Origin of the sequence: Bartonella sp. AA83SXKL, from assembly GCF_042196965.1 — a bacterium.
In the GTDB taxonomy this organism is placed as follows: domain Bacteria; phylum Pseudomonadota; class Alphaproteobacteria; order Rhizobiales; family Rhizobiaceae; genus Bartonella.
The window spans coordinates 57,672-115,342 of sequence record NZ_JBHIRG010000004.1; the positions used below are offsets into that span (position 1 = coordinate 57,672).

General features: G+C 39.5%; 41 protein-coding genes and 2 pseudogenes. 13 read left to right on the forward strand and 30 right to left on the reverse strand.

The window, feature by feature from the left end; translation table 11 throughout:
* Positions 1-22 precede the first annotated feature (22 nt).
* The 3 genes and pseudogenes from ACFINO_RS03260 to rpmE all read right to left on the reverse strand — a co-directional run.
* Positions 23-269 (reverse strand): annotated as a pseudogene (locus tag ACFINO_RS03260) (ABC transporter); the annotation flags it as partial.
* A gap of 120 nt (positions 270-389) precedes the next feature.
* Positions 390-626: a hypothetical protein gene (locus ACFINO_RS03265; protein WP_375655045.1), complete on the reverse strand. Its 237-nt coding sequence runs from the start codon at positions 624-626 to the stop codon at positions 390-392.
* Positions 627-971: 345 nt separating this feature from the next.
* Positions 972-1,193, reverse strand: coding sequence for a 50S ribosomal protein L31 (rpmE, locus tag ACFINO_RS03270; protein WP_005774581.1), 222 nt, complete (start codon positions 1,191-1,193; stop codon positions 972-974).
* A 186-nt stretch (positions 1,194-1,379) separates the two neighbouring features.
* On the opposite strand from rpmE, the gene ACFINO_RS03275 reads away from it, so the two are divergent.
* Positions 1,380-3,170, forward strand: coding sequence for an ABC transporter transmembrane domain-containing protein (locus ACFINO_RS03275; RefSeq protein ID WP_375655046.1), 1,791 nt, complete (start codon positions 1,380-1,382; stop codon positions 3,168-3,170).
* Between the two features lie 1,937 nt (positions 3,171-5,107).
* Here the strand turns inward: ACFINO_RS03275 and ACFINO_RS03280 are convergent.
* The 5 genes from ACFINO_RS03280 to tkt all read right to left on the reverse strand — a co-directional run bounded on the left by ACFINO_RS03280 (position 5,108) and on the right by tkt (position 12,238).
* Positions 5,108-5,446: a hypothetical protein gene (locus ACFINO_RS03280; protein ID WP_375636490.1), complete on the reverse strand. Its 339-nt coding sequence runs from the start codon at positions 5,444-5,446 to the stop codon at positions 5,108-5,110.
* 755 nt (positions 5,447-6,201) lie between these two features.
* The gene (locus ACFINO_RS03285; RefSeq protein WP_375634413.1) at positions 6,202-7,233 is read right to left on the reverse strand and encodes a class I fructose-bisphosphate aldolase; all 1,032 of its coding nucleotides are present in this window, start codon (positions 7,231-7,233) and stop codon (positions 6,202-6,204) included.
* A gap of 108 nt (positions 7,234-7,341) precedes the next feature.
* Complete coding sequence (locus tag ACFINO_RS03290; protein ID WP_375655071.1) at positions 7,342-8,535, reverse strand: phosphoglycerate kinase; 1,194 nt, start codon at positions 8,533-8,535, stop codon at positions 7,342-7,344.
* A 512-nt stretch (positions 8,536-9,047) separates the two neighbouring features.
* Complete coding sequence (gap, locus tag ACFINO_RS03295) at positions 9,048-10,055, reverse strand: type I glyceraldehyde-3-phosphate dehydrogenase (protein ID WP_375633443.1); 1,008 nt, start codon at positions 10,053-10,055, stop codon at positions 9,048-9,050.
* 176 nt (positions 10,056-10,231) lie between these two features.
* Entirely contained in the window at positions 10,232-12,238 is a 2,007-nt protein-coding gene (gene tkt, locus ACFINO_RS03300; RefSeq protein ID WP_375642902.1) for a transketolase, read from the reverse strand.
* 334 nt (positions 12,239-12,572) lie between these two features.
* On the opposite strand from tkt, the gene ACFINO_RS03305 reads away from it, so the two are divergent.
* Complete coding sequence (locus ACFINO_RS03305) at positions 12,573-12,848, forward strand: DUF4164 domain-containing protein (protein ID WP_375617852.1); 276 nt, start codon at positions 12,573-12,575, stop codon at positions 12,846-12,848.
* Between the two features lie 12 nt (positions 12,849-12,860).
* On the forward strand, positions 12,861-13,244 hold the full coding sequence (locus ACFINO_RS03310; protein WP_375636496.1) for a cell division protein ZapA: 384 nt from the start codon (positions 12,861-12,863) through the stop codon (positions 13,242-13,244).
* Between the two features lie 1,483 nt (positions 13,245-14,727).
* On the opposite strand, the gene pyk is transcribed toward ACFINO_RS03310, so the two are convergent.
* Both pyk and ACFINO_RS03320 read right to left on the reverse strand, forming a co-directional pair.
* On the reverse strand, positions 14,728-16,164 hold the full coding sequence (pyk, locus tag ACFINO_RS03315) for a pyruvate kinase (protein ID WP_375642903.1): 1,437 nt from the start codon (positions 16,162-16,164) through the stop codon (positions 14,728-14,730).
* The gene (locus ACFINO_RS03320) at positions 16,161-16,649 is read right to left on the reverse strand and encodes a DUF1036 domain-containing protein (protein ID WP_375642904.1); all 489 of its coding nucleotides are present in this window, start codon (positions 16,647-16,649) and stop codon (positions 16,161-16,163) included. The genes pyk and ACFINO_RS03320 overlap by 4 nt, the downstream gene beginning before the upstream one ends.
* Positions 16,650-16,910: 261 nt before the next feature.
* On the opposite strand from ACFINO_RS03320, the gene ACFINO_RS03325 reads away from it, so the two are divergent.
* A complete protein-coding gene (locus ACFINO_RS03325) occupies positions 16,911-17,171 on the forward strand; it encodes a DUF2312 domain-containing protein (protein ID WP_005774567.1) in 261 nt (86 codons plus the stop codon).
* Positions 17,172-17,731: 560 nt separating this feature from the next.
* Here the strand turns inward: ACFINO_RS03325 and rimJ are convergent.
* From rimJ to ACFINO_RS03345, 4 genes are all read right to left on the reverse strand, one after another.
* On the reverse strand, positions 17,732-18,298 hold the full coding sequence (gene rimJ / locus ACFINO_RS03330; RefSeq protein ID WP_375642905.1) for a ribosomal protein S5-alanine N-acetyltransferase: 567 nt from the start codon (positions 18,296-18,298) through the stop codon (positions 17,732-17,734).
* Between the two features lie 558 nt (positions 18,299-18,856).
* Complete coding sequence (locus ACFINO_RS03335) at positions 18,857-20,719, reverse strand: ABC-F family ATP-binding cassette domain-containing protein (protein WP_375642922.1); 1,863 nt, start codon at positions 20,717-20,719, stop codon at positions 18,857-18,859.
* Positions 20,719-21,105 (reverse strand): hypothetical protein, encoded by a 387-nt coding sequence (locus ACFINO_RS03340; protein ID WP_375613186.1) that lies wholly within the window; start codon positions 21,103-21,105, stop codon positions 20,719-20,721. The genes ACFINO_RS03335 and ACFINO_RS03340 overlap by 1 nt, the downstream gene beginning before the upstream one ends.
* 105 nt (positions 21,106-21,210) lie before the next feature.
* On the reverse strand, positions 21,211-21,846 hold the full coding sequence (locus ACFINO_RS03345) for a thiamine diphosphokinase (RefSeq protein ID WP_375642906.1): 636 nt from the start codon (positions 21,844-21,846) through the stop codon (positions 21,211-21,213).
* Between the two features lie 147 nt (positions 21,847-21,993).
* On the opposite strand from ACFINO_RS03345, the gene ACFINO_RS03350 reads away from it, so the two are divergent.
* The gene (locus ACFINO_RS03350; RefSeq protein WP_375634408.1) at positions 21,994-23,571 is read left to right on the forward strand and encodes a M48 family metalloprotease; all 1,578 of its coding nucleotides are present in this window, start codon (positions 21,994-21,996) and stop codon (positions 23,569-23,571) included.
* A 301-nt stretch (positions 23,572-23,872) separates the two neighbouring features.
* On the opposite strand, the gene ACFINO_RS03355 is transcribed toward ACFINO_RS03350, so the two are convergent.
* Positions 23,873-24,784 (reverse strand): RNA polymerase factor sigma-32, encoded by a 912-nt coding sequence (locus tag ACFINO_RS03355; protein ID WP_375613183.1) that lies wholly within the window; start codon positions 24,782-24,784, stop codon positions 23,873-23,875.
* 577 nt (positions 24,785-25,361) lie between these two features.
* Here ACFINO_RS03355 and ACFINO_RS03360 point away from each other — a divergent pair.
* From ACFINO_RS03360 to ACFINO_RS03370, 3 genes are all read left to right on the forward strand, one after another.
* Entirely contained in the window at positions 25,362-26,942 is a 1,581-nt protein-coding gene (locus tag ACFINO_RS03360; RefSeq protein WP_375633450.1) for a hypothetical protein, read from the forward strand.
* Between the two features lie 21 nt (positions 26,943-26,963).
* Positions 26,964-27,305, forward strand: a complete 342-nt coding sequence (gene fdxA / locus ACFINO_RS03365) for a ferredoxin FdxA (protein ID WP_375617846.1) — start codon at positions 26,964-26,966, stop codon at positions 27,303-27,305.
* 303 nt (positions 27,306-27,608) lie between these two features.
* The gene (locus tag ACFINO_RS03370; protein ID WP_273790499.1) at positions 27,609-28,193 is read left to right on the forward strand and encodes a CarD family transcriptional regulator; all 585 of its coding nucleotides are present in this window, start codon (positions 27,609-27,611) and stop codon (positions 28,191-28,193) included.
* 898 nt (positions 28,194-29,091) lie between these two features.
* Here the strand turns inward: ACFINO_RS03370 and ACFINO_RS03375 are convergent.
* Positions 29,092-29,840, reverse strand: a pseudogene (locus ACFINO_RS03375) (tyrosine-type recombinase/integrase); the annotation flags it as partial.
* A gap of 1,617 nt (positions 29,841-31,457) precedes the next feature.
* On the reverse strand, positions 31,458-31,637 hold the full coding sequence (rpmF, locus tag ACFINO_RS03380) for a 50S ribosomal protein L32 (RefSeq protein WP_005774555.1): 180 nt from the start codon (positions 31,635-31,637) through the stop codon (positions 31,458-31,460).
* Between the two features lie 424 nt (positions 31,638-32,061).
* Between rpmF and ACFINO_RS03385 the strand changes: the two genes are divergently transcribed.
* The gene (locus ACFINO_RS03385; protein ID WP_375633452.1) at positions 32,062-32,964 is read left to right on the forward strand and encodes a polyprenyl synthetase family protein; all 903 of its coding nucleotides are present in this window, start codon (positions 32,062-32,064) and stop codon (positions 32,962-32,964) included.
* Positions 32,965-34,202: 1,238 nt separating this feature from the next.
* Here the strand turns inward: ACFINO_RS03385 and ACFINO_RS03390 are convergent.
* From ACFINO_RS03390 to ispG, 3 genes are all read right to left on the reverse strand, one after another.
* Positions 34,203-34,802, reverse strand: a complete 600-nt coding sequence (locus ACFINO_RS03390; RefSeq protein WP_375655047.1) for a hypothetical protein — start codon at positions 34,800-34,802, stop codon at positions 34,203-34,205.
* 801 nt (positions 34,803-35,603) lie between these two features.
* Entirely contained in the window at positions 35,604-36,755 is a 1,152-nt protein-coding gene (locus ACFINO_RS03395; protein ID WP_375655048.1) for an MFS transporter, read from the reverse strand.
* 502 nt (positions 36,756-37,257) lie between these two features.
* Positions 37,258-38,499 (reverse strand): flavodoxin-dependent (E)-4-hydroxy-3-methylbut-2-enyl-diphosphate synthase, encoded by a 1,242-nt coding sequence (gene ispG / locus ACFINO_RS03400; protein WP_375633454.1) that lies wholly within the window; start codon positions 38,497-38,499, stop codon positions 37,258-37,260.
* Between the two features lie 851 nt (positions 38,500-39,350).
* On the opposite strand from ispG, the gene ACFINO_RS03405 reads away from it, so the two are divergent.
* The gene (locus tag ACFINO_RS03405; protein ID WP_375611728.1) at positions 39,351-39,635 is read left to right on the forward strand and encodes a hypothetical protein; all 285 of its coding nucleotides are present in this window, start codon (positions 39,351-39,353) and stop codon (positions 39,633-39,635) included.
* 472 nt (positions 39,636-40,107) lie between these two features.
* Here the strand turns inward: ACFINO_RS03405 and ACFINO_RS03410 are convergent, their stop codons facing one another.
* The 8 genes from ACFINO_RS03410 to ACFINO_RS03445 form a co-directional block, all read right to left on the reverse strand.
* The gene (locus ACFINO_RS03410) at positions 40,108-41,115 is read right to left on the reverse strand and encodes an HlyD family secretion protein (protein ID WP_375617840.1); all 1,008 of its coding nucleotides are present in this window, start codon (positions 41,113-41,115) and stop codon (positions 40,108-40,110) included.
* Positions 41,116-41,144: 29 nt separating this feature from the next.
* Positions 41,145-42,773: an MFS transporter gene (locus ACFINO_RS03415; RefSeq protein ID WP_375633455.1), complete on the reverse strand. Its 1,629-nt coding sequence runs from the start codon at positions 42,771-42,773 to the stop codon at positions 41,145-41,147.
* A 23-nt stretch (positions 42,774-42,796) separates the two neighbouring features.
* Positions 42,797-43,213 (reverse strand): ATP synthase F1 subunit epsilon, encoded by a 417-nt coding sequence (gene atpC, locus ACFINO_RS03420; RefSeq protein WP_375655049.1) that lies wholly within the window; start codon positions 43,211-43,213, stop codon positions 42,797-42,799.
* A 108-nt stretch (positions 43,214-43,321) separates the two neighbouring features.
* Positions 43,322-44,947, reverse strand: a complete 1,626-nt coding sequence (gene atpD / locus ACFINO_RS03425; protein ID WP_375633457.1) for a F0F1 ATP synthase subunit beta — start codon at positions 44,945-44,947, stop codon at positions 43,322-43,324.
* 19 nt (positions 44,948-44,966) lie between these two features.
* Positions 44,967-45,878: a F0F1 ATP synthase subunit gamma gene (locus tag ACFINO_RS03430; protein ID WP_375655050.1), complete on the reverse strand. Its 912-nt coding sequence runs from the start codon at positions 45,876-45,878 to the stop codon at positions 44,967-44,969.
* A 20-nt stretch (positions 45,879-45,898) separates the two neighbouring features.
* Complete coding sequence (gene atpA, locus ACFINO_RS03435; protein WP_026500438.1) at positions 45,899-47,434, reverse strand: F0F1 ATP synthase subunit alpha; 1,536 nt, start codon at positions 47,432-47,434, stop codon at positions 45,899-45,901.
* The gene (gene atpH / locus ACFINO_RS03440) at positions 47,434-48,015 is read right to left on the reverse strand and encodes an ATP synthase F1 subunit delta (protein WP_375655051.1); all 582 of its coding nucleotides are present in this window, start codon (positions 48,013-48,015) and stop codon (positions 47,434-47,436) included. Before atpH ends, atpA begins: the two co-directional genes overlap by 1 nt.
* A 1,030-nt stretch (positions 48,016-49,045) precedes the next feature.
* Positions 49,046-51,253 (reverse strand): primosomal protein N', encoded by a 2,208-nt coding sequence (locus ACFINO_RS03445; protein WP_375655052.1) that lies wholly within the window; start codon positions 51,251-51,253, stop codon positions 49,046-49,048.
* A 491-nt stretch (positions 51,254-51,744) separates the two neighbouring features.
* Between ACFINO_RS03445 and ACFINO_RS03450 the strand changes: the two genes are divergently transcribed.
* Both ACFINO_RS03450 and fsa read left to right on the forward strand, forming a co-directional pair.
* Entirely contained in the window at positions 51,745-51,930 is a 186-nt protein-coding gene (locus ACFINO_RS03450; protein WP_375633460.1) for a hypothetical protein, read from the forward strand.
* Positions 51,931-52,392: 462 nt separating this feature from the next.
* Positions 52,393-53,046 carry a fructose-6-phosphate aldolase gene (fsa, locus tag ACFINO_RS03455; RefSeq protein ID WP_375655053.1) on the forward strand — a complete coding sequence of 218 codons (654 nt, stop codon included), beginning with the start codon at positions 52,393-52,395 and terminating at the stop codon, positions 53,044-53,046.
* On the opposite strand, the gene lptE is transcribed toward fsa, so the two are convergent.
* Together lptE and leuS are read right to left on the reverse strand one after the other, a co-directional pair.
* The gene (gene lptE / locus ACFINO_RS03460) at positions 53,043-53,633 is read right to left on the reverse strand and encodes an LPS assembly lipoprotein LptE (protein WP_375633462.1); all 591 of its coding nucleotides are present in this window, start codon (positions 53,631-53,633) and stop codon (positions 53,043-53,045) included. The genes fsa and lptE overlap by 4 nt on opposite strands.
* Positions 53,620-56,262 (reverse strand): leucine--tRNA ligase, encoded by a 2,643-nt coding sequence (gene leuS, locus ACFINO_RS03465; protein ID WP_375655054.1) that lies wholly within the window; start codon positions 56,260-56,262, stop codon positions 53,620-53,622. Before leuS ends, lptE begins: the two co-directional genes overlap by 14 nt.
* A gap of 165 nt (positions 56,263-56,427) precedes the next feature.
* On the opposite strand from leuS, the gene ACFINO_RS03470 reads away from it, so the two are divergent.
* A complete protein-coding gene (locus ACFINO_RS03470; protein WP_375633464.1) occupies positions 56,428-57,117 on the forward strand; it encodes a YggS family pyridoxal phosphate-dependent enzyme in 690 nt (229 codons plus the stop codon).
* Positions 57,118-57,671 lie beyond the last annotated feature (554 nt).

Consider the following 57,671-nt stretch of genomic DNA (forward strand, 5'->3'; position numbering starts at 1 on the left):
ACTGCTCTTGTATCAAGATCACTTACTCAGATGAGAATTGCAGTTTAGCCAAATGCGCATAAACATTATTTTTTATAATGAGTTGTGTGTTCCTTCTTCCACAAAAGCGCCTTTATCTATCACGAGAATACGATTAGCTTTTAAAATTGTTGCCAAACGATGTGCAATGACCAGGATTTAGGATTTTGCATCAATCCTTCTAAGGTATCTTGCACCAACTTTTCACTGTTTGAATCTAAAGCAAATGTTACTTCATCAAGTAGCAACATTTTGATTTATAATAATAATTCATTGTTTTATATGTTGAATGAGTATCCCGAATACCGTAGGATTCTCTCATTTCAAACCATGTTCCATGGTGAACCAATCAAAACCATGCCTTTTGCACTTTACAAGTGGGGAGAGCTCGCGTGAATAAAAAAACTATTAAGAAAGGACTTAAAATGCCTATAATAAATTATCTCAAGTGCCAAGGGCTGTAGCAACATCCACGAGTTGGCAAATATAATGACGGTGCCGGCTTGCAACAAGAGGGCTGCATTTCTTAAAATCGCCAGTGCAATACCAATGCGTTGTTTTTGCCCCCCAGAAAGCATGGTACCACGTTCCCCTACTTGCGTATCCAAGCCATCTGGTAAAGCTTGAATAAATTCAAATGCATTGGCAGCTTTAAAAGCGGAAAATACTTCCTCTCCATGGATATGTTCAGTTCCAAAAAAAGAAGAAAAGTTTGCAATTATTTTATTTCAAGTCTTTATACTCTAGGAAAGAAAGGATTTATGCGTATATTTCAAAATGATTTTTGAATTTAAAAAACGCAACCACAATGATTTATAAGTGTTTAAGACCCATCTGTTTATGTCGGATGCGTTTTTGAATTAATATTTAAAGTGCACTCTTTGATAGGATAAAAAATCCATCCATTTGCAATCGATTTGTTTAAAACCCTTGTTCCCCATAAAAGGAGGCTTTTACATGCCAATATTACCAAAACGATTTTTGAATTTAGAAAGACGACCACCGCGATCTACGAGTGTTTGGGAGCCACCTGTCCATGCCGGATGCGTTCTTGGATCAATATCTAGATTAAGAGTATCGCCTTCTTTTCCCCAAGTAGAGCGCGTCGTATATTGGGTTCCATCCGTCATAACAACGGTAATTTTATGATAATTGGGGTGAATATTCGCTTTCATGCGTCAAACCTTTTGCGTTTATAGAATGAAATAGCACTTGCTTGTTTTTTTAAGTGCACTTCCTTTGTCTTTTTGATACATTGATTAAAGTATTTATTCCTATAACTGAGCACGCATCAAAAAACAAGTGTTCAAGATACATCATTGTATCAAGTGTTACAAATCCAATACAGTGAGCAAAATTTTATGACATTACGTTCTCGTTCAGAAAAATCGACAAAGTCTTCCCCTAAGAAATCTTCATTCTCTTCGCTTGCAATTTTTTTTCCTTATCTTTTGCGCTATCGTTGGTTGTTTATCTTTGCTTTTCTAGCGTTATCTGTTGCTGCTCTAGTCACATTAGCTTTGCCTGTGGCTATCCGCCAAATGTTTGATCATGGGTTTTCTACTTCAAGCCATGGACATATCAATTTTTACTTTGGAATTTTGTTTATCTTAGCCTTGTTTCTCGCATTTGCTTCAGCAGCCCGTTATTACTGTGTTATCACCTTAGGAGAACGGATTGTTGCCGATTTACGGCGTGATGTGTTTGTCCATATTATGAAACTTTCTCCTGCTTTTTTTGATCGATCACATTCAGGAGAGATTGTTTCAAGGCTTCTAACAGATACCACACAAATAAAATTAGCTGTGGGCTCTACCGCCTCTACCGCCTTGCGTCAGCTGATTATCGTGATCGGAGCCGTCGTAATGATGGTGATCACCAATGCTAAATTGTCTTTGTTGGTTTTAGCTGCTATTCCTGTTGTGGCCATTCCCTTGGTAGTCTTTGGACGTAAAGTTCGCTCTCGCACCCGCGCGGCGCAAGATCGTCTCGCAGATGCCAATGCTGTTGCTACAGAGCAGGTAAGTGCTATTCGCACTGTGCAAGCTTTTACCGCTGAAAAACTCGTTACAATACGTTTTTCACAATTGATAGAACGTGCTTTTCAAACAGCACGTGCTTCTGTAATCTTGCGCTCCTTTTTTACGGGGTTTGCAATTTTTTTGGTTTTTAGCAGTGTGGTTGCTGTTTTATGGATTGGATCGCGTGATGTTTTGAATGGAACGATGACAGGGGGAACCTTAGGGCAATTTGTCCTTTATGCGGTTTTTGGAGCTTCTACTTTTGCGCAATTATCGGAACTGGGAGCAGAATTAATCCAAGCAGCAGGCGCTGCTGAACGGCTTGCCGAATTGTTACAAGAACAACCTACTATTGTAGCTCCTAAAAATGCTTTATCATTGGCGCAACCTGTTCGAGGTGAACTTGTTTTTGATCAGGTTGATTTTACCTATCCTTCTAGACCACAAGAGAAAGTTTTACGCTCGCTTTCATTTTCTGTAAAAGCAGGCGAAACGGTTGCTTTTGTTGGGGCTTCCGGAGCAGGAAAAAGCAGTATTTTTTCTTTGATCCTTCGTTTTTATGATCCAATAAGTGGAACAATTCGGTTGGATGGCATGGAAATTAATCGCCTTTCTTTACAAGATTTACGCAGTGCAATTTCCTATGTTCCACAAGATGTCGCCATTTTTGATGGAACATTGCGTGATAATATTATTTTTGGAACTGAAAATACCCATGAAGAGGAAATCCTTGTTGCCGCTAAAGCGGCTAATGCACTTGAATTTATTCAAGCTTTACCAGATGGCTTGAATACGCAAGTAGGAGAACGCGGTACCATGCTTTCTGGGGGACAAAAACAACGCATTGGTATTGCGCGGGCAATTTTAAGAAATGCACCCCTCTTGCTGCTTGATGAAGCAACATCTGCTTTAGATGCAAACAGTGAAAAGTTGGTGCAAGACGCTTTAGAAGGATTGATGCAAAATCGTACAACCTTGGTCATTGCACATCGTTTAGCAACAATTTTAAAAGCAGATCGTATTCTTGTGATGGATAAAGGCGCCCTTGTTGAAGAAGGAACGCATGCTGAACTTGTGGCAAAAAATGGCGTTTATGCTTACCTCGCAAAACTCCAATTTTCACCTGAGTAAGTGATCATGATACAAGAGCCGTATCTTTAAAGGCATAAACAGCACTTTTTTCAGACAGGCTTATCAATTTAAATCTCTCATGGAAAAAAGAAAGGCAAGCATTGAGATGTTTTTCTTTTTTCTGCGCAAGATAGAGCATTTTTATAAAGACACTTCTGTGTACAGAATGTAAAATGATACCAAGTTAATCTCTATGGACTATTAAGATGAGCAAGGAGTTCTCTTCATAACAGCGCCATAACGGTGATTTATAAGGATAATTCATTGTTTTTCATGAAAGATCATAAATACCATAGGATTTTCTCATGTCAAACCCTCATAGTAAGTCAAACAAAATCTCTTGCTTGCTCATCACAAGCAGAGTTGGCGTGTGAAGTGAAACGGTACAAGAAAGGAATAAAATACCTCTCTTGCCCCTTACGTTCTAAGGGCTGTCAAAACATTGGGGCGCTGACAAAAGAGTATACGCTGGCAAAAAGTATAATAGGTGCTCGCTTGCTTGAGACCCTTATGCGGCTCACACTTGATAGGGTTCTAGGGACACAAGCTCTATCCTAAAGACTGACCACACTCTTTAAAAAAACTGAATATTAAAAATTTGCCCTCTCTCACCGCTCTAAACAATAGTGTTTACCGAAAATCATGACAAATTGTAATTCACAAATACACTTCTCTATTGCAAGAGTATCCTTTTATTCTCTTTCAAAAACACGAACACTTTTTGAATATTGTTTACAGATCCGTCTTATTGAAAAAGAGCAAAGATTTTTTTAGCACTTTTGGGCTTCTTATAACTTTTGTGTGAGAGCACATGAGAAACAGCGTTTATAATAAACTGGCTTTTGGCAAAATCGTAAAATTTTATCAAATTTATTGTTTGTAAATATCACCACGACCACTGTTCTGCTCTTGCAGACACGCAACCTCAAAACGACGTTCTCTTTACTCACAAATCGTCTCTCCAGCTCTCTCTTTCAGTCATAGCCCATAAAAATAAGGATAGAGTACTTCGATTAAACACCATCTTCTCACCCCCTCCAAGCCCCATATATTTTACAGCTCTCAATTTTATAGCACCCCCTGTCGTGCTTTAAGAAGGCATTTTAACGATGATAAGAACATGTACAAAGAGGATATATCTTTAGGGTCTTTATGTTTTAAAGCTTGCACTAAATCATAATTTTTTTGTATAGCGAGCTAAGCGTATGCAGAACTGACACCCTAACCATTTCAAACCATTCAGCTGTTTCAGGAACAGATAAGCCAAGTTTTACGATTATATCTTCAACCACGAATTCACCGAAGTACGGAGGATTTTCATCATTTTTTAGCGCTCCCTCTTCAGTGATCCTCTAGATAATTAACTCATTCAGCATCTATACCAGAAAAGCGAAATATTACATGCTAATTTTCCTTTACATTCATTAGCCAAGCCCCCTCAAAATAACCTTTTAGTGAATAGAGCTAAAAGGATAAGTCTTCAAAACCATTTGGTGATATAGCTATATCAAGAGCACCTAAAATACGACTTAGTTGCTCAATATAGGCGATTTTCCCCTTTTTATCGTATCAGTCTTGTAGAAGACTTTAAGTCTTTTATGCTTAAATCAAAAAATTATAATTGGATTATATTGCATAAAGATGCTTTTTCTCATTTTTCCATTTAACACACGATAAGTTACCATTTAGGCATGATGAGAAGCTTTCCCCTTATATCATACATGTTAAAAACAAAATAAGCCGTTTGGGTATCTTAAGGTCAAGGATGCAGTTAGGCGCAACTTGTAAAGGGTTGCCTTGAGGCTTAAGGACCCAAGGCTTGTTAGTCCCTTCATTAAAAGCGGGTCTGATGTCATTATTTTGGAGAGCGATTATTAAGAATTTGAGAGGCAGACAGCCTCTCATTTTGATTTGTATGCAAACAAAATGCACTCTATTTATTCAGGAAGAATAAGAATATACCCAGGAGGTGCTAAACGGAATAAGAGAGCGTCGTAACCCCACGCAGCAGACAGGAAGCAAATAGAAGAAACGCCTTCAAGAATTGTTAAGAATAATGCGTACGATATAGCGGCTTCATCTGCTGCTTCGCGGCGTTCTATAAGATATCCGAAAAAAAATAAAAAGCACCCTATTCCACTCACCGACCCAAAGACTTTTAATGCGGTATGAACCGGCCCACGTATGTTGAGCAAGATAATAAAAATTATGAAAGTAAATACTGTAAAGATCCCTTCGAATACCCCACGCACCATATTGCACAATTTTCGCATCATAATTGCAGAAAAGCTCTGTTCTGCGTATCGATTTTTTCTTTTGATGCTTGTATTCTTAGAAGATATACTGTTATTCTTAGAAGATATACCGTCCACAACTCCCCCCGTTTTAAGCCAAGATGCTATGAAGTTAGTTACTTTCAATTATATCATCAAAAAATACAAGAAAAATTTATCCATTTTAACGAAAAAATAGGTGTTTTATTGAGGTGCAAATCTATTTTCTTTCGCAAGAGTTATTCAATTCGTTCGCCAATAGAAAACTACCCCCATTGAAGAGGAAGCTATCCTGACGCAGAAAAGCTTCATAATCTGTATTCCAATCCGCTCAGAAATCGCAACTTTCTAATCTACCCGCTTAATCCACCTTTGAAACTGCAATAAAATAAATTCTGCTGATGACAAGTAATGATAACATGAAAAAGAGAAAATATCACAATATCAAACTCTTCAATACAGTATGAGCTTTATGATTTTCACTCAAGAAGTAAGTGCCCACCCATGAACGACACCATACTAAAGTGCTGTGCATTCACAAATTTCCTAGCATTATCTCCCCTTCTCGAAATTGCACCTCTCCCGCAATCTTATCTCTCGATAGCACCCATTAAAGACTTTTAAAAGGTCCAAGGAAAAAACTCTCTGAGAAAGCTTTCAAGCCTAAAATGTCCCCGCCATTCTTATCATGATGAGGGCGCAAAAAATCACGCAGAAACATGAAAAATCTCTCCGCATTTAAAAACAGAGCTTGTCCTTCAAGCGCACGCTTTTTCTTGTTCTTTTGTCCATTGTCCCAAAGCCGCAAGATGGTTCATCCGAGCGCGATGACGAAATGCCTTCTGTGCAACAGCAATATTTTCATCTTTTCCTGCCCATGCTTTTAAGGCAGCTGCTTGCAGTGCTCGCCCATAGGAAAAGGTCAATTTCCAAGGCAATACGCCCAAAGAATTCATGGCAGATAAATGCGCCGTTGCTTCCTGATCAGACTGCCCTCCAGAAAGAAAAGCAATTCCGGGAACAGCGGCAGGAACAGTCTGTTTAAGCACTTGGATGGTCTTTTCAGCAACTTCTTCAACAGAAGCCTTGCGAGCATCCTTTCCATCAATCACCATATTGGGCTTTAAAATCATCCCCTCCAAAAGAACACGAGCTTCAAACAATTCTTTAAAGACAGCCTGCAAAACAGTGCGTGTCACCTCAAAGCAGCGTGTAATTGAATGCCCACACGATGGTCCATCCATCAACACTTCCGGCTCAACAATGGGCACAATATTGAACTCCTGACATAAGGCAGCATAGCGTGCAAGAGCTTGTGCATTTTGTCTTATGGCGCCTCTTGTTGGCAAAGTGTGTTCATCAATAGCAATTACCGCACGCCATTTAGCAAAACGTGCTCCCAAAGCATAATAGTCTTTTAGCCGCTCACGAAGACCATCCAACCCTTCGGTAATTGTCTCTTGGGGAAAAGCAGCCAAGGGTTTTGCACCGGTATCAACTTTAATCCCTGGCAAAGCGCCTGAATCCCGAATAAGATCCGTCAACATTTTCCCAGTAGATGCTTTTTGCCGAATGGTTTCATCAAATAAAATAACCCCAGAGATGGCGTTTTCCATCGCTTCTTTTGTACTAAAAAGCATTTCACGATAAGCACGGCGCTTATCTTCATTGGATTCAACACCAATGCTTTCAAAACGCTTTCCAATGGTCGCCGTACTTTCATCTGCCGCCAAAATACCTTTACCCGCATGCACCAAAGCAAGTGCAATATCTTCAAGCCGTTCATTCATAAAAAATTCCTCTTTATTTTGTCTTAATTTCTAAAAATGCGCAACACTATCAAAACACTCTACACGACCGTATAGTTTTTCTTTAACCTTCCCCTTCAAAGAAGCCCTTTAAGCCTGCATAAGGGCAAGAATACCAGGAAGGGTCTTTCCTTCCATCCATTCCAAAAAAGCTCCTCCAGCAGTCGAAAGATAAGTAAAATCATTGGCAACACCGGCATGATTAAGGGCAAAAACCGTATCGCCCCCTCCCGCAATTGAAACCAACTTTCCCGTCAAACTACGTTCTGCTGCATGGCGTGCAACGGCAATGGTTCCCTTATCAAAGGGAGACATCTCAAAAACACCAAGGGGTCCATTCCACACAAGAGTAGCAGCTTCATCTATCGCAGCATTGATATGCGCAATAGAGCGCGTCCCAATATCCAATATCATGCCATCTTGTGGAATATCTTCAATGTCATAAAGACGATGCGGTGCATCTTTTTCAAAGCGAAATCCAACGACAGCATCCTGAGGAAGCAGAAGGGTACAGTGACACTCTTGCGCTTTTTTAATGATTTTTTTTATCGTTTCCATCAATGCATGTTCACACAGTGACTTACCAACAGACACACCTTGCGCTGCTAAAAAACTGTTAGCCATGCCCCCACCAATCACGAGATGATCAACCTTTTCCACCAAATGATTGAGCACAAAAAGCTTGCTGGAAACTTTCGCTCCTCCTACAAGGGCAACCACAGGACGTGCTGGATTGCCAAGTCCTTTTTCTAACGCCTGCATCTCACCTTGCAAAGAGCGCCCTGCATAAGAAGGCAACAAATGCGTTATTCCCTCCACCGAAGCATGGGCACGATGAGAAACTGAAAAAGCATCATTAACATAGAGATCTCCATTATGAGCCAAAGCTTCTGCAAAAGAACAATCATTCTTTTCTTCACCAGCATAAAAACGAACATTTTCAAGCAGTAAAACACCACCATTTTGTAATGACTCAACTGCAACCTGCACCGCCGAACCGATACAGTCAGGAGCAAAAGCAACCGGCTGATTAATGATCTTTTCCAGCACTTGCACAACAGGACGGAGTGAAAACTCTTGCTCTACCTTTCCTTTGGGGCGACCACAATGAGAAAGCAGAATAAGTTTAGCACCACACTTTTGCAGCTCAACGAGTGTCTCTTTATGCCGCTCTAAGCGTGTCGTATCACAGACCTTACCCTGCGCCATTGGCACATTAAAATCCACCCGCACAAGAACACGTTTTCCAGTGACATCAACATCATCAAGTGTACGAAACCCCATCACTGCTTCCTCTTCACTTTCCATTGTTTCAAATAAAAACGCATCCAACAACCCTGCCCACTTTTCTTTCCACTTATCCCCTCTTTGCTTTTACAAGAGACCCACGACAGCCCATCTCTCACCCTCTGTTTGAAAAGCCAAAGCTTTCATCATCAAATGTACAAAAGCCCACCATTGCTCTTAATCTTCATATTCCATTGTGGCAAACAAATGCATTGGCTCAATTTGATCTCTATTAAAGCTTCCTTTTACTTCTAGGCAAAAGAGTTTACATCTCCTGTTTCCTAACATTTTCTCAAAGGGTATCTCGTTCAGATCTTACTTTTTCAAAGTTTACTCTTTCATTCATCTTTTAAAACCACGTATTGACCCAGTATTAAAACAAAACACATCATCAATATTTCAATAGCCTCTTCTCTCTAGCGCATGAGAACAACAGCCTCTATCTGTTTTTCTCAAAATTGCACAAAAATGAGACTTTTCCCTATAAAAAGGAGGACCCTGAGGTCCTCTTATATTGTCTTAGCAAAAGCCACTGCCGTATCACTCATACGGTTGGAAAAGCCCCATTCATTATCATACCAAACCAAAACGCGACAGAGCTTACCATCAATCACTTTTGTTTGATCATTGTGGAAAATAGCTGAATGAGGATTATGATTAAAATCACAACTCACGAGTTTCTCTTCTGTATAATCCAAAATGCCCTTCAAAGGACCTTGTGCAGCAATAGCAATGGCTGTATTAATTTCTTCGATTGTTGTGGAACGCTTAGCAATAAATGTCAAATCAACCACAGAAACATTAGGGGTTGGAACACGAATCGATACACCATCAAGCAATCCCTTTAATTCTGGCAAGACCAATCCCACAGCTTTTGCCGCTCCTGTTGAGGTAGGAATCATAGAAAGAGCTGCCGCACGTGCACGATAAAGGTCCCGATGCATTGTATCCAACACAGGTTGATCACCCGTATAAGAATGGATTGTTGTCATAAAGCCCTTTTCAATGCCCACTGTGTTGTGTAAAACTTGTGCAACAGGCGCCAAACAATTGGTTGTACAAGAAGCATTTGAAACAACGCGATGCTCGCTGCTTAAAGATTGATGATTAACCCCATAGACGACCGTAAGATCTGCTCCTTCAGAAGGCGCAGAAATAAGAACACGCTTTGCCCCCGCATCTAAATGAGCACTTGCTTTATCACGCGCAGTAAAAATACCCGTACATTCCAAAGCAATATCGATATCCAAATCTTTCCAAGGCAATTGAGCAGGATCACGCTCTGCGCATACCTTTATTAAACCACCTCCCACATCAATAGCATCCCCTATCACCTTAACGATATCAGGAAAACGCCCATGAACTGAATCATAGCGTAATAAATGGGCATTTGTTTCCACCGATCCCAAATCATTAATTGCAACCACTTCAATATCTTGTCGTCCACTTTCCACAAGTGCACGTAAAATATTGCGACCAATACGACCAAACCCATTAATTGCAACACGAACTGTCATTTCACATGTTTCCTCATAAATTTTTTAAGCACAACATTTAAAACACAATAAATGGGTATTTTACCAATCCCAAATCATTAATTCCCACATTGTCAATATCTTGATCACTCACTTATCCACAATAATGCACAAAATATGATGCCCTAAAACCACCCCATTCATGACAACACAAGCTGTCACTTTGTCTTTTCTTCTTTGATCTTTTCCAGCTCTTTTTCAACGGTGGCAACGACATTTTCCCAAGTAATACCAAAATGCGCATAAAGGGCATCAATTGTTCCACTTGCCCCAAAGCCCTTCATACCAATAAACACACCATCACAGCCAATAAAACGGTCCCATCCTTGGGCGACGGCAGCTTCAATGGCAACTTTAATCGGTGCATCTCCAATGAGAGCACGCTGATAGGAGAGAGATTGTTGAGAAAAAAGTTCAAAACAAGGCACAGAAACCACACGCGTTGGGATGCCTTTTTCTTCTAACACCGCATGTGCCTCCACTGCAATTTGCAATTCTGAACCAGAAGAAAACAGCGTCACTTGTGCATCATCGCTAGCTGTTAGGAATTCATAAGCACCAAGCATACAGAGATTTTCTTCTTCATACTCCTGACGCAAAAGCGGTAGATTTTGTCGACTCAAAGCCAAGGTAGAAGGTGTCCCGCGTGCTTTCAAAGCCAATTGCCAACACTCGACTGTCTCCATAGCATCGGCAGGACGGAACACAAAATGATTAGGCATTGCACGCAGGCAAGCCAAATGCTCCACGGGTTGATGGGTCGGACCATCCTCACCAAGACCAATAGAATCATGAGTCATGACATAAATCACCCGCAACCCCATGAGAGAAGACAAACGCATAGCAGGACGCATATAGTCAGAAAAGCATAAAAAGGTTCCCCCATAAGGAATAAAGCCGCCATAAAGGGCAAGACCATTCATCACAGCTCCCATTACATGTTCGCGAATTCCATAATGCAGATAGCGCCCTGAAAAATCTTCAGCAGAGATACTTTTCATCTGGCTGCTTTTTGTATTATTAGATCCGGTTAAATCAGCCGAACCACCAATAGTTTCAGTAACGACTTCATTGATCACTTCAAGAGCCATTTCCGAAGCTTTACGCGTAGCAACAACGGGGCGCTCTTCAACCAATTTCTGTTTATAAGTATCAATAGCGCCATCAAATCCGCCCACGAGATCGCCCCGCATCAATCTTTCAAACTCCACACGCTCTGAGACAGGAAGATCAGCAAATTTTTCTTCCCATTTTTGGCGTTTTTTAGCAGCATTGAGACTAGCCAAGCGCCAATTATCGAGAATATCGGCTGGAATAACGAAAGGCTCAGCATCCCACCCTAACGCGATACGGGTTTCAGTGATTTCTCGTGCGCCCAAAGGGGCTCCGTGAACTTTATTGGTACCCGCTTTATTGGGTGCTCCAAAGCCAATTGTTGTTTTACAAGCGATCAAAGTTGGTTTATCGGAATTTTGTGCCGCCTCAATAGCCCGCGCAATTGCTGCTTGATCATGCCCATTGACTTTATGTGTCTCCCAACCAGATGCCTTAAAACGCGCAATCTGATCTGTACTGTCAGCAAGGGAAATCTCTCCATCGATAGAAATATTATTATCGTCCCACAACACAATAAGCTTATTGAGTTTCAAATGACCAGCAAGGGAAAGTGCTTCTTGAGATATCCCTTCCATAAGGCATCCATCGCCCACCAACGCATAAGTGTAATGGTTGATAAGATCACCAAAACGGGCATTTTGCAAACGCTCTCCAAGAGCCATCCCCACGGCATTAGCCAACCCTTGTCCAAGAGGACCAGTCGTTGTTTCGATTCCTGCCACATGCCCATATTCTGGATGCCCGGCAAGCTTTGCTCCTAATTGGCGAAAATTTTTGAGATCTTCAATGCCAATATCTTCATAACCAGAAAGATACAAGAGAGCATAAAGCAACATAGACCCATGTCCTGCTGATAACACAAAACGATCACGGTTAGGCCAGCGAGGTTTTTTGGGGTCGTGAGCAAGAAATTTTGTGTAAAGAACCGTAGCAATATCGGCTGCTCCCATTGGCAAGCCCGGATGACCAGAATTTGCTTTTTCAATCGCATCAATAGCAAGAAAACGGATAGCATTGGCCATCTGATTCTGTTGGTGGGTGTTTGTCATGAATAATCGACCATTTCGTTAAATACGTTATTCTGTTGCTTTTTCCGTATTCTCTTAAAATTCTCAAGAAATACTATTTTCTAACCATTAGCGTGAGACTTTTTGCCACCACTTCAATAATATTAATAACATTCCCCTCACGCGTTCTGTATATCCATGTCATTTATGCCAATACGCGCAAAAAATCCAGCTTTTAATTTATATCTATCCCCTGCTTTGCTTGCTAAAATATCCTACATACTTAAAAATAAAATGCACACAACACAAGAGTGAAAGTGATTCGTTTTTGCATAACACATTGATAAAGGATACAATTACCCAAAGGATAAAGGCAATGAACCAAGAGACTACAGTTCTACAAGATGCTTTAGAGCACCTAGAAAAGGCACTTAGAACTTTAGAGATTACCATAATAAACCGCAATGCCGTTATTAATAAAAATAACGAATGGGAAGAAGAAATCCAACGAATGAATGCTGACCGCAGCCATCTTGCCCAAGCGCTTGACAAAGCTGAAGCCCAAATTGAACGCTTAGAGTCCGTAAACAAAGAAGTTTCCAAACGTCTTATTAAAGCAATGGAAACAATTCGTGTTGTCATTGATAGATAAAGGTTTGAATGTATGGAAACTGTTTCCGTTACCATTGATGGTAAAGTTTATCGCATGGCTTGTGACAAAGGACAAGAACGTCGTCTTATTGCGCTTGCTGCTCAATTGGATCAATATATCACACATTTAAAGAACAATTTTGGTGAAATTGGCGACCATCGTTTATCGGTTATGGCTGGCATAATGATTATCGATGAAATGGAAGAAATAAAACGAGAAAATAAAAAATTACAAGAAGACTACAATACTCTTTTACGACTCCACAACGAAAGAGACCGCACCATGGGGAAAATTATGCGTGACACCACACAACGCATTGAAAATCTCACCAACCAATTGCTCAAAGATGATCAAAACTGCACAAACATTCAAGAACAAGAACAGGAAGATTTCTAAAAAGTACATCAGCGCGTAATAAACCAGAGGTTTGACTTGTCCGCCACATCTCACAGGATAAAAATTCTTAAACCCACACCAGTGTGTAAACAGTCTGGTTTTTTATAGGAAGGATTCCAGCTACTCACGACTTATGGGATTAACTTAAACCTCAACGAGAAAGCCCTACCCTGAATATTTCACCTCCGCACAAACACTTCCTATATCAAGGAAGCTGCCTTATATCACCACATTTCAAATGAGATGTCTTTTAACCGCGCAATAAGATAACAAAACCAACATCATTGTAAAAAAATCATATAAATGACAACAGCAACAAACAAATAAAGCACCCTTCGAAAAAAAGAGCTATATTCATGTTCCCTATGAATGCATGCCAAAAAATTCTTTCCCCTAGATAATATCAAGCATATTCAATATATATTAAAAAATAACCTTATCTATTATACCGTAAAACACCGCCACTTGATAATACAAGCACCATGGAGTCTTTGCACCTGAAATGTCCATCCGATGAAACCCACCGAAAAGAACCGTATCATTTATAAACCAGCGTGAATTAAGTATTTTCATCCTTTAGAGCAGGAAAAAAGTCAAACTCGAAGAGTATGTTAATCTCATACAAGCTCAAACATTATAAACAACAATAATAGCTCTTGAAAACATTCTCTACCGACATCTTTATCCTTATAACAAACAAACAATTCATCCATACCTCTCTCCCCACCCCTCAAAATCTCCAAGCTTAATAAAAGAAAGAGCAAATCGGCATCATCATTATAGTCAGCCCTCAATATTGCGATAGCCCCCTTGGCTCGTAAAACGATTCATAAGAGGCATTTTTGTACACTTTTTACCCACATGCCCCACCCGCTTGTGACGTGCAAACAAAGAGTTATGATTAACAAAACATAAATAAATTGAAGAGAATTTTACGGAATTCGGGGTTCTAATTCAAGTTTAATAACGATAAATTATCATTATAAATCAATATTTTGCAAATGCTTCGACAAAGCATATTTTAAAAACACATTCACCCATCACTTTTTCTCATAACATACCAGTACGATTTTTTAGGCACATAATTTTAACTTTATTCAATTCTGTTGGCAAAAGTTTAAAATGAGAACAATTTCAAGGCTCTTATCCAAAAAGAAAAAGAATAAATTCTCATTATCAATAAACATCTCGCTCGTATAAACATCAATAAAGCAATCCCCAATATGCCTCAATGAAATAAAAGGAGGAGCTCCCATTAAATGCCTACCGTAAAAGCAGCTTCCTCAGAACTAAAACAAAATCAACAGACAACATCACCGCATCTGCTCCCATCCCCAAACTGGACGACCTAACGCAATACCTTTCTATCTTACGATAGGAGATAAAAGAATAATGGGTCTATGGAGGCATTCACAAGAGGCGCACACCCGTTGTTTTTAAAGCCTGTTCAAAGGCGCATGAAAAAACACCATGCGTAAACGGCTCAAATCCCTTTCGTTCCATCTTGGGAGACAGAGGCAATACGCAAGAGATTTGTCGCACCGGGCGTTCCAAGGGGAACCCCAGCTGTCACAAGGAAGCGATCTCCCCCTTTGCAAAAACCTTCCTGAAATGCAATGGCTGCTGCACGATCAACCATATCCTCTAAACTCCGTGCATCTTGCGTGACCACACAATGAAGCCCCCAAACTAAAGCCAAACGCCTTGCTGTTTCCACAATGGGAGATAAAGCAATAATGGGTCTATTAGGGCGTTCACGAGAGGCACGCACCCCGGTGGTTCCTGAAGCCGTATAAGCAATAATAGCGGATAGCGCAAGTGTTTCAGCAATCTGACGTGCAGCAAGAGAAATCGCATCCGTTCCTGTTGATTCTGGTGCTGGATGTTGTGCTCCAACCTGAGCGGCATAAGTATGATCTTGTTCGATTTGTCGCGCGATTCGGTCCATCATAAGCACAGCTTCTTCAGGATAGCGACCAGAAGCAGATTCAGCAGACAACATCACCGCATCTGTTCCTGCATAAACTGCTGTAGCAACATCCGACACTTCTGCGCGTGTCGGAACAGGAGATGTAATCATTGATTCAAGCATCTGTGTTGCCACCACAACAGGCTTTCCTGCTAAACGACAAGCTTTTATGAGCTCCATCTGAAGTGCAGGGACCTTTTCCAAAGGCATTTCCACTCCAAGATCACCCCGTGCAATCATAATACCATCGGATACCTCAATAATTTTCTCTATATGCTCCAAGGCTTGAGGCTTTTCGATTTTAGCCATCAAAGACACCTTGCTTTTCGTCAACTGACGCACCGCCATAATATCTTCTGGACGTTGAATAAAAGAAAGAGCAACCCAATCAACAGGCTGCTGTAAAAGAGCCTGAAGATCCTCCTTATCTTTTGACGTCATTGAATCAAAAGGCAAAATTGTATCGGGAAAACTGACACCCTTTCGATCAGAAATACGGGTTCCAGCAACCACGCGACACTGTACAGAATGACCATCACAAACTTGCGCACGCAATTCCAGTTTTCCATCATCAATCAACAACCGATCCCCTGGTTTAATCGCCGAAAATACATCCTCATGAGGGAAAAAAACACGCTGTGCATCACCAAGAACATCGCGATTATCTAATGTAAAGCTTTGTCCAACACGCAAATCTTCTTGACCCTTAGCAAAACGCCCCACACGCAGTTTTGGCCCCTGAAGATCCACTAAAATACCAATGGGGCGTCGAACTGTTTTTTCAACTTCTCGTATAGACTTGACCAAATCACCCATCATATCACGATCAGTATGGCTCATATTAAGACGAAAAACGTCTGCTCCTGCCCTAAAAAGCTTCTCAATCATTTCACTAGAAAAAGAAGAAGGACCAAGAGTTGCAATAATTTTCACTTTACGAGCACGTTTCACGGTGGAGAGTTTCCTGAAAGAGAAGGGATAACTGAATTGTTTAACAAAGACTCATCCGTCAACTGGATCATCCAACTGGTTTGATTTCCGGTATCGATTTCTTTAAATTCAGCCTTTTGATATCCTCGAGGGAAACAATCATGAACCCCTTGAATGGTAAATTGGCTATCTTGCACACACATGGTTACAGAGCCTGCCCAGTTCCCTTTTTTTTGTGCCCCTTCCGCATAAAAATAATAAAACCGTGAAGCAAGAGGCCCCTCAATTAAGGTTTTACACTCCGTCACGGGTACCGTCCACCAACCTTCGCTCACCCATCCTGAAAATGTACGATATCCAAGAGCAACCCCTACAGACTGTTGGGTTGTATTACAAACCCTAAAGTCAGCTTTTGCAAAAACAACAAGGGGAAACAAGAGCAAAATGCTCAAGAAAAAAACTTTTAATCCTTTCTGAAGCACCCAATATCGCTTTTTTAAAATCACAAAACTTCCTCTATAATGCCAAATTCTCAAAACAAATTACACACTTCTTTTTTTAAAGCTTTTCAAATCTAAAACGTATATTTTTATATTTTTCTTTTTATAGCCCTTTTATCAATGCATATATCTTAAAAATTTTACAAAATATTTAAAGTCAATTTATAAAAAAACAGTGTAGCTTGATTTACTTTTTGTTTTTCAAGCTTTTTCAACATAAATTCGTCGTCGAAAAACAACTTGAAATATAACTTGGAGAAAAATACAATGAACGATACAGTAACCGATCAAACACACGCTATATCCGTAAACCAATTACGCTCTTTTATCGAACGTATTGAACGACTAGAAGAAGAGAAAAAAACCATTTCTGATGATATTAAAGACGTTTACACTGAACTTAAAGGCTCTGGTTTTGATAGTAAAGCTGTTCGAAGCATTATACGGCTGCGTAAAAAAGAAGAGCATGAAAGAATGGAAGAAGAAGCAATCATTGAACTTTATAAAAATGCGCTTGGTATGAATTAAAACCATTGATAACATTGGAAATTTTCTTAAGAAAAGAAAATACAAAAAACAAATGGCAAAAAACAAATGAATGTATAAAAATTTCACCCAAACAATAAGCCGTTTGTGTAACTTGTAACGAGACTATCGATCACAGAATACACAATATTGCAACAGCCCTCACATTTAAAAGGATTTATACAGAGAATTTTTATTCTTGTTCTTCAATCATTTTTATCCACATAAACCCTCACTTGTATGCCAACCTATGCCAACCCAGTTTGTGATGTGCAAGAGAGGTGTTTTTATGATTAAACATCAATAGATTTGAAATGAGAAAGTCTTACGATATTGAGGACTCTCTTCCTTCAAATTGAAAAAATGAATTATGATGATAAATCAATTCATTATCTACAAAAAGAAACATATAAAGTGGTCAGCAGTTGAAATCCGCTAAATGAGAGTCTGAGCTGTTTACAAAAGAAGAGCTGGTTAAGGATCTTTATCTTTTAGGATAGGCAGAAATTCGGCATATTTACACATTTGATAAAAAGCCCCTTGATAGAACTTTTAATAAAACTTTATTCGAATCTATTAACCGACTCATACAGATCATTGATTCGAGAAGTTAGAATGTGGTCTCTCCATTTTCCAGAAATCATCAAATAGTCTTTGGCATAGCCTTCTTTTTCAAAATGAAGGCGTTTTAATAAACGTTCGCTTTTTATGTTCTCAGGTCTATAATTTGCCATCACTCTATGCAGATGATAAACATGAAAGATATGGCGTATTAGAGCCGATAAACTCTCAAACATAAGACCTTTGCCTTGTTGTTTTTCATCAAGAGAAAAACCAAGATGACAAGCTTGAAAAACACCCCGAACCACATTTGTAAAATTCACAACACCAATGACTGTTTTTTCATTTTTTAATCGTACGGCATATCGGTATGCTTGTCCTTGTGCACTTTCATAAGCAAATGCATTAGCTCGTGTTTCCCAAGCTGTTAGGCTGTGGTAACCATCAGATCTAACAGGTTCAAAAGGACGCAGATGATTCGCATTACGGAGGGAATAAGAAGACAGTTCAGCTGCATCTTCTAAACCGATCAATGTAGAAATTGTTCGCTTTGTTTTAATTGCTATCATTTTCTCCTCCTAGAAAGGTTACAATAACACGTTGATTTATCCTAACAAATCATCATTTTTAAACTTAAATCATAACGTCGAATACAGTAAGCTTTCCTCATCACAACACTTCTCACGTTAGAATCAATGAAGATCATTTGCTTTTCCGTCATAAGCGGGGGTGGTATGTTTAAAGCATAAGGTAAAGACAAGGGCATGTTTCTTACGAATGCTCTCAAATTCCAAAGGAGTTGCAAGCAACATTGGGGACTGGCAAGGTATGCAATGGAATTGGCGTACTTCCATATACGAAATTTTGAAAAAACTCACGGCAAAGGTAGTTTTGTTTCTTTGCCTTGTAAACGAAGAGCATGCTTGTTTTGCGCTATCATATCACTGCTCCCCCGTATAGAAATCCCAATGACCATCACCTTGAAATGCTATATGTTACAGTGCAATCTAAAAAGTCTCTGCCATAACTCGTCAACAGCACTGTTCCCGCTAAATCAGCCACAAACTCTTGTAACAAATCAAAGAAAAGCGATGATGCAATACAAATCTTTTAAAGTTTTTTAGATATTATCGTGAACACGCTTCCATTTCTTCGCGTAAAATTTCAAGTTCTAGCCATTCTTCTTGCTTTTGTGTGCAAGTATTTCTCTTTTTTTCCAACGCTGTTGATAAACGCTCAAAACGTTCTTTATCGCGGCAATAAAGGGTTGGATCAGAGAGCTCTTGCTCAATTTTTTTGATTTCGTCCTGTAAAACAGCAATTTCTTCAGGCAATTTTTCCAATGCATAAACCTGCTTATAAGACAATTTACTTCGTGTTTTTTTCTCTCGCCCTATCAAGCTATGATCTATTGATGTATCCTGTTTTGAAAGCTCTCCCACATGAGATTTTAAAGGTTCTTTACGCTGCGATAATTCTGTTTTTTTGCGTTGTAAACTCAGAGCATGCTGGTTTTGCGCCATCATATCACTGTAGCCGCCCGCATACAAAACCCAATGACCATCACCTTGAGGTGCCAACATATGCGTTACAGTACGATCTAAAAAGTCTCTGTCATGGCTGACCAACAATACTGTTCCCGCAAAATCAGCAATAAATTCTTGCAACAAATCCAAAGTTTCCATATCCAAATCATTGGTCGGTTCATCAAGAATCAAAAAGTTTGCAGGACGTGAAAGAAGTCGTGCAAGCATGAGGCGTGCTCTTTCTCCCCCCGAAAATTCTTTAAGGGGGGTGCGTGCTTGTTCAGGCAAAAATAAAAAGTCTTTCATATAAGAAACTACATGCCGCTCTTGTCCATTGATCACAAGAGTATCACCTCTTCCTCCCGTTAAATAATGCGCTAAAGTTTCTTCTTCATTTAAAATACGTTGCTGATCAAGCAATGCCATAGAGAGGTTATAGCCATGCCTCACCGTTCCACCATCCACGGCTTCTTGCCCAATTAATGCAGAAAGGAGCGTTGTCTTTCCGATACCATTTGGTCCTACCAACCCGATTCGATCACCACGCTGAATGCGCAAAGAGAAATCTTTCACGATAATGCGATCACCATAGGATTTTGAAATTTTCTTTGCTTCAAGCACCAATTGCCCAGACTCATGACTTTTCGCTGCTGTCAAAAGTGCATTTCCAGGCTGCCCTTTATAGGTTTGATGACGCTGTCTTAAGTTTTTTAATTCGCCTAAACGCCGTACGTTACGCTTACGCCGTGCACTTACGCCATAACGTAACCATTGCTCTTCACGGGCAATTTGGCGCCCCAATTTATGCTGCTCAATGGCTTCTTCTTGCAACGCCCTATCACGCCAACTTTCAAATTCTGAAAAACGCTTTTCCAGTCTTTTGGTTGTGCCACGATCAAGCCATACCGTTGACCGCGTAACATTTTCTAAAAATCGCCGATCATGGGAAATCACCACAATCGCTGAACGCAAAGAAGATAAAACAGCTTCCAGCCATTCAATGGTTGGTAAATCAAGATGATTGGTTGGTTCATCTAAGAACAAAATATCGGGTTTTGCAGCAATGGCCTGTAACAATGAAACACGCCGCTTTTCGCCTCCCGAAAGCGTTTCCAATTTTTCCGCCCCCGAAAACCCTAAATTTGTGCGAAGCGTATTGATCCACTGGACATCAGATATATCGTCTAGCCCCGCTTCCATATAAGCGTTAATATCTTCAAATCCTGAACAATCCGGATTTTGTGAAACATAACGGAGCGTCACTCGCGGGTGGCGAAAAATTTCTCCACCATGAGGCTCTAATATTCCTGCGGCAATTTTTAACAGAGTTGATTTTCCACAACCATTACGGCCAACCAAAGCAACACGCGCCCCCTGCTCAACCGATAAAGAAGCTTGATTGAGCAAAGGCGTTTTTCCAAAATTTAAAAAAATGCGGTCAAGCCGCAGAAGCGGCACCGCCATTAACGAACGCGGCGCGGACAAGGTGCTTTATACATCACCCCTCTTGCATCACGGTAAGCACACAATTGCCGTACAGGAACTCTCTGTCCACAAGGTGCTTGGTAAACATGCCCTCTACGACCGCGATACGTGCACAATTGTGATGCCTGTCTTTGTTGTTTTCTTTGATTTGCAGCTGCACCTGTTACTGTTCCAGCCAAAGCACCAAATGCTGCACCGGTAAGTGCTGCTCCAGGCGTACTTCCAGCAATAGCAGTTCCAGCCAAAGCACCGATTGCTGCTCCTCCTACGCCGTAACGTGCAACGCGTTCATCGTTTGTGGTACAAGCAACTGAACTGAAACCAATGGCTGAAACAACTGCCACTTTAAAAATTGATTTTAACATATCAAAACCTTTCCTTCTCAAGATCAATACATAATATATCGTTTATGTCGGCACTTATAATCACTAGTCCTCCCCCTGCCTTATTCAAAATATATTGGAAGAGCTTTATGGAATAGGCACAGACGCTAACAATATAGCTTTTCCAGAACCTAAATGGCAAGAAAAGGTTCCACAAATACGGTTAGAAAGTGTTAAAGAAGAGCCAAATGACACTTTTTTGTCACAAACTGGCCATTTCACCCCTTTAAGAGTTAAACCTTTTAAATCAGAAAAACCGATAATACTAAACAAACATCCCTTAGGCAAATCATACGAACAAGGTTTTGACAAAACCGGCCAACCTTCTTCCAAACCGCTTGTCAACAACACTGAAATACCCCTTTCAGCCATCATCAACGCTTGCGTCATATGAGAAAGGCTATGATCACTTCGCTCCCCTCCCAAAGCACCGCACAAAATAAGCTTTTTAGCGCCATTTTGCAAAGCTCTTTCACATGCCAGAGCACTATCTGTCATATCTTTATCAGAGGGAAAAACTTCACGCGGAACATGACTATATTGACGTATTAAGTTCTCATCTGATGAATCAAAGTCCCCTAACCACAACTCAGGCGTCACATTAAGCGCTGCCGCATGACGCATACCACCATCAGCAGCAATTACCCGACTGTTTTGAATTTGATTAAGCAAACGATCAGTGATATGAACATCCCCATTTAATAATATCGTAAATGTTGTCATGCCATACTTTGCCTTTCACAAAATTTTCTTTACAGTGCATCTTTTTATAAGTGAGAGTCATTTTTTATAAACAAAAAGCGTGATATAGCCAAACGAATCCTTATCCCTAATGCCTTTCTTAAAGAAACATACGATATAAAGATACAAATGCAATTTGCCAAATTACTCCGCAGAAATAATGTGCACCATGGTCCAACGCACCCCATTTTTCACCGCAATTTTCTTTTTCGCTCTTGCCTGTATAAAGCAACTTTCATAAGTTTAACGTTTCTCCTTTCAGCTTGTCATACACCCTTTTCTCAAAATGATAGGTTTTCTTCCACTTCTTCTAAAACGATCAAACGTACCAACAACCACAATATCTATGTCACATTAAGCGCTCTGCAACACCCACGTATTTTGCAAATGTATGGTGGCGCTTATCATGATGCAAAACTTGAACACCTTTTAGCAAAGATTGTCCGTAAACTGGCAGTTGCATCACATAGTTCTCATCAAAGCTATTCTGTAACAATTTTAAACTCAGAAACTATCAACGCTTTTGCGCTCCCCAACGGCTCGATCTACATCACTCGTGGTATGCTGGCATTAGCCAATGATTCTTCAGAAGTTGCAGCCATTTTAGCCCATGAGATAGCACATATCAGAGCCAATCATGGCATTTTACGCCTGCAAAAAGAAGCCCAATTAAAGATGACAAATCACATGTCTTCACGTCTTCTTTCTTCTATTGGCAAAAAACTTCATAACCCTATGCAAAACAAGCAACAACTCGCGCAATTTTCCCGCAATCAAGAGCTGGAAGCTGATTCCATTGCGCTCGAAATGCTCCAACAATCAGGATATGATCCTTTTGCTTCACCACGCTTTCTTCAAACAATGGAAGCCTATAGTGCTTTTCGTAATATCTCTGGCTCCCAAAATGCCTCTCTAGATTTTCTAGCCTCTCACCCAACTACCCCTCAACGCATTCGGCTTGCGATAAAAAAAGCGGGTAAAATCAGTAAAGGGAATAGTAAAATATCCGATCACGATTCTTTTCTCAAAAGCATTGATGGCATAATTTTTGGAGGAGGCTTTTATACAGGTTTTGTACGAGGCAACCAATTTATTCACCCACAATTGCGCATAGCTTTTTCTGTTCCAAACAATTTTACAATAGAACATTCAGCACATACTGTTTGGGCCAGTGGACCAGATAAAATTGCGATTCGTTTTGACGCTATTCCACATCCTGCTGAAATATCTGCGAGTGATTATTTGAAAAGTGGCTGGATTATCGGTCTAGACCAATCATCTATCCGCCCCATCACAATTCAAGGGCTCCCCAATCAAGAATTTATGCGTCAAGAATCCCAAAGCCAAAATTTACTTGGAGCAAGGGCCCATGCTACCAATGATCAATGGCAATTTGATGTGGTTGTCATTCCATTCAACAACCACATCTTTCGTTTTTTGACGGCCGCTCCACATAATTCTCGAAATTTTGCAGAGGTTGCCCAAAAAACGCTACAAAGCTTTCATTCTCTTTCATCTTCACAGTTAAAAAAATTGCAGCCCTTAAAAATCCGTGTTGTCCGTGTTAAACAAGGAGAAACCGTTGCAAATCTTGCAGATAAAATGCAATACACACCATATAAAGAAAAACTCTTTCGCATCCTCAACGCCCTCTCACCAACGCAAACTTTACCCGCAGGTACAAAAGTGAAAATTATTACAGAATAAGCCTTTCTTCTCATCTGTTACAGTTTTGATTCTTTTCTGTCTGTATCACGCCCTCCCTCTTAAAGCATATTCGAAAATAAAAAGGAACACTTTAAAATCCAACTTCATCATACCTTTATAGGTCTCCGTTTGATATATATTTCCTCCAACTAACAGCCCCCTATCTTCCTCTGTAGTAGCGCTCCCAAGGAGGCATATTTCTAAACAAATCCGGACATCCCCTAAAACTGACTTTATCATATTCTCATATGCCCCCACTTAATATATTCTCTTTCCTCCCCCCCCAAAAGCCTTTCACTGCTTATATATCGTAAGCATCTTCTGAATGAATCGTAAGGAGAGCAGAACGCAATTTTTGCAAAGCCCTAGCTTCAATTTGACGCACGCGCTCTTTCGAGATTCCTAACTTTTCACCCAAAACTTCGAGAGTCGCACCCTCTTCATTTAAGCGACGAAAGCGAATAATTTCCAACTCCCGTTCGTTGAGAATTTGCAACGCATCGTAAAGCCATTGTGTACGCCGTTGACCATCAATGACTTGCTCAATTAAAGCATCAGGAAGAGGACTATCATCCACCAAAACATCCATCTTAGCAATGGGATTATCACTGTTCTCAGAAACAGAAACACTCAAGGAATTATCAGAACTGGAAAAACGAAAATCCATCGTTTCAACATCGCGCACGGAAACACCGAGTTTTTCAGCGATTGTGCGAAAAATATCCTGTTTTGACAAAGCACTATCATCTTGTATCAGTTTTGCACGCAAACGCCGAAGATTAAAGAAAAGTGCTTTTTGCGAAGAACTCGTTCCCCCTCGAACGATTGACCAATTTCGCAAAATATAATCTTGAATAGAAGCGCGTATCCACCACGTTGCATATGTTGAAAAACGCACTTCCCGATCAGGTTCAAAACGTGCAGCTGCTTCCAATAGTCCCACATACCCTTCTTGTACCAAATCCCCCAATGGCATTTTGAAACGTTTAAAGCGATTAGCAATAGCAATCACTAAACGCATATGAGCCGCTGCAATTTGATGCATGGCGTCATCATCACGTTTGTCTTTCCACCGCAGAGCCAAATCATGCTCTTTTTGTCGTTCAAGATAAGGTGCTTGCATAGCAGAACGCATCATATTACGTCCTAAGCTTTTGTCTGCATCGCTATAATTTTTGCTGCTTTTATAAACAGCATTTGAAAGATTACCCATAATAACCCCTTGCGATTAAAATTATCAAAATTGATTTGGCAACGACATCATTGTTCTTCGCTTAAAAAGAACGCAAAAGTTGTTAACTTCTGTGACCACTACTTTAACGTGTAATTTTATAATCGCAATTGTTTTTTTTACTGTCATGGTAAAACTTCTTGTCATAAGACACAATTTCACCTGCAAAATGCCTTTACAATATGCCTTTTAGCCTATGAAATATTTGAAAAAACTTTCTCTTCACTTTTCATGACAAAACAGCAAAAAAATTAAAGTGATCATGCAAAAGAAATGCCGTTTTTTGATAATCGGTTCCGTTTCCTTTTAAATCGAAGAATTTATTTATGCTTTTAGCTTTACAATACAACTAATAAGTGTAATTTGCAATTATAAAGCATCCAAACTGAATGAAAACTGAATGAAAAAAGAATCATTCAAGTTTTAAAGGCGCAAAGAAACAGCAAAAAATGACAAGAGTGATTGAAGCAAACGCAACAAACGTGTTAAAGAAAGAGCACCATTATGAAATTGTCGCAAAAAGCTTTTGACCAGTGTCACACTGAGAAAGAAAATGATCATGGATAGCAAGATTGTTCAACAGAATGAGATTCTTCAAGATGATATTCTCATTGAAAAACACGGAAGGGGTAAATTTGAAGGTTTTCGTTTTTATGCCAACAAAAACAGTACCGATCAAATAGCTGAGAAGCAAATTTCAACAGAGAATGAGAATTTGATTCTTGCTTTTTCCAAACGCGCGACACGTTTTTGTGCTTGTGCAAATGGAGATTTTACCCTCAGTTCTGATGGAATTGTGCGCTGGATTGGTCAACCCGTAGGACAACTTGTAGCAACAGAAGATTTTTTCAAACCAAAACTGATTGTTTTAGCAGATGAACAACTCACGGAAGAATCCCGCAATAACGTTGTGAAACGATTAGAACGCTTTGTCACCTTTCATTTTGAAACGACTTTAAAACCCCTGTTTGATTTGCGCAATGCTGATAATTTAACAGATTCAACAAACAGTCTTGCTTTACAACTTTTTAACTCTTTAGGGATTTTACCACGCCGCGAAGTCTTAGACATTGTCAAAAACCTTGCGCAAGAATCACGTGCCGTTCTTCGGCGTCTAGGCGTGCGTTTTGGCGCTTTTCATATCTATGTTGCCGGAATGCTTAAACCTGCTCCGGTTCAAGCCATTACTCTCCTGTGGAATCTTCAAAATGCGGGACAAGATCAAACTGGTTTGGGTGAAATTTTTTCAGCATTATCTGCTGGTCGAACCTCTTTGATGGTTGACTCTACCTATAACCGCCAATTTTATCAATTAGCCGGCTACCGAATCTTAGGACAACGTGCTGTACGGATTGATATTTTAGAACGTCTTGCCAATCTCATCCGTCCCGCACTTCATTGGAAACAAGGAAGTGATCCCAAACCAGATGGCGCCTATGATGGAAAAAGTTTTTTTGTTACACCAGCCATGATGTCCATTCTTGGGGCCAATGGAAATGATATGGAAGAAATCCTCAAAGGACTTGGTTATCAATCGTACAGCATAAGCAATACTGTTTTTGAACAAAATCTCCTTGCACACCAAGCCTCTTCCCCTGTCAATGAGACAATGCAAGATGTTCCCGCAGCAGAATGCGTTGGAAGTCAATGGCAAACAATAAGCGATTTAGAAACAACACGAGAAGAAAAAAATATCTCATACCCAAACATTTCATCCTCTGGTATTGAAAAACATCTCCATAAAACCAATCGTTTACCAGAAGCTGAACCTATTGGGAATTTTGCCAAATCCCCTCGCTCTACAGAAGAAGATAAAGTTATTTTATTATGGCATTATAAGCATCAATTTCCCCACCATGCACAAAAAAAACGTGATAAATTAGGAAATAAATGGCAAAATAAATCGAAGAACGCTGTAAAAAAAGCGGAATACAAAAATGAAAATTCCCCTCAAAAAGCACCATCACAAGCAAAACGCTCTCATAAGTTCCACAAATCCCAAGGAAAACATGCAAATCATAAGCCCTTTCAAAAAGAAAAGCGCCTTAATCCTGATTCACCTTTTGCGAAACTAGCTGTACTACGCGATCAACTCACCAATCATAAAAACACGCACACACTTTCCTCTAAAGAGAATTAAAGTAACAAATGGAGTTCGATCTTGACCCACGTAGTAACCGACAACTGCATTCACTGCAAATATACGGATTGCGTTGAAGTCTGCCCAGTTGATTGTTTTTATGAAGGGGAAAATATGCTTGTTATTCACCCCGATGAATGCATCGATTGTGGTGTTTGCGTGCCAGAATGCCCAGCAGAAGCGATTTTACCTGATACAGAACCAGGGTTAGAAAAGTGGTTAGAACTCAATCTTCATTATGCAAACAAATGGCCTAATCTAACCACCCGAAAAGATCCTCTTCCTCAAGCAAAAGAAATGGATGGCGTTCCAAATAAATTAGAAAAGTATTTTTCAGAAAATCCAGGAAGTGGCGAAGAGTAATGATAAAGTGTACACTCTCCTCCTTCAACGATTGAAAGACTTCTCTTGTAAAAATAAAAAATCCTTAAGCGAAATGATTGATTCTTTTAAATTTTGATGTTAATGTTATTTTAACATGATCATCTTTCTAAGTATTTTTCTTTGCTTGTTATAGTAAAGCGGTGTATTTTTTTTTGATTTAAAAGTACTCGGCTTTTATGCTCACTTAATTGGTACAATATACTTGGTTAAAGAAAACTCAACCCTCAGGTTTATAACCTGTTTTCCGATACATTTGTTGATCATAAGGGAGTAAACTAAAATATGGCATCCCAACATGGAACGTCTTCCAAGACCAAAGAATTTGCAACCTCTGAATATATCGTCTACCCTACGCATGGAGTAGGACAAATTATAGCGATTGAAGATCAAGAAGTTGCAGGACATAAATTAAAACTTTTTGTCATTCATTTCGCGAAAGATAAGATGGATGTCAAAGTCCCCATTGCAAAAGCCCTTTCCGTTGGAATGCGTAAATTATCTGCTAGTGATTCTGTCGAACGTGCCTTAAAAGTTTTACGCGGAAAAGCACGCGTTAAACGGACCATGTGGTCACGTCGTGCACAAGAATATGATGCTAAAATCAACTCAGGAGATCTTATTTGTATCGCCGAAGTGGTCCGTGATCTTTTCCGCTCTAATCTACAGCCTGAACAATCTTACTCTGAGCGCCAACTTTATACAGCTGCTCTTGAAAGAATGGCCCGCGAAATTGCGGTTATTAATAGTCTTTCTGAAACAGAAGCTATCAATCTCATAGAGATGCATCTCTCCAACAAGCCGGAACGCGAGTTTAAAACTGAGAGAGAAGAAACAGATGAAAACAGTAAAGCTGTCTACGCTGCATAATACACTCTTTCATCATAATGATGATATTTCGATAAAACCAGCGAAAAGCTGGTTTTATTTTTTAACATCCTCTCTACCCTTAAGGACAAAGTTTCTTAACCAGTGCCAATCTATAAACAATCTAACTTTTCGACAAATTCCTCCTCCTTATTTTCTTTCTTCATAGATAACAAACTGATTAATCATCATAATCTAGCATTATTCATATTAAATTAGAATCTTGAATATGGTAAGATTTCTCATTTCAAATTTCTCTCATGTTGAATTAATCAAATCACTTGCTTGTCAACCACAAGCGGAGCTGATCTGTGGGTAAAAACTGTACAAAAAGAGCGAGACACTGTCTCAAGCACCAAAGGATATACCAACATTGGAATCTGGCAAGATGTGTAAGGGCGGGGCTTGCTTTTTTATTTAAGCGTAAAGATCATAGTGCCGTTTATACACTACACCGAAACTTTACCATTTATCCCCTTCTACAAAACCATTGTAACATTCAAAAACACCGTCATAAAATGGATGCCACAAATATTGAAAAATATTGCTTAAAAAAAATGCGTGACGGTACAACATAAGATATTTTGTCTTGGGCGCTCTATTTTGCATGAGAAGCATTCCCCATTAAAGAACGCGATAAAAAAAGCATGAACTAAAACCATCATCTCCATTCTGTAAAAGGCATTCCAAATACTTTTGAAAGCTGTAAAACTAACTTAAAAAATCACAATAAAAATGAACGTTGGCATTGCCCTTCCAATTTCATATTTTTCCCAAATGAGGTTTCTTATTTCAGAGGAGATATACGCAATATTCTTACTCCAATCGAACACAAAAAATCTAGAATGATTCGTAGAACTCTTAAAAGTCTTAATCTCTGTTTCAAACAGACTACTAAAGATTGGATATTCTCAGCAGGAATTGTCCAGTTATCATCTTCAATCTGATCTTCACGAATATGACGCAAAGGATTGCTACGAACGCCTGTCAGGATAAGCAAACGCAAAGCCAGTTGTGTTATGTTTTGTGTTTTACAGAGTAACTGAATAAAGGCAGGAACATCTTTCCAATCCATTGCAGGTCTATTAGTGGTTTTATGACGTTGTTTACCTAAGAGCGCGCGTGCTTTTTCTGTTGCTTGTAAATCAACATCTACCCCTAATGCAGCCGCATGTTTGAGACAAAGATTAAGACGATTTAGTGCTTTCTCTGCTGTTGCAGCTTTTGTATGCCAGATAGGAGCAAGGGTATTGCGTATCTCTGTTTGTGTAATCTCTGAAACGGGCAGACAGCCCAATTTAGGGAGAATATGAAGGCGTAATGGTAAAAACCAATCACAAGCTTTACCATCTCTTTTTAATTCAGCTTTACGGCTTTCAAAAGCATCTAAAGCAATGTTTTTTAAATAATGAAGATTACGCATTGCCTCACGCTTTTGTTTATCGCGTTCTTTAATGGAGTCACGCCCCTCACGTAAAACAGCACCCCACCCAATTGCCAATTCACGGGCTTGTTTTAAAGAAACATCTCTCAAGGCCCCATGCCCATTTCACATCGCCGACTATGAATGGTATAACGATAAATCCATTGAGCACCTCCATCTTTACGTTTGTGAAGAAGCAAGCCGGCACCATCATTATATTTTCCAGCTCGTGGATGTTACGACAGCCCTTGGCTCTTAAGACGATTTATAAGAACCATTTCTAGTCCTTTCTTATACAAATTTTATCCACACACTCATCCCACTTGTGACGTGCAAACGAGTGGTTTTGATTGATTCTAGATAGAGAGATTTGAAATAAGTAAATCTTACGTTATTCGGGGTTCTAATTCAATAGAAAAAAGTGAATTATATATATAAATCAATATGTTGTCTAGTTATGAACAGATAACAAAAAAATCATAAACTTAGGTAAGCAACACCATAAAATCATTCATAAACCAGCTATGAACTGGAGAATCGTACCGGCTTTGATAAAATACTTTGCTCACCCCCACACATAACATATTTGGTTTTAAGTTTACTTATTTTTACAAGCTGTTCGCAACAAATCCCTTATATTCACAAAAATAAGAAAAATACATAGACAATTCTTAGTTCAAAAACATAAAAAGACAGCGTGATATTCATAGAAAAGTCTCATGCACCTTTATCATAAAAAGCACTAAAGATTATTGAATGTGTACACCTTCTGTCTTGTAACGGTTTTCTCTTTTCTGCTCATAAGAAAGCGCGCTGGCATCAGCATACATTTAACCCCAATGTTACAACAATCCTTACATTTGAAAATATTCATTATAAACATTTTTTCCTTTTTTATAGAGTTTTTACCCACATGCCATTCCCATTTGTGACCGAAAAGCAAGTGATTATCATTGATTCAACATAGGAAAAAATTTGAAATGAGAAAATCCTACGATAGACCTTCCATTCAAGGCGCAAAACAACAAATGATCTTTATAAATCAATGTGATGTCGATCTCTATTTTTTTAAGGAGAATCACATGTCACAATATAAGCCTATAGACAAACCATTGCCTTAAATATTCTCATAAAAAACACCGGAAAACACCGATATGCTTAAATCCTTACATAGATCAACCGCCTTAAACGATGATATTTTACGGTCTAATAGGATTCTCTCTATAGTCAATAAAGATTAAGTGCGATACAAAATGATTCTATTACTGAGCTAACTTATATCAATACCCAAGCTCTTAACGAAGTCATCATAAAAGACACTGATACAAGTAGCCCTTTATAGCCTCTCAAGAAAACAAGAAAATCATCTCCCACAATAGAATCATTTCTCTACAGCACAACTTTATCCCACACATGTTCTCAAGAAAAAGTGAAAAACGCATCTTACCCAATGCATTCATTAATGAAACAAAAGAAGTTCACCACTGGAAAAGAAAGAAAACGCTAAAGTTTTAACCACTAAAACAGAACGTCCACGATACATTCCCTGTTCCACATCGATAGAAGACGATGCAAGAGAACCTCAACATTCATCTTAAAGCGAAAATGCACGCCCCAAGCGTGCATTGATCGATGCAATAAAAGAAGTTCACCTCTGGAAAAGAAAGAAAACGCTAAAGTTTTAACCACTAAAACGGAACGCCCACGATACATTCCCTTTTCCATATCAATAGAGGGCGACGCAAGGGAACCCCAACATTGATCTTAAAGCGAAAATGCACGCCCCAAGCGTGCATTGATCGACGAAATAAAAGAAGTTCACCACTGGAAAAGAAAGAAAACGCTCAGTCTTTAACCACTAAAACGGAACGCCCACGATACATTCCCGTTTTCAAATCAATGTGATGAGGACGACGTAATTCACCAGAATTTTTATCTTCGATATAAGTCGGCGCCTTCAGAGCATCAGCCGAACGGCGCATGCCCCTCTTCGCTGGAGAGGTTTTTCGTTTAGGTACAGCCATAAAAAGACACTCCAAATCCATTAAAACAGAAAAAGCAATGTCAAAAATGACAATGCTTCATTTAAAACACCATAAAATTTGAGGATATTATACACTGATAAAAAAGAAGAGGCAATGTCAAAATGATCCTCCTCTTACCAAAAATGACCTTCCTGTTATCAAAAATGGTGTCACAATAATCAAATGAATATCAAAAACACTGCAAAATTTAAGAATTTTATACACCAATGAAAGCTTTTTTATAAGCCCTTCATTCAATTTTTATTTGGTTTAAAAAGGGATTTGCGCATACAGTAGAGATACGGATAAAAAGAGAAGTTGATTTTTAATAAAAAACGACGCCAATTTATGAAAACAAGAAAAAGCGACAACCTTTCTCTTTAAACTTCATAATTTCATTTTTGTAAAAACAAAGGAAGCAAGAATGCACGAATTTACCACCCTTCTTGCAAAACATAGAGACACCGTTGAAAAACGGCTTGATACCCTGTTAAGTGATCAAATCCAAAATGGTGAAATTTCACGCCCTAAAAACTTAATCAAAGCCATGCGCTATGGTGTGCTGAACGGTGGAAAACGCTTGCGTCCTTTTCTTGTAATTCAAAGTGCTGCACTTTTTGACGTCCCTGTAGAACATTCTCTTGATGTTGCATGTGCCTTAGAATGTATCCATTGTTATTCGCTCATTCATGATGATCTTCCCGCTATGGATAACGATATACTCCGGCGTGGAAAACCCACTGTCCATGTAGCATTTGATGAAGCAACAGCAATTCTAGCAGGCAATGCCCTCTTAACATTTGCCTTTGAAATCATTGCCCATAAAGCTAGTAATCTATCTACAGATATTAGAATCAAGCTGATCACGTCTCTTGCACAATCGGCAGGGCTTGGCGGTATGTTAGGTGGACAAATGCTGGACCTTGAAGCTGAAAAAAGACCGCAAGAAAGTACTGACATCATCACTCTACAACACATGAAAACAGCAGCCCTGATAAGCTTTGCTTGCCAAGCAGGTGCCATCATTGGCAATGCATCTAAAGAATTAACCGAAAAGCTTACTGATTTTGGTACCTATCTTGGTTTAGCCTTTCAATTAACCGATGACCTTCTTGATGTCACCGCCAACACGCAAACCCTAGGAAAAACGGCTGGGAAAGATGAAACGGCACAAAAAGCCACTTTTGTTCATCTTTACGGCATTAAAGAAACCCAAAAAAAGCGAGATATACTCATCAGTAAAGCAGAAGCATTCTTACATCCTTTTGGCGCTAAAGCACTCCCCCTCCAACAAGCAGCACACTTTAGTGCAATACGCCAAAATTAAACTTCATCCACCCTATTGTACATAGTGTACACCGTCATATTTATTGAATGCATAATAGACTTTTCCAAGAAACGTTACTATTAATCTCCATTATAGTCCTTATCATGAAATGGGTACGACAAATCTTGAGAGGAATTTCATTAAAATAAGCCGCGTGAATTTATAACACAAATGCATTCTGGGTATCCTATTTTGCATGAAAAATGCCTTCCATTAAAGACTAAAAGAAACAAAATGTGAAAATGCGTAATCATCATGTTTTAAAAGATATTACAGTGGATGCTTTAAAGCCGATTCCACACATGCGATTCACTTAAACTAAAGACGCGATAAGCAAGACTTAAGAATATTCACCATGTACTTCTTAAAATACTTAATGTATCAAACAGGATACCTTCACCACCCCTCAAATGACAGTATGTTACGGCATAACAGGATAAATAAAGCCATTAATTTCAATAGAACGAAAGACCAAAGCAGTATTATTACTGATCTCTCTTTTCTTAAGCTGGAAAGATATAACACATTGATTTATAATGATAATTCTCGGTTGTTCAACTTGAATAAGAACCCTGAATACCGTAAGATTCTTTCATTTCAAATCTGTGTATATTGAATCAATAAAAATCACTTGCTTGCACCTCAAAAACAGAGAGAGCCGCGTAGGGCAAAACATCAAAGAAAAGACTAAAAAAATGCCTCTTATGAACCGTCTTAAAAGCCAAGGGCTGTCGCAACATTAGGGGCTAGCAAAGTGAATGATTGTGTCGGCATGCTCCTTCAAAAGCAGAAACATTTTTATTTACAAAAGTGTGTAATAACTTCAATTTAATAATAATCATGATCACTGTAGAACTTTAATTCATCACGCTCTTTATCTCGTTTATTCAATTCATCACACAAAAAGAGAATTGATAAGATTAAACAGAGAATGATCTTTGCAACAGAAAGATAAAAAAGTCCTTATTATTATTATATATAATAGCGCAATCTAATTTGTGATAAGTCGTTTTTTCAATCCAAGAGCAAATTTCCTCCTTTAAGTGCAATTTTCTTATTAAGATGAAAAGCATCATTGTAAGTGAACCTATGCCTGTTGCCAAAGCTAGAAAATATGTCCACCTTTTGAAGCCATAATAAAAAAACAAGCAACATGGCCAAGAAAATGCCGCAATTATCAAGAGTATTATAGCCATTTAATACCCTTCGAGAGAATTTTTCTCATTACCCATTCAATATCATTTGTAAATTCCTCTTGGTTTCATCATATCATATATCGTGTGGAGTTCTCTGCAAAAACGCGCTATTTGTTTAGTATTGTCATCATGACCAGCTCTCATACTAGACACAAGGTCAATAATTTGTGTTGTTGGGCTAATACCATTTCCACTTGAAGAATTAAGAAATTTTTTCGCATAATCAATCATGGGGTCGGTAGAATTCATAGACATATTATAAGCCCAGATAAAATCGCTTTCTCTCCAATTATAGTCATAACGCAAACTGCTTATGACATTGGGTAGCATTGCCCATGACATCTCCTCATTATAATCACCGCGTAATAAATTAACAAAGCGTCCACATAAAACAATAAGTATGTGTCGATGCCATATAATATCAAATTTGGGCGCTATATTTTGATAACCACGGCTATAGACGAAATTTCTTGCTTGTTCCTGCTTTTGAAAATGTTCAAAAGCCTCGTATTTTTCACTTATATATTCTTCGTAAAGTTTATTGTACTGCTCTAAACTATCTACACGCGTACATCCCAACAATACCAATACAGAAAAAAGAGTTATAAATGTTACAACACACGTTATGGATAACGATTTCATCGCTTTACCTTTATAATAACCATAATTTGTACGGCTTAACAGATTCCTATCAAATATATCAATATGTGCTGGTTTCTTGTGGCTTATTTGTAGCAAATTGTACTCAACAATATTTCTGTACTTGGTTTTATTCCCTCTCAAAGAGGGGGGGGATGTCATTCAAAGTTTCCATAGATAAGTTTATTATCTGGATCAGAAATTTTCTAACATCAGAAAATACAGAGCTAACGCCATAATCAAAGAGAAAATACTCAAAAATGAGAATGTACAACGTAAAAAATTATCTCAACAAGATAATTGATATTTTAAAGAAAACAGCAATAAAACGCGTTAAATATATCAACAATAAAATCAGTCATGAGGAAAGCCTATTTGAACAGGCTATAAATTGTCCGACTGCTTAAATTAGCTCTAATGAGATAAAGTGTTACCAGTAAGGAACCAATGAAAATGAGAAAACTGCTCCATCACCATTCCTTAATAAGTATATAATCCGGCACAATCATGTTCTTTATCAGCGTCCAATCTTGTCAGCAACCCTTTGTGTAATATTCATGAGCAGCATTTTTATTTCTTTTGTAATGATTGTTATGCCATTTTAATGATTATTATGCCAAGCCCACTTATAACGTACAAGCAGATGACTTTGATTGCTTCAACATACATAGATTTTAAATAAGAATAACTGACTCTATTCAGCTTTCTCATTCAACATGCAAAAACAACGATGCGCCTTAATAAATCAAAGCCTTGCTCCACTATGAAACCCTATAAAACACGTATCGTAATAAGTTAATATTTTCACTGAACTTTTTTGAGAGTTCCTTCTAAAAAAAGTACTGACAACAAGTAAATCAATAAATAAATAGCAAAAATATAAACGAGTGAGAAAAAGCCAAATATATTGACCATATACGCACTCATGTAAAAAAATACCAATAAGCTAAATCTCCCAACGGTTGACAAGAAAGATTCATATGTAGCCCTGAAATGATCACTAATACTATCATGCAAAACAACTTCTACACGAAGATATGTATACTTAATGAGATAAAAAATCATACAGACTAAAATGACAGCCATTTCTTTTCTTGGTTCAAAGAAAGCAACGGTAAAAATCAGTGAAGCCGAAAGAAACAACAGTAAAATAAAATTCACTCTTTCACTTAGTTTTGTAAAGAGAAAACTAGCCAAGAGCTGAGAAAACAATATAAGTGAAAATGTCACACCAAGATCAAAATAAGTGACATTAATATTATGATCTTTAAATATCCACTGCCAATACTGCGAGAATATATTGAAAAAGATCAATGAAAAATAAAAGCATAAAGAGATATAAGGAACTTTAATAAAAATAGACAACATCTCCTTAGCTTCACAAATGAGAGAATTCGCTTTATTTGGTTTTTTCTCCCCCTTCAAGTCATCAAGAAAAAACAAACCAAATAGTGTCGTCATAAACATTAAAAACGCCGCGATATACCATATATATTGGCTAGAATAATCAGCAAAATATGCGCCGATTAAACTGAATATAAACATGCCGATATAATTATATTGAGAGCTGGAACCAAGCACTTTTTTAGTAGATGTCAATTTTGCTTTTGCATATTGAACAAGTAAAGCATTATAGGCTCCAGCAATTAATGTCAGCGATAAGGCATTAAAAGTTTCTGCCAAAAGAAAACCATAAAAGCTTGTAGAAAATCCCATGAGAAAGAGCCATGTGGCAGCAAAAGCCGCTGCCAAAACGATCGATATTTTATAACTTTTTCGATCAGCAAAATATCCCAGAGGAATATCGGTAACCATCATAATAAAAGCCTGAAACGACTTAATGACACCTATATCAATAAGCGTTAAGCCTTTTTCAAGCATATAAAAGACAATAAAGGCGCCGGTTAAAATCCTTATACCGTTAAATAAAAAGCCAAACGCTAATATACTTGTCATGCACTCCCCCAATAACGCCAAAAAAGGCACCCGTATACATCATTTTATATCAATATAAAAGCTTACATTTTACGACAAATAGGACTATAATCGCTATAAGGATTTCCAATCCTATCAATTTGATACCCCAAAAAATGCTGGGAAAATGCCTGAAAAATCAATAAACAATGTTCTTTCTATAATTTGATATTTGAAGAATCCGTTAAATATTTTACTGTCTCAAGAGCAGCCAAAAAACCAGCAACAACATTTACGGATCTATTAAAGTATTCATATCGTTTTGCTTAATAGTCTTAACACACTCAAACTCATTAATATCTTTCATAAGCTTCTGATTCTAAAACAGGCATATCATCTGGTTTTACCTAAAATAATAAGCAACCAACAACAGTATTGACCATAGCTAAAGCAGCAGCATACAACAGCGCCATCTTCACATTGAAGACAGCTTGTTAAAAAAAACGACACACCATTTTTACTTCAACCTTATGCGATTTTTACCTCAACCTTGCCCAAAGCGTGTATGAATATAATCACTCAAAAGTGCTTCAAATTCTTCAGCAATGTGATCACCCCGCAAAGTTTTTACCTTTTGTCCCTCAATAAAAACAGGTGCCGCAGGACTTTCCCCCACTCCAGGCAAAGATATTCCAATATCCGCATGCTTTGATTCCCCCGGTCCATTGACGATACATCCCATCACAGCAACCTTCAAACTTTCAACGCCAGGGTATTTTTTACGCCAAACAGGCATATTTTTGTATAAATCTGCTTCAATTTTTTGCGCCAATTGTTGAAAGACCGTTGAGGTTGTGCGCCCACAACCAGGACAAGCCGCAACAACAGGCAAAAATTGCCGAAAACCCATCACTTGCAAAAGTTCTTGCCCCACCTTTACTTCTCGTGTCCGATCACCACCAGGTTTTGGTGTTAAGGAAATTCGTATCGTATCGCCAATCCCTTGCTGTAATAAAATACCCAAAGCCACCGAAGAAGCAACAATGCCCTTTGTTCCCATCCCAGCTTCCGTTAACCCCAAATGAAGAGCATAATCACAACGCGCCGCCAAGGTGGTATAAACAGCAATAAGATCTTGGACATCACTCACTTTAGCAGAAAGAATAATTTTATCACGCCCCAACCCTAACTCTTCTGCTAAAGTAGCCGAAAGCAAAGCCGACTGCACAACAGTTTCCCGCATCACTTCAGCAACCGATAAAGGATTTTCTTGCTGTGCATTTTCATTCATAAGCCGTGTTAACAACGCATTATCAAGAGAGCCCCAATTCACGCCAATGCGAATAGGTTTATGATACCGACAAGCAATCTCAATAATTTCTGCAAATTGACGATCTTTTTTTGCGCCAAAACCAACATTTCCAGGATTGATGCGATATTTTGCAAGCGCTTCAGCACACGCAGGATGCTCAGATAAAAGCTTATGACCAATATAATGAAAATCCCCAACCAATGGTACAAAAAATCCTAACCTCTCCAATCGCTCCCGTATTTTTGGTACAGCCGCCGCCGCTTCATCGCGATCAACAGTAATTCGAACCAATTGTGAGCCAGCTTGCCAAAGAGCAGCTACTTGAGAAACAGTTGCATCAACATCAGCGGTATCTGTATTGGTCATCGACTGTACAACTATCGGGCTCTGCCCCCCAATGATCACATCACCAACAGCAACACCAACAGATCGACGACGCTCAAGTGGTTTAGATAAAAAATAGGTCGTACTCATCAAGTCCTCAAATTTTTAAAACCTGCGCTATCAATCATTATTTACATTGATTTCCTCCGCGCTTCAAAGGACGAAAATTACACCGCCCACCAATCTTAACAGATTGCTCTCAAAAGGTTCGACCTACTAACACTGATGCAATACAACTCATAGGTGTATTCATTCTATAGACGTACCGGATAAGTTCTACTACTTCTGTTCAAGTTTATACTTCTACACTTGGTTGCTTCAAAAAGAAACTGAAACAAAACAGAGACAATACTGTATTTTTAAGTTGCATGCCGATACCTGACATCAATGTCATCACAAAACAGTGTTTTACAACACAACAAATAACACCCATCAAAGCGCCATTTTTAAAAATGCATGAAAGACATCACCAAATTAATCCAACATATTGATTTATAATAATCTATTTTTTACAAATTTGAATGGAAAACCCAAATATCATAAGATTTCCTCATTTTAAATCTTCTTAATTGAATCAATCAATACCACTCCCTACAGCCACAAGAGAATAGGTAGATAAAAACTCCTTATAAACTATTTCAAGTGCCAAAAGCTATCCCAACACTTTAAACAAACAAAAAAATGAAGACATCGCCCACCATTTTTATGAATGAATCTTACACCATTTTGTAAAAATTTTTACCTTACATCCTTAACAAACACCATCACGAAATGAACTCGAGTACATTAAGAAATGCCTCATTAAACCCAAACTCTTAACTCTCATCTCACCCACGCACGGCATTATCAATGCAACCTTTCAATTTTCAAGCCGTTATAGCAAAACCCCAAACACAATTCCAACTGTCACACAACAATTTAACACATGAAGGAGTCAATAAATGTGTCTATTTTCACCCCATAGAAAAAATGCTAAAATTAAAAAACGTATAGCACAATTAAAAAGAGAGCTGGTCCCCGTAAATCATTGGAGTTTTCAAAATGATAGCTTTGAAAACATTTCTGAGCTGTTTAATACATGGAAACAAAAAGGCCGTCACGCACTTTATCACCTCAACGAACATGCTACAGAATTAAAGAAAAAAGCGAAAGAAAATCCTAAAAAAACCCTCGCATTAGCAGCAGGAGTCGTTTTAGTAAGCTTCTTGCTGATCCGTAAAAATTAATAACACAACCAATAACCTTCCCTTTTAATGCCCGACTCAAAGCGGGCATTTTTTATGGTTTACAAAATATAAACTTTACGTCTTCCTCCTAACTTTATGCCTTCTCCCAACAGGATAAGTTTCCCACCTATCCGAGCAGTCTATAATCCAGTTTTTTATCTGGCATCCCCCTACCCCCATCTTCCAAACATGCGGTGATACCACACCTCAAAGGACAGTGTTGTGCAAAACCACAGGCAAAGCTTCCTATACTCCATCCCCCTACTGAGTTAGTTCAAAAGAAATGGAAATGAGTAAAGATGCATGCGCTTTAATATTCTAAGGAACATTATTTTACATCATGACATAAAAGTATAAGAAGCCTAAGAGCTTTAAAACATGTAGTATAGCAAACCAAACGAAATCTTCCAACGTAAACAACCACTTGCTATAAGTAAATGACGCAAAAATTAAACTGAAAAAACCCAAAATTTCATCCTCCAGAATCGACTCGCTGCGAAGTATCTACATAGGTAACCACGGACATGCCAGGAATGAGTTTTTCAATCCCTTCCTGCCCAGGATCTAAAGCAATCCGTACTGAAATACGTTGCGCAATTTTGATAAAATTACCAATTGTCGTATCCGTTTTTAACAATGAAAATTCTGAGCCTGTAGCAGGTGCAAAACGAACCACACGCCCTGTTAACTTTTTGTTGTTCAATGCATCAACAGAAAAAACAACCGGTTGTCCCACACGCATCTGAGAAAGTTGCGTTTCCTTATAATTAGCAATAATCCAAATATCATCAGAAATAACAGAGACCAATTGTGTCCCTGGCATAACATATTGCCCTACCCTAGCGCCAACCAATCCAACATAGCCTGTTCTAGGAGATAAAATCTTTGTATGATCGAGATTAAGTTTTGCCAACTCAACACTCACCTTCGCTCCCGAAACTTCTGACTGTAAACTTTGCCGTTCAAGATTTAATTGTTTTTGCAATTGTCGTTTTGTTTCTAGGGCTGCCAAGAGTTGTGAAAGAGGGCGAGAAACAGAAACTGCCGCATCACCAAAGCCTAACTTTTTACTATCAGAAACAACATTAGAGAATGCTCGTGAACGCGCTAATTCCGCTTCTGCAGCATTAACTTCTCCCTGTAAAATCTGAGCTTGCAATTCAATACTTGCCAGTTTTGCATTTTTTGAATCGAGAACAGCCTGTGCCCGTGCAAGCTGCTGACGAAAAAGAGAATCATCAAGCTCAAAGAGCAGCATTCCTTTTTCAACACGTTGATAATCTTGCACATAAATCCGTGCAATCACCCCAGAGATCTGTGAACTCACCAGAGTAACATTACCCTTAATGGAAGCATTATCCGTTATTTGAATGTTATTTACAAAAGGAGGAAGTCTCCAAGCCCACAAAATTAGCAAAACACCCGTAATGCCCGATAGGAATGCAACAATCGTAGCTTTTGACCGTAATGCTTTTATCATTTTTTGCACCCCTCTTCTATAACATCACTCTACTTTTCTAACGCACGCAAAGAGCATGACTTAACAACCATTGTAACAAGAAAAACAACGAATACAGCCATTGAAATATAAAAATAAAGCCGAAAAACGTCATCATAAGCAAAAATATTTGCTGTTAACTTAAATTTCTCTATCAACAGAGAAGTCGCCTGCTCACTTCCAAAGCCATGGGGAACAGAAGCACCATAAGAAGGCGAAAATAAAGTATTTATCTCACCAGAAATAAGCGGATCCGTCACAACAATATTTTGTGTTAAAGACTCAAAGTTCTTATGAGCAAAATAAAACTGTAGAGTGCCAAAAAAAGCCGATCCCATCAATCCCCCTGTCACTTGCGTTAGCAAAAAAACAGCAATAAAACTCAAAACATAACGCGGCCCTCGCTCACCAGCAATCACAAACCCTTTGAAAAGAGCAGGAGGCAAAAAAAGTGCATAACTAAAACTCACCAATCCTTGGCTCAACATCATATCTTGCGGACGCGTTAAATGATTGACACGACTATCTAAATAAGCGCCAAGTGCCAAACAACCCAAAGATAACAAATAAAAATAATCTTCACGCCCCGCCCGTAAAAAAAAGACACAAACAGCCCCCCCTAACAGAATCCCTAATGTCACCGCAAGATACATGGGCGCCATTTCACGATTGAGCAAACCAAAAAGATTAAAAAAACCGACGGGCAAATTGGATCGCTCCAACAAAAAAACATGAAAAATCAATAAAATAAAAACAGATTGTATCATTTCTTTACTGAAAATCCAACGGAGATCAATCAACGGTTTTTCTCTATTAAGCTCAATAATAATAGCAACAGCCAAAGAGAAAATAGCAAGTGCGAGCCCCCAACCAATCCATGGCGCTTCATACCACCAATACAATACACCAACAGACATGATCACAGCATTTAATCCAAGACCAAGAGCAATCAAACCATAGCTTATCCAATCTAATTTTTGAATAACCTTACTACGCACAACAGGAGTAAGAGGTAAAGTATAGATACAGACCAAGCTGATAAGAACCAACCCCATTTCCAGAGCGGAAAGGCTGGAAAAACCACCATTTTCCAGCAAATCAGGAGAAATCAAACGTGATAAAGGTGCTGCTAAAGCTGCATTCATATAATTCAAACTCAGAGCAACAGTAAACTTCTTTGCTGGAGCAAAAGCCTCCATCATATAAAGCAGCGCAAGCGAAGCCAAAGGCGCAGCAGCAATCCCAGCAAAAAAGCGAATAATTAGCGCAGAACGCAAATCCGTAACAAAGAGCTGCAACACACAAACCAAAACAAAGCCAAGGATTGACAGTTCAGCAAAAGCGCGCAGCCCAAATTGATAGCGGATTTTGATCAACATAATCGCTACACTCACATTTGGCGCCATATAAGCCGCTACCAGCCATGTCGTCTCGGCCAAAGTTGCATGAAAATCACCCGTAAGATGGACAATGTTAGACTGAACAATATTAGCCCCTAAACCATAAGCCCATTGCAAAATAAGAGAAGCAAAAATATAAACAAAGCACTTTGGCAAAGGTCCCGCAAAGACACGACCAGGATGAGGAAAAGGTTTTGCACTCCTTTTAGCAGACACAACCGTACTCTTTTTTCCGCTCATGTCATCTTTTCCTGTATACTCTGCTACGCTTCTATCAACACAGCACCATCAGCTGACAACTGCTGAAAAAAAGCCTCTATTTTATGATTGTCCTCATCACTTGTCCCTCCTTCTAACGTCGCTTGAATCTGCAAAATCTGCTGTTCTAATACATCAAAAGAAAGATTCTCTACAGCCACAACGTGCTCTACCAATAAAGAGCAACCTGAAAAGGTAATATTTGCAACGCCCCCGCATACAACAAATAATTTTTCACCCAAAGAGGTGCGAACACGAACACTGCCCAACACAATACTTGCCACCAATGGCGCATGATGCGCCATAACTGTCAAATAACCTGAGGCTGAAGGAAGAACAACAGACACTACCTGCTCTGAAAACACAATTTTTTCAGGCGATACAAGCTCAAATAAAAAATGCTCTTCTCTATTGTTTTCCACAAAAGTCTCCACAATACCCGATATAAGGACTCTCCGTTTTCTCCAACGACTCGTCCTTTTTAACGAAAAATACCCATGACAGTTTTCTCTTGAATAAGAAGCTTCTTACTAAGAAGCCTCTGCCATGAGACGCTTTCCTTTTTCAAGTGCTTCATCAATCGAACCAACCATATAAAAAGCAGCTTCTGGCAAATCATCGTAATCGCCAGCACAAAGCCCCTTAAAGCCTTTGATTGTATCTTCCAAAGGAACGAGTTTCCCCGGCGAACCAGTAAAGGCTTCCGCAACATGGAAAGGTTGCGAAAGGAAACGTTCAATTTTACGCGCCCGCCCCACCAGCAATTTGTCATCTTCAGAAAGTTCATCCATTCCAAGAATAGCAATAATATCCTGAAGCGCTCTATAACGTTGTAAAATGGTTTGCACTTGACAAGCAACAGTGTAATGCTCTTCCCCCACAATCAATGGATCCAACATACGCGAGAAAGAGTCAAGCGGATCAACCGCTGGATAAATCCCCTTTTCCGCAATAGAGCGCGAAAGAACAGTTGTTGCATCCAAATGAGCAAAAGACGCTGCCGGCGCCGGATCCGTCAAGTCATCTGCCGGAACATAAATTGCCTGAACGGAAGTAATAGAGCCTGTTTTTGTACTGGTAATACGTTCTTGCAACGCCCCCATATCCGTTGCCAAGGTAGGCTGATACCCAACAGCAGAAGGAATACGCCCTAAAAGAGCAGATACCTCAGCTCCTGCTTGCGTAAAACGGAAAATATTATCCACAAAGAAGAGAACATCTTGTCCTTCATCACGGAAACTTTCCGCAATTGTCAATCCTGAAAGAGCCACACGCGCACGCGCTCCTGGTGGTTCATTCATTTGCCCGTAAACAAGGGCACACTTTGACCCTTCCGTTGAACCATTATTCTCTTTTGGATTCACATTCACGCGGCTTTCGATCATTTCATAATAAAGATCATTTCCTTCACGTGTACGTTCTCCCACACCAGCAAATACAGAATAGCCACCATGTGCCTTTGCAATATTGTTTATAAGCTCCATAATGAGAACGGTTTTTCCAACACCAGCACCACCAAACAAGCCAATTTTACCCCCTTTAGAATAAGGGGCTAACAAATCTACGACTTTAATACCGGTTACGAGAATTTCTGAAACAGTCGATTGCTCAACATATTCAGGTGCCTCTTGGTGAATAGAACGTGTTTTGGTTGAAGCGATTGGTCCCACATTATCCACCGGTTCCCCAATCACATTCATAATACGTCCCAACGTTGCTTCTCCTACAGGAACGCTAATTTGTGTGCCTGTATCCACAACCTTTTGGCCCCGCATCAAACCATCAGTCGTATCCATAGCAATCGTACGCACGGTATTTTCACCCAAATGCTGCGCAACTTCTAATACCAAGCGATTGCCTAAATTCTCTGTTTCCAAAGCGTTGAGAATATTTGGCAATTCACCTTCAAATTGCACATCAACGACAGCACCAATAATCTGCTTGATTTCACCAACAGCGCCTTTTGCATGCTCTTCTTTTTTTGCGGATGTATCTTTTTTTACAGGTGTATCTTTAGCTGCATCACGCGCAGGTACAGAGGAAGCCTTTACATCCACTTGAGATTTCGAAGCGGCTTTTTTCACGCCGGAACGAGCAGCTGGTTTCTTTTTTTCACCTTTTTCTGTTCCTTTGCTTGAGGTTACTGCTTTTACCATCAATCCTTACCTTCTCCATTTAAAGCGCTTCAGCGCCCGCAATAATTTCGATCAATTCTGTCGTAATCTGTGCTTGACGTTGACGATTATAAGCCACCGTCAATTTACTAATCATTTCACCCGCATTGCGCGATGCATTATCCATAGCTGTCATCTTGGCGCCCATTTCACCAGCAACATTTTCTAGCAAAGCCCGAAAGATTTGCACCGAAAGATTACGTGGTACAAGAGCCTCTAAAAGAGACGCAGCATCAGGTTCATATTCATAAACAATCGATTGTGAACCTTTGTTATGATCGGTTTGCTCCACAATATCTATTGCCCCAACAGCTGCTTTTGGAGCAACCATTGGAATCAAATCCAAAACTGTTGGACGCTGATTAATTACGGAAACAAATTCAGAATAAAACAGCGTACAAACATCAAAAGCACCTTCATTGAATAAATCAACAATCCGTTGACTAATCATCACTGCCTCTGCAAAACCAATTCGCTTTACAGCATGCAAATCGATATGATCAATTATCAAGCCTTTGTAATCACGCGATAAAATATCCGCGCCTTTTTTACCCACAGTGATAATTTTTACTATTTTATCAGCCGCCAACAATGCCTTAATCTGTTCACGTGCACGACGAGCAATTTGCACGTTAAAAGCACCACACAAACCGCGCTCAGCAGTACACACCACCAAAAGATGCACATCATCGCGCCCCGTACCACGCATAAGAGTAGGCGCATCAACACCATCTACATCAGCAGCAACACTGGTCAAAATATCAGCCATTCTCTTCGCATAAGGGCGTGCAAACTGCGCTGCCTCTTGAGCACGATGCAACCTCGCCGCTGCAACCATTTGCATAGCTTTGGTAATCTTTTGTGTTGCTTTAACCGAAGCGATACGGTCTCTAAGATCTTTTAGTGAAGCCATTCAAGCATTCCATCAATTCATCACGAGAAATTTTTCGCATAAGTATTAAGAACAGTTATCAACTTATCTTTCAGCTCATCTGTTATTTGCTTTTGCTCAGCAATTGCCTTTAAGAGATCTTGATAATCACTACGCAAAAGCACCAAAAGTCCCTGCTCAAACCGCGCAACATCAGAAACCGCCAAAGCATCAAGATAGCCATTCACACCCGCGAAAATAACCACCACCTGTTCTTCTGTTTTGAGTGGAGAAAATTGCGGCTGCTTCAACAGCTCTGTCAAGCGCGCACCCCGATTTAACAGACGCTGGGTTGACGCATCCAAATCAGAGCCAAACTGCGCAAAAGCTGCCATTTCACGATATTGCGCCAATTCACCTTTAATCGAGCCAGCAACTTGCTTCATCGCTTTAATTTGTGCGGCAGAACCAACACGCGACACAGAAAGACCAACATTTACAGCAGGACGAATTCCTTGATAAAATAAATTAGTCTCTAGAAAAATTTGCCCATCAGTAATCGAAATCACATTTGTAGGAATATAGGCAGAAACATCATTTGCTTGCGTTTCAATAACCGGCAAAGCTGTCAATGACCCAGATCCATTTTCCGCATTCAACTTCGCAGCCCGCTCTAAAAGACGCGAATGAAGATAGAAAACATCTCCCGGATAAGCTTCACGACCTGGAGGACGACGCAATAAAAGAGACATTTGACGATACGCCACCGCCTGTTTTGACAAGTCATCATAACCAATCAAAGCATGTTGCCCATTATCACGGAAATACTCACCCATAGCACACCCAGCAAGAGGTGCAATAAATTGCAGTGGTGCTGGATCAGAAGCAGTCGCTGCAACAATAATAGAATATTCCAGCGCTCCACGTTCTTCTAAAACTTTAACGAATTGTGCCACCGTCGAACGTTTTTGACCGATAGCCACATAAATACAATAAACTTTGTCTTGCTCTCGTCCAGCCCCTTTTTCATGAAAAGGTTTTTGATTTAAAAATGTATCGAGCAAAATTGCTGTTTTTCCTGTTTGGCGATCACCAATCACCAATTCACGCTGCCCCCGTCCAATAGGAATAAGTGCGTCAATCGCTTTCAATCCGGTCGACATCGGTTCATGCACTGACTGACGCGGAATAATCCCTGGCGCCTTAACATCAACACGACGACGCTCCGTTGCTTTAATGGGACCCTTCCCATCTATAGGGTTTCCCAACGCATCAACCACACGTCCCAGCAAAGCGGGGCCCACAGGAACATCGACGATAGCGCCTAACCGCTTTACACAATCACCTTCACGAATATCACGATCTGAGCCAAAAATGACCACACCAACATTATCAACTTCCAAATTGAGTGCCATACCACGCACACCGTTTGGAAAAGCGACCATTTCCCCTGCTTGGACATTATCCAAACCATAAACGCGAGCAATACCATCCCCTACAGAGAGAACCCAACCAATTTCTGAAACCTCAGCCTTTTGGTCAAAGTTTTTGATTTGCTCTTTTAGAATTTTTGAAATTTCAGATGGTCTAATATCCATCAGCTGACCTCTTTTTTCAATGCAAGCTTAAGTGAAGACAATTTTGTGAGAAGAGACGTATCAATTTGAGACGACCCCACACGAACGATTAATCCACCAAGAATTGTTGGATCCACAATGATGTGCAGCAAGACTTTTCCTCCAACAACACCTTCCAAAGCCTCACACAACTCTTGTCTTTGTTGAGAACTTAAGGGGCGCGCAGAAACAATTTGCGCAGTAACCTGCCTACGAGCGCGTGCAACACAATGCTGGAAAGCACGTAAAATACCAAATACGGCACTAAGCCTACGGTTTGTTGCAATAACGCGTAAAAAATTACCAATGACCTGCCCTGCGTTTTTATCAGCAAATTTGATGTTTGCACAAACAGATTGCATCACCTTAATTTGCTCTTTAACTGAAAAGGATGGACTAAGCACAAAGCGTTTTAAATCCTTATGCTCCAAAACAAGCAAAAGATCCTCTACTGCCTTTTCAACCTTTTCAACGTTTCCAGCTTCTTGAACGCAATCAAAAAGCGCTTGCGCATAGCGTTGATCTACCAACGGCAGCGGTATGAGAGAAAATGAATCCGACACGAAATACCGCCTCTTTCCCTTGAGCGACTCTCTGATAGTTATCAGATGAAATGAAACAGACATTCTCAATCTTAAGAATCTTTTTCTTAAAACCTAGAACAAAAATCACTTGGTTTCTAGCATAGACATAGCCGACTCGCAACACCACAAATCGCTGCTTTTTAAAAATTTTAATAAAATATTCAAAATATTTTTGAAAAGCATTTTTTTTAGATATACAGGATGGCATCACAGTTTTTTTATGCCTCTTTTTGACATTCTCTGAGCGATTTTTTCACTCTCTTTGATTTTTCTTCAAATGCCCTTGCCACCATAATAAAACACTTCTTCTCTAAAAAACACTCCCTTTATCACCACAAGACCTTTAATGAGATGCAGCTGCGATTGAAAAAGTCTATTATTTCAAACTGATAAGAAAGAAAAAAACAATGAATATCCTCCTAAAAATTAAAGAAAACATTGATCTTTTTTCTTCAAATACCCACTCCTTTTAAAAAATTTCACCAAGTAATATTTTCTTGTAAGCACACTCTTTAAATATACAAAACATTGATTTATAATGATAATATATCATTTTTCATACCGGATAAGCTTCAAATATCGACAAATTCTCTCTTTTCAAATTTTTTTATCAAAATCACGCCCTTCATTAAGCCCGCGTAGCTTCACTTTATATGGCACTATATTGCACTGATTTTAGAAGAAGTATAGATCAATATTAATTTGAACCCGAATAGAATTGGATACTTTTGGTGTACAGCTAAGCATTTTCAGCCCTTATAAAAAGAATCCGCCTATCAAAAGAATACTGTCCCTAACACAAAAAAGGAGTAAAAGCCGAAATGATAGAGCCCTCGAAGAAGAGAGGCGCTTCTGCTGGTTCTATCACAAAGATATTTTTTCCCGTGGCTCTACTTAATGCAATGTACATATATCATATTTTGCTGCCTGGATGCTTATTCTGAATAATACTAAGAGTTCAAGTAAAGCACCTTAAGCAAAGAGATCTTTACTTTATGCGATACTGGTTTTAGAAAAAACTTTGCGGATCAATATCAATTTGAACCCGAACGGAACTGGGCATTTTGGGTGTACCGCTAAGCATTGCATGTATAAACCCTTGTATATCAAAAGAACGCTGTCCCTGCAACAAAAGCCGAAAACGATAACGCCCCCGAACCAAAGCCAAAGGCGCTTCTGCTGGTCCCATAACCGAGATATTTTTTTCCCGTGGCGCTGCCTGACGCAATGCGCGCGCATAATGTTCTGCTGCTTGGCGCTGTTGTGCAGAAACAATCAAAGAGGCAAGCCGCCCATAGGGGGGCAAATGATAATGCTGACGTGCTGCAATCTCACGTGTGTAAAAATCTTCTGGCTGGCATGCAAGTAAGGCTTTGATGACCGGATGATCTGGTTGATAAGTTTGCAATAATCCTAAACTTTTCAATCCCACACGCCCTGCTCTTCCGGTAACTTGAGAAAGCAGCTGATAGGTACGTTCACTTGCGCGTAAATCGCCATTGGCAAGACCAAGATCAGCATCAATAACACCAACCAGAGAGAGCTTGGGAAAATGATGTCCTTTAGCGACCAACTGTGTTCCAATAATAATGTCCACATCGCCATTGGCAATGGCTTGTAATTCGCTTCGCAACTGCCCAATCCCTCCTTTGAGATCCGTTGAAAGGATCAATGATCGCGCTTGAGGAAAAAGCATTTGTGTTTCTTCTGCAATTCTTTCCACACCCGGTCCACAAGCTACGAGATGATCTAATGTCCCGCATTCAGGACAGGCTTGAGGAAGTGGTTCATGATATCCACAATGATGACATTTCAGTTGCCCTTGCGCACGATGTTCTACCAACCAACTTGAACAATCAGTACAATGAAAACGATGTCCGCAAATTCGGCATAAAGTTAAAGGTGCATAACCACGACGATTAAGAAAAAGAAGAGCTTGTTCGCCCTTATCAAGCGTTTGTTTTAAAGCCCTTTCAAGAGCAAAGGAAATAAAGCGCCCCTTTTGCACCCCTCCTTGGCGCATATCAACCACCCGCAACTGTGGAAGTGCTACTTCTTTAAAACGGGAAGGTAAATGTACCTTTTGATAACGCCCTCTTAAAACATTGGCTTGGCTTTCAATCGACGGTGTTGCTGAAGATAAGATAACAGGAAAACGCTCAAAAGAGCCCCGTGCAACAGCCATATCACGCGCATGGTAAAAAATGCGCTCTTCTTGTTTATAAGCGCTATCATGTTCTTCATCGACAACAATCAAGCCAAGCTCATGAAAGGGAAGAAAAAGCGCTGAACGAGCCCCCGCAACGACACGCACCCGCCCTTCTGCAACTTGCCGCCAAACGCGCTCTCTACGACGTGGCGTCAAATCAGAATGCCATTCCGCTGCCGCAGCTCCAAAGCGTGCATAAAAACGATCTAAAAACTGCTGTGTTAAAGCAATTTCCGGCAATAAAATTAAAACCTGCTTGCCCCCTTTGAAGGCTTGAGCGACCGCTTCAAAATAAACCTCTGTCTTTCCTGATCCCGTAACACCATCAAGCAAAAAAACTTGAAACTGAGAAGATAAAACACCTTCCCGCAACATTGTTGCTGCTTCATTTTGCGCTCCCTGCAACTGAGGGGAACAAAAATCAGGATCAGGCATGCCCACAAGATCAGGAGCAGGAACCTTAACATCTTCAAAAATTCCTAGCGCTTTTAAACCTTCAACAACAGAAACCGAAGTTCCAGCCGCATGTGCCAGACCAGAACGTGTCCATATCTTCTCACTGCGCACCAATTCCAAAACCCGTGACCGCGCTGGTGTGAGACGTTCTACATTTCCACCACAATATCGCAAACCCAGCATCTGCGCTTCCGGCTCTAAAGCAGCCGGTACAGACAAAACCAATCGTGCAACAAGACCAAAAGGCGCCATTGTATAGCGACTAACAAAACGCAAAAATGTGATCATTTCTGCCTTTAATGGGGGGCAATCAAAAACATGAAGCAGAGAGCGTAATTTTTCACGCGCCACCAAACCAGACCTTTGCCCATCTGCTGTCTTCTCTCCAACATCCACAACAAAACCGCAAAGCTCACGCCCCATCACCGGAACACGAACAAAGGAACCAACGTTCACCTCCATAGAAGAGGGAACTTTATAACTATAAGCGTGAGCAACAGGAAGAGGAACCAATACAGATACAATCTCTTCCTCTATCACGTTTGAATGCATCTTTTAAACCAATCTACGACCTCTTGAGCACCAACAGGTCTACACCTTATCTTTAAACACTCTTATAAAATTCATTGCAGGATTCAATCTCTCCCCCCTATCACAACATTTTTCTCACAAAAATTCTTTTTAATACTCATTTCATCACCAAAGTGCCAATAAAAAAACCAATCTCATCGTCTATAATAAAAAACTCTATAGCAAAAAAAAACAGCGCCATTCTTCTGTGCAAATAAAGCTCATCACTATAAGCATTCAACATGATATTGTAAGTGCGCTCTTCAACAAAGCTATCCCATAGTGTAACTTCTTCCCAACACACACGTTTATTTTTTTACCGCCTCATATCTCAATTTATCTTCAACAAACTGATTTATAAAGATATAATCATCATTTTACCTATTGTAATAAAACCCTCAATACGATGAATTTTTCTCATTTCAACCCCATCGAGGAACATTTGTAAATCCTTATTAATGAGAGAGTCTCCCATGATTTTAATTACAGGGAGAATAATATCGCAAATGGAACCGTTACAATATTCACCTTGGCTTTGTGCCAAAACGTGGAAACACATGCGTACATCTTTCAGCTTGATTGAGAATCAAGCAACAATACAAGTAGCACAAAAGCGTATTGTTGAAGAATGGGTAACACAGAATAAATCAATGTATTGACCATAAAAAAACACTTCATGTGTAAAATTTACATGCCTTCTTCAATGGTGTTTTACGATAAAATAAATCCATTCGCTTCTATCAAAAATGAGGTTAAATGTCCCCCCCTGAAAAAGGGAGGTATCTTATGATGCTCTCTCAAATATCAAGAGCAATCGCAAATAGGAAATGAGCAAAGTGTTTGATAATGCTAGCTTATTTCCATAAATATAAAAACACCGCTACGCAAAGATGCCAATACGCAAAAATGTTGATACGCAATGAATTCTATGCCTTATCACGAGTAACACTATGAAATGGGTGTGGAAACGATAAATCATATTTCTTTACCGAAAACGGGTACATGATTAACACCATAGCATTCTTGTTCTTTACACAGATATTAATTCTTTCTCTTGCTTTTACAGTCAACAATAGCGCATAACAAAAAATAAGATAAAAGCTAAAAAGAAGAGGTTAGATATGAAGTTTTTTGTGGATAGCGCCAATATCGAAGAAATTCAAGAGTTACAGAATTTAAGCCTTGTTGATGGTGTTACCACCAATCCCTCTCTTATCCTAAAATCAGGACGCAATATTCTTGATGTTACAAAAGAAATTTGTGCTCTCGTTAGCGGACCTGTTTCTGCTGAAGTTGCAGCAACGGAATTTGAAAGCATCATGAAAGAAGCAGCTGTTTTAGCAAAGGTTGCCGACAATATTTGTATCAAGCTTCCTTTAACACTCGATGGATTAAAAGCCTGTAAAGCCCTCACAAAAGAAGGACTAAAAACAAATCTCACACTTTGTTTTTCTGCCAATCAAGCCTTATTAGCCGCCAAAGCAGGTGCGACATTTGTTTCGCCTTTTATTGGTAGACTGGATGATTGTGGAAATGATGGAAGTGAACTGCTTCATGAAATTCGCACAATTTATGATAACTATAACTTTGAAACACAAATCTTGGCCGCTTCAATCCGCACCGTTAATCATGTCAAAGAAGCAGCACTCAGAGGTGCTGACGTTGCAACAGTTCCACCAACAATCTTAAAAGCACTGGTCAAACACCCTCTCACCGACAAAGGGTTGCAAATATTCCTCGACGACTGGAAAAAAACAGGACAAAATATTGCTTAATATCTAGAATTTTTATTGGAAAGATCTTTTGAAAGTAACAAAAAGATCTGTTCAGCCAACTCTTCCGCAACACGTTTTTTTGCATCTTCTTCTGCTTGCAGCGTTGCATATTCTTGACGAAGTCGCTCAAAAGATGCATTCATCATTGCTGTTCCTTTTGCAACAAGAGTATTTTTCATATCCTGCAAAGTATAAGAAGCTCTGCTCATAACAGTTCCAACAGAAGGTCGTCCCTTTCTCTTTTTCTCGAAATCAACCTCTATCTGCATCGATTCTCTTGTAAAGACGGATATCTGCAATGCCAATCGATAAGCAGGTAGAGAAGGTTTACCACCATTTCCATACAAAAGAAACAGCAGATGATTGCGCACCATTTGACCAAAACGATCCGAAGGTTCTTCCACAACAATAGAAGCAAGCTTTTGCGCTAACCCCAAAGAAAATTGTTCAGAAGAGTGCCCAGAAGCAGAATTCATTGTCATTGCACTCTGCAACTCTTGACGGTAAAGCGGTTCAACTTTGCATCCACACAACAGTGTAAAGACACAAGCTAAAACAACAAGCAGAAAACTTTTAAAGAACGACATTCACAATCCTTTGTGGAACAATAATGATTTTTTTCACAGGCTTTTCAACCAGCTGTGCCTTTACAAAATCTAAAGCCAAAACCGCTTCTTTAATCATCACCTCATCAGCAGTTGCTGCAATAGTTACCTCACCACGTTTTTTACCATTAATTTGTACCGGCAAAGTATAGCATTCCGCAACGGTTAACGCACGATCATAAACAGGCCAAGCAAGCGCAGATATTAATTTTTCCCCCCCTAAAGCAGCATGACATTCTTCTGCTAAATGGGGCATCATTGGTGCAATCATAGCAAGAAAAAAATCCATGGCTTGACGTAAAGAAGCTTTCATTTCATCGTCAACACTTTCTATCCTATTTAACAACGGCGCCATAATATTCAAGAATTCATAAAGGCGTGCAATAGCCCGATTAAAAGCGAATTTTTCCAAATCATCTTCTACAGCGCAAAGCGTGCGATGTGCAACCTTTGAGAGTTCCAAAGCTGCTCCCTGATGCCCTGCACAAGGCGCCACATCCTTTAAAATAGAAGCACTCACAGCTACATGGCGCCAAACACGCTGTACAAAGCGATGTGCACCTTCAACACCAGATTCTGTCCAAATGACATCCCGCTCGGGGGGAGAATCTGACAACACAAACCAGCGCACAGTATCAGCGCCATAGGATGCGATAATATCATCAGGATCAACGACATTCTTTTTTGATTTTGACATTTTCTCAATCGAACCAATTGTCACTTCACTTTGATCGGTTAATTTATAAGCACACCGCTTTCCATCTTTTTCAACAATGGAAATATCCGCTGGAGAAACCCACCCTTGATCATCTCGATAGGTTTCATGCACCACCATCCCTTGGGTAAAAAGCCCCTTAAAAGGCTCATCTACCGTCACATGACCGACCAATTTCATAGCACGCATAAAAAAGCGCGCATAAAGAAGATGCAAAATCGCGTGCTCAATTCCACCAATATATTGTTGCACAGGCAACCATTCAGCTGTTGCTTGTTTATCAACAGGTTCCTGCGCAAAAGGAGCCGTAAAGCGTGCATAATACCAAGAAGAGTCAACAAATGTGTCCATGGTATCGGTTTCGCGTTTGGCCGGTTGACCACAGGAAGGACAAGTAACATTTTGCCATGTTTCATGCCGTGCAAGAGGATTTCCTGGTTGATCAAAAGTAACATCATCAGGCAACACAACCGGTAAATTAGCACGTGGAACAGGGACAACCCCACAAGTTGTACAATGGATCATCGGAATGGGGCACCCCCAATAACGTTGACGTGAAATCCCCCAATCACGCAAACGAAATTGCACTGTTTTCTTCCCTTGCGGTTGCCCATTGAGCATTTGTTTTTCAAGCTTTTTAGCAGCTTCTTCAAAAGCTTGTTGGGGTGTTAAACCATCCAAAAAGCTGGAGTTGATCATCACCCCATCACCCGTATAAGGTGTTTCAGTAATAACAAAATCTTCTGCTTGCTCTCCTTTTGGCAAAACCACTGGTTTTATTGGAAGATCATATTTGCGCGCAAAATCGAAATCTCTCTGATCATGAGCCGGACAACCAAAAACAACCCCTGTTCCATAATCCATAAGCACAAAATTCGCGATATAAACGGGAATATGTACTGTTGAATCAAAAGGATGAACTGCCAAAAGGGGCGTGAGAAATCCTTGTTTTTCAGCTGTTTCAAGTGCTGCCGTTGTCGTTCCACCACACCGACAGTTTTCGATAAAAGCACTCAACGCTTTATCTTTCTTTGCCAAAGCTTGTGCAATGGGATGGTCAACAGACAGAGCTAAAAAAGAAGCGCCAAAAAGTGTATCAGGACGTGTTGAATAACAAACAACCTCATCAAATGTCTCACAAACATCATCAACACCACTTGTTGCCTTTAAAGCCCAACGAATCAGTAAACCTTGCGATTTTCCAATCCAATTTTTTTGCATGGTGCGAACTTTTTCAGGCCACTGCTCCAGCTCTTCAAGCCCAGCCAAGAGCTCTTCACTAAAGTCACTAATTTTGAAAAACCACTGCGTCAATTCACGCTGTTCCACCAACGCACCAGAACGCCATCCCCGCCCATCAACAACCTGTTCATTGGCCAAAACGGTGTGGTCAACAGGATCCCAATTCACCTTAGCCACTTTACGTGCTACCAACCCCTTTTGATAGAAATCAAGGAACAACATTTGTTGGCGGTGGTAATATTCCACATCACAAGTTGCAAATTCACGCGCCCAATCTAATGAGAGTCCTAATTGTTTTAATTGCCCGCGCATGACCGCAATATTTTGATAGGTCCAAGTTTTAGGATGCACTTTACTTTGCAGAGCAGCATTTTCAGCCGGCATACCAAAAGCATCCCAGCCCATAGGATGAAGCACATTAAAACCCTTTGCCCTTTTATAGCGTGCCACCACATCCCCCATGGCATAATTGCGCACATGCCCCATGTGAATACGGCCAGAAGGATAAGGAAACATTTCTAAAACATAATATTTTTCACGAGCATCTTCTTGAAGAGTCTGAAAAATTTTCTTTTCATCCCAAATTTCTTGCCATTTTTTTTCTCTCGCACGTGGATTATAGCGTTCGCCTATATTATAATGTTCAATCGTCATTCCCATTATACTCTTTTAATAAAACAGAACCAAAAACTTGTTTTATTATGCTTGACCATGGATTAACCTCATCGTCAACATTTTCGTGAAATATTTCCCTAAGTATTTTATAAAACTTTTAAAAAAACGACCAACTCTTGAACAAAAACGGTAAAGCACAAAAACATGAATACACAAACGCCCCTCGATACCCCTTCCATTGAAGCATGGCAAAACCTTCAAAAAGACATTGCAGCAATATGCCAAGAGTTACAACGCCCTGTAGAAGAAATTGAACTTATCGCTGTTTCAAAAACTGTTTCTGCCGCTGATATACGACCCCTTTTGCAAGCAGGACAATCTTTGTTTGCAGAAAACCGCGTACAAGAAGCGGCACAAAAATGGACTGCTTTACGTCAACAATTTGAAAATATTAAACTTCATCTCATCGGTCCCCTACAATCAAATAAAGCCGCCGAAGCTATCAAAATTTTTGATGTCATTCAAACGGTTGATCGTGAAAAAATAGCCAAAATTTTATCCGAAGAAATGCAAAAACAAAAAAGGCATCTTCCTTGCTATGTTCAGGTTAACATTGGCTTAGAACCGCAAAAAAGTGGTATCTCACCGCAAGAAGCGACATCTTTTGTCAACCAATGCAAAAACAACTATGGACTTGATATCATCGGTCTTATGGGCATCCCCCCTGTCGATGAAAACCCCGGACCCTATTTCGCGCTCTTAGCAAAATTAGCAAAACAAGCAGGTCTTTCAAAGCTTTCCATGGGTATGTCCAGTGACTTCAAAACCGCTCTACAGTTTGGCTCTAACGTCCTTCGCATTGGCTCTGCTTTATTTGGAAAACGCCCTGTGTAAAGCAATTTCCCCTCATATAAATTCATTCCCCCCTTCATATAAATTCCCATTGAAGATTCTACGAACAAGCCAAAAACAGCAGAAATGAGAAAAAATATTTCCTTCAATATCAATAAAAGAGCAATTCTAGCAAAAAAGATTTCAGTCCCTCTTTCATCCTGTTAGCAAAATAAGCAAAAAAGCTGGTCTTCTCAAAATTCTCACCGGCACATCCACAACACGTACAATAGATTTAAGATAGCATTGCAATTTGGCTCTCATATTCTCGCACATTGGTTCTACTTCACCTCCCCTCTGACCGCCTCTCCAGCAAAAGCAACGTAAAAAATAAATCCTTATATAAAGGCAAAATGATAAGAGAGGCGTTGCGCATGAATGAAAAAACTATCGCGAAATAAATAATTGCAAAAGAATATTCAATACGATTATCGCAATGATTTCCATTAAAAATCATGAATTCTCTTAAACTTCTCTAACACGCGTAAACAATTTCCCCACATGCAAATGGCGTAAAGCAGGCAAAAAGAGGCTTATGGCTGCATAATACAGTAACA

Excerpts from the sequence above, each read along its gene's own strand:
- atpD (WP_375633457.1), bottom strand. The coding sequence starts at position 44,947 with ATGGTAAAAGCAGTAACCTCAAGCAAAGGAACAGAAAAAGGTGAAAAA.
- ACFINO_RS03350 (WP_375634408.1), top strand. The coding sequence starts at position 21,994 with ATGCAATTTGCCAAATTACTCCGCAGAAATAATGTGCACCATGGTCCA.
- ACFINO_RS03340 (WP_375613186.1), bottom strand. The coding sequence starts at position 21,105 with ATGTTAAAATCAATTTTTAAAGTGGCAGTTGTTTCAGCCATTGGTTTC.
- ACFINO_RS03290 (WP_375655071.1), bottom strand. The coding sequence starts at position 8,535 with ATGGGGTTTCGTACACTTGATGATGTTGATGTCACTGGAAAACGTGTT.
- ACFINO_RS03305 (WP_375617852.1), top strand. The coding sequence starts at position 12,573 with ATGAACCAAGAGACTACAGTTCTACAAGATGCTTTAGAGCACCTAGAA.
- rpmF (WP_005774555.1), bottom strand. The coding sequence starts at position 31,637 with ATGGCTGTACCTAAACGAAAAACCTCTCCAGCGAAGAGGGGCATGCGC.
- leuS (WP_375655054.1), bottom strand. The coding sequence starts at position 56,262 with ATGACGATTGAACATTATAATATAGGCGAACGCTATAATCCACGTGCG.
- ACFINO_RS03345 (WP_375642906.1), bottom strand. The coding sequence starts at position 21,846 with ATGACAACATTTACGATATTATTAAATGGGGATGTTCATATCACTGAT.
- ACFINO_RS03445 (WP_375655052.1), bottom strand. The coding sequence starts at position 51,253 with ATGCATTCAAACGTGATAGAGGAAGAGATTGTATCTGTATTGGTTCCT.
- atpA (WP_026500438.1), bottom strand. The coding sequence starts at position 47,434 with ATGGATATTAGACCATCTGAAATTTCAAAAATTCTAAAAGAGCAAATC.
- ACFINO_RS03395 (WP_375655048.1), bottom strand. The coding sequence starts at position 36,755 with ATGACAAGTATATTAGCGTTTGGCTTTTTATTTAACGGTATAAGGATT.
- ACFINO_RS03360 (WP_375633450.1), top strand. The coding sequence starts at position 25,362 with ATGGATAGCAAGATTGTTCAACAGAATGAGATTCTTCAAGATGATATT.
- ACFINO_RS03355 (WP_375613183.1), bottom strand. The coding sequence starts at position 24,784 with ATGGGTAATCTTTCAAATGCTGTTTATAAAAGCAGCAAAAATTATAGC.
- ACFINO_RS03275 (WP_375655046.1), top strand. The coding sequence starts at position 1,380 with ATGACATTACGTTCTCGTTCAGAAAAATCGACAAAGTCTTCCCCTAAG.
- ACFINO_RS03430 (WP_375655050.1), bottom strand. The coding sequence starts at position 45,878 with ATGGCTTCACTAAAAGATCTTAGAGACCGTATCGCTTCGGTTAAAGCA.
- ACFINO_RS03325 (WP_005774567.1), top strand. The coding sequence starts at position 16,911 with ATGAACGATACAGTAACCGATCAAACACACGCTATATCCGTAAACCAA.
- ispG (WP_375633454.1), bottom strand. The coding sequence starts at position 38,499 with ATGAGTACGACCTATTTTTTATCTAAACCACTTGAGCGTCGTCGATCT.
- gap (WP_375633443.1), bottom strand. The coding sequence starts at position 10,055 with ATGACAGTTCGTGTTGCAATTAATGGGTTTGGTCGTATTGGTCGCAAT.
- ACFINO_RS03310 (WP_375636496.1), top strand. The coding sequence starts at position 12,861 with ATGGAAACTGTTTCCGTTACCATTGATGGTAAAGTTTATCGCATGGCT.
- ACFINO_RS03415 (WP_375633455.1), bottom strand. The coding sequence starts at position 42,773 with ATGAGCGGAAAAAAGAGTACGGTTGTGTCTGCTAAAAGGAGTGCAAAA.
- ACFINO_RS03370 (WP_273790499.1), top strand. The coding sequence starts at position 27,609 with ATGGCATCCCAACATGGAACGTCTTCCAAGACCAAAGAATTTGCAACC.
- ACFINO_RS03405 (WP_375611728.1), top strand. The coding sequence starts at position 39,351 with ATGTGTCTATTTTCACCCCATAGAAAAAATGCTAAAATTAAAAAACGT.
- tkt (WP_375642902.1), bottom strand. The coding sequence starts at position 12,238 with ATGACAAACACCCACCAACAGAATCAGATGGCCAATGCTATCCGTTTT.
- ACFINO_RS03470 (WP_375633464.1), top strand. The coding sequence starts at position 56,428 with ATGAATACACAAACGCCCCTCGATACCCCTTCCATTGAAGCATGGCAA.
- ACFINO_RS03285 (WP_375634413.1), bottom strand. The coding sequence starts at position 7,233 with ATGAATGAACGGCTTGAAGATATTGCACTTGCTTTGGTGCATGCGGGT.
- ACFINO_RS03390 (WP_375655047.1), bottom strand. The coding sequence starts at position 34,802 with ATGAAATCGTTATCCATAACGTGTGTTGTAACATTTATAACTCTTTTT.
- ACFINO_RS03280 (WP_375636490.1), bottom strand. The coding sequence starts at position 5,446 with ATGATGCGAAAATTGTGCAATATGGTGCGTGGGGTATTCGAAGGGATC.
- ACFINO_RS03450 (WP_375633460.1), top strand. The coding sequence starts at position 51,745 with ATGATTTTAATTACAGGGAGAATAATATCGCAAATGGAACCGTTACAA.
- ACFINO_RS03385 (WP_375633452.1), top strand. The coding sequence starts at position 32,062 with ATGCACGAATTTACCACCCTTCTTGCAAAACATAGAGACACCGTTGAA.
- lptE (WP_375633462.1), bottom strand. The coding sequence starts at position 53,633 with ATGTCGTTCTTTAAAAGTTTTCTGCTTGTTGTTTTAGCTTGTGTCTTT.
- ACFINO_RS03410 (WP_375617840.1), bottom strand. The coding sequence starts at position 41,115 with ATGATAAAAGCATTACGGTCAAAAGCTACGATTGTTGCATTCCTATCG.
- fsa (WP_375655053.1), top strand. The coding sequence starts at position 52,393 with ATGAAGTTTTTTGTGGATAGCGCCAATATCGAAGAAATTCAAGAGTTA.
- ACFINO_RS03335 (WP_375642922.1), bottom strand. The coding sequence starts at position 20,719 with ATGGCGGTGCCGCTTCTGCGGCTTGACCGCATTTTTTTAAATTTTGGA.
- rimJ (WP_375642905.1), bottom strand. The coding sequence starts at position 18,298 with ATGATAGCAATTAAAACAAAGCGAACAATTTCTACATTGATCGGTTTA.
- rpmE (WP_005774581.1), bottom strand. The coding sequence starts at position 1,193 with ATGAAAGCGAATATTCACCCCAATTATCATAAAATTACCGTTGTTATG.